Source organism: Nocardioides imazamoxiresistens, from assembly GCF_032378595.1.
GTDB classification, from domain to species: Bacteria; Actinomycetota; Actinomycetes; order Propionibacteriales; family Nocardioidaceae; genus Nocardioides; species Nocardioides imazamoxiresistens.
In genome coordinates, this window is record NZ_JAVYII010000003.1 from 406,389 (window position 1) to 461,683 (window position 55,295).

The 55,295-nt window shown below is 74.6% G+C and carries 59 protein-coding genes and 2 tRNA genes (1 of these 61 only partly in view); 35 read left to right on the forward strand and 26 right to left on the reverse strand.

The window, feature by feature from the left end; genetic code table 11:
- The first annotated feature begins 26 nt into the window (after positions 1–26).
- From RDV89_RS08920 to RDV89_RS08960, 9 genes are all read left to right on the forward strand, one after another.
- A complete protein-coding gene (locus RDV89_RS08920; protein ID WP_315732620.1) occupies positions 27–1,307 on the forward strand; it encodes a flavin-containing monooxygenase in 1,281 nt (426 codons plus the stop codon).
- Between the two features lie 56 nt (positions 1,308–1,363).
- Complete coding sequence (locus RDV89_RS08925) at positions 1,364–1,807, forward strand: RidA family protein (protein WP_315732621.1); 444 nt, start codon at positions 1,364–1,366, stop codon at positions 1,805–1,807.
- A complete protein-coding gene (locus tag RDV89_RS08930) occupies positions 1,804–2,472 on the forward strand; it encodes a DUF1028 domain-containing protein (RefSeq protein ID WP_315732622.1) in 669 nt (222 codons plus the stop codon). Before RDV89_RS08925 ends, RDV89_RS08930 begins: the two co-directional genes overlap by 4 nt.
- The gene (locus tag RDV89_RS08935) at positions 2,469–3,617 is read left to right on the forward strand and encodes a M20 family metallopeptidase (RefSeq protein ID WP_315732623.1); all 1,149 of its coding nucleotides are present in this window, start codon (positions 2,469–2,471) and stop codon (positions 3,615–3,617) included. The genes RDV89_RS08930 and RDV89_RS08935 overlap by 4 nt, the downstream gene beginning before the upstream one ends.
- Positions 3,614–5,083 (forward strand): aspartate ammonia-lyase, encoded by a 1,470-nt coding sequence (locus tag RDV89_RS08940; protein WP_315732624.1) that lies wholly within the window; start codon positions 3,614–3,616, stop codon positions 5,081–5,083. Before RDV89_RS08935 ends, RDV89_RS08940 begins: the two co-directional genes overlap by 4 nt.
- A gap of 60 nt (positions 5,084–5,143) precedes the next feature.
- Complete coding sequence (locus RDV89_RS08945; protein ID WP_315732625.1) at positions 5,144–5,710, forward strand: Chromate resistance protein ChrB; 567 nt, start codon at positions 5,144–5,146, stop codon at positions 5,708–5,710.
- Positions 5,703–6,950 (forward strand): MFS transporter, encoded by a 1,248-nt coding sequence (locus RDV89_RS08950; RefSeq protein ID WP_315732627.1) that lies wholly within the window; start codon positions 5,703–5,705, stop codon positions 6,948–6,950. Before RDV89_RS08945 ends, RDV89_RS08950 begins: the two co-directional genes overlap by 8 nt.
- A gap of 63 nt (positions 6,951–7,013) precedes the next feature.
- Complete coding sequence (locus RDV89_RS08955; protein ID WP_315732628.1) at positions 7,014–9,803, forward strand: DEAD/DEAH box helicase; 2,790 nt, start codon at positions 7,014–7,016, stop codon at positions 9,801–9,803.
- Entirely contained in the window at positions 9,800–10,489 is a 690-nt protein-coding gene (locus RDV89_RS08960) for an SWIM zinc finger family protein (RefSeq protein WP_315732630.1), read from the forward strand. Before RDV89_RS08955 ends, RDV89_RS08960 begins: the two co-directional genes overlap by 4 nt.
- A 227-nt stretch (positions 10,490–10,716) precedes the next feature.
- On the opposite strand, the gene RDV89_RS08965 is transcribed toward RDV89_RS08960, so the two are convergent.
- Together RDV89_RS08965 and RDV89_RS08970 are read right to left on the reverse strand one after the other, a co-directional pair.
- A complete protein-coding gene (locus RDV89_RS08965) occupies positions 10,717–11,370 on the reverse strand; it encodes a LysE family translocator (protein WP_315732631.1) in 654 nt (217 codons plus the stop codon).
- Between the two features lie 7 nt (positions 11,371–11,377).
- Complete coding sequence (locus RDV89_RS08970) at positions 11,378–11,932, reverse strand: TetR/AcrR family transcriptional regulator (RefSeq protein WP_315732632.1); 555 nt, start codon at positions 11,930–11,932, stop codon at positions 11,378–11,380.
- Between the two features lie 125 nt (positions 11,933–12,057).
- On the opposite strand from RDV89_RS08970, the gene RDV89_RS08975 reads away from it, so the two are divergent.
- A complete protein-coding gene (locus RDV89_RS08975) occupies positions 12,058–13,596 on the forward strand; it encodes a zinc ribbon domain-containing protein (protein ID WP_315732633.1) in 1,539 nt (512 codons plus the stop codon).
- Between the two features lie 39 nt (positions 13,597–13,635).
- Here the strand turns inward: RDV89_RS08975 and RDV89_RS08980 are convergent, their stop codons facing one another.
- Positions 13,636–14,322 carry an EcsC family protein gene (locus tag RDV89_RS08980; protein WP_315732634.1) on the reverse strand — a complete coding sequence of 229 codons (687 nt, stop codon included), beginning with the start codon at positions 14,320–14,322 and terminating at the stop codon, positions 13,636–13,638.
- 34 nt (positions 14,323–14,356) lie between these two features.
- Between RDV89_RS08980 and aat the strand changes: the two genes are divergently transcribed.
- The 4 genes from aat to RDV89_RS09000 all read left to right on the forward strand — a co-directional run bounded on the left by aat (position 14,357) and on the right by RDV89_RS09000 (position 16,985).
- Positions 14,357–15,037, forward strand: a complete 681-nt coding sequence (aat, locus tag RDV89_RS08985) for a leucyl/phenylalanyl-tRNA--protein transferase (RefSeq protein ID WP_315732635.1) — start codon at positions 14,357–14,359, stop codon at positions 15,035–15,037.
- 97 nt (positions 15,038–15,134) lie between these two features.
- Entirely contained in the window at positions 15,135–15,881 is a 747-nt protein-coding gene (locus RDV89_RS08990) for a hypothetical protein (protein ID WP_315732636.1), read from the forward strand.
- A 110-nt stretch (positions 15,882–15,991) separates the two neighbouring features.
- Entirely contained in the window at positions 15,992–16,432 is a 441-nt protein-coding gene (locus RDV89_RS08995; protein ID WP_315732637.1) for a hypothetical protein, read from the forward strand.
- A 109-nt stretch (positions 16,433–16,541) separates the two neighbouring features.
- Positions 16,542–16,985, forward strand: coding sequence for a hypothetical protein (locus RDV89_RS09000; RefSeq protein WP_315732638.1), 444 nt, complete (start codon positions 16,542–16,544; stop codon positions 16,983–16,985).
- A gap of 18 nt (positions 16,986–17,003) precedes the next feature.
- On the opposite strand, the gene RDV89_RS09005 is transcribed toward RDV89_RS09000, so the two are convergent.
- The 3 genes from RDV89_RS09005 to RDV89_RS09015 are packed head-to-tail and all read right to left on the reverse strand — an operon-like array spanning position 17,004 to position 18,656.
- Positions 17,004–17,339: a rhodanese-like domain-containing protein gene (locus RDV89_RS09005; RefSeq protein ID WP_315732639.1), complete on the reverse strand. Its 336-nt coding sequence runs from the start codon at positions 17,337–17,339 to the stop codon at positions 17,004–17,006.
- 14 nt (positions 17,340–17,353) lie between these two features.
- Positions 17,354–18,220 carry an Fpg/Nei family DNA glycosylase gene (locus RDV89_RS09010; RefSeq protein WP_315732640.1) on the reverse strand — a complete coding sequence of 289 codons (867 nt, stop codon included), beginning with the start codon at positions 18,218–18,220 and terminating at the stop codon, positions 17,354–17,356.
- A gap of 46 nt (positions 18,221–18,266) precedes the next feature.
- Positions 18,267–18,656 carry a VOC family protein gene (locus RDV89_RS09015; protein ID WP_315732641.1) on the reverse strand — a complete coding sequence of 130 codons (390 nt, stop codon included), beginning with the start codon at positions 18,654–18,656 and terminating at the stop codon, positions 18,267–18,269.
- 94 nt (positions 18,657–18,750) lie between these two features.
- Between RDV89_RS09015 and RDV89_RS09020 the strand changes: the two genes are divergently transcribed.
- The 5 genes from RDV89_RS09020 (at position 18,751) to RDV89_RS09040 (ending at position 24,184) form a co-directional block, all read left to right on the forward strand.
- On the forward strand, positions 18,751–19,962 hold the full coding sequence (locus tag RDV89_RS09020) for a DUF8462 domain-containing protein (protein WP_315732642.1): 1,212 nt from the start codon (positions 18,751–18,753) through the stop codon (positions 19,960–19,962).
- A 22-nt stretch (positions 19,963–19,984) separates the two neighbouring features.
- Complete coding sequence (locus RDV89_RS09025) at positions 19,985–21,220, forward strand: MFS transporter (protein ID WP_315732644.1); 1,236 nt, start codon at positions 19,985–19,987, stop codon at positions 21,218–21,220.
- A 348-nt stretch (positions 21,221–21,568) separates the two neighbouring features.
- The gene (locus RDV89_RS09030; RefSeq protein ID WP_315732646.1) at positions 21,569–22,363 is read left to right on the forward strand and encodes a MerR family transcriptional regulator; all 795 of its coding nucleotides are present in this window, start codon (positions 21,569–21,571) and stop codon (positions 22,361–22,363) included.
- A gap of 40 nt (positions 22,364–22,403) precedes the next feature.
- Positions 22,404–23,192 (forward strand): glycerophosphodiester phosphodiesterase, encoded by a 789-nt coding sequence (locus RDV89_RS09035; protein WP_315732647.1) that lies wholly within the window; start codon positions 22,404–22,406, stop codon positions 23,190–23,192.
- Positions 23,193–23,239: 47 nt separating this feature from the next.
- Positions 23,240–24,184 (forward strand): DUF5926 family protein, encoded by a 945-nt coding sequence (locus tag RDV89_RS09040; protein ID WP_315732648.1) that lies wholly within the window; start codon positions 23,240–23,242, stop codon positions 24,182–24,184.
- A gap of 266 nt (positions 24,185–24,450) precedes the next feature.
- On the opposite strand, the gene RDV89_RS09045 is transcribed toward RDV89_RS09040, so the two are convergent.
- From RDV89_RS09045 to RDV89_RS09075, 7 genes are all read right to left on the reverse strand, one after another.
- Positions 24,451–25,026, reverse strand: coding sequence for a TerD family protein (locus RDV89_RS09045; protein WP_315732649.1), 576 nt, complete (start codon positions 25,024–25,026; stop codon positions 24,451–24,453).
- 106 nt (positions 25,027–25,132) lie between these two features.
- Positions 25,133–25,894, reverse strand: coding sequence for an AIM24 family protein (locus RDV89_RS09050; RefSeq protein ID WP_315732650.1), 762 nt, complete (start codon positions 25,892–25,894; stop codon positions 25,133–25,135).
- Positions 25,894–26,535 carry an AIM24 family protein gene (locus tag RDV89_RS09055; RefSeq protein ID WP_315732652.1) on the reverse strand — a complete coding sequence of 214 codons (642 nt, stop codon included), beginning with the start codon at positions 26,533–26,535 and terminating at the stop codon, positions 25,894–25,896. The genes RDV89_RS09050 and RDV89_RS09055 overlap by 1 nt, the downstream gene beginning before the upstream one ends.
- Before the next feature lie 10 nt (positions 26,536–26,545).
- Positions 26,546–27,163: an AIM24 family protein gene (locus tag RDV89_RS09060; RefSeq protein ID WP_315732653.1), complete on the reverse strand. Its 618-nt coding sequence runs from the start codon at positions 27,161–27,163 to the stop codon at positions 26,546–26,548.
- Between the two features lie 170 nt (positions 27,164–27,333).
- Entirely contained in the window at positions 27,334–28,614 is a 1,281-nt protein-coding gene (locus RDV89_RS09065) for an adenylate/guanylate cyclase domain-containing protein (RefSeq protein WP_315732654.1), read from the reverse strand.
- Positions 28,611–28,979: a Crp/Fnr family transcriptional regulator gene (locus tag RDV89_RS09070; RefSeq protein WP_315732656.1), complete on the reverse strand. Its 369-nt coding sequence runs from the start codon at positions 28,977–28,979 to the stop codon at positions 28,611–28,613. Before RDV89_RS09070 ends, RDV89_RS09065 begins: the two co-directional genes overlap by 4 nt.
- Before the next feature lie 110 nt (positions 28,980–29,089).
- On the reverse strand, positions 29,090–30,643 hold the full coding sequence (locus tag RDV89_RS09075) for a PucR family transcriptional regulator ligand-binding domain-containing protein (protein WP_315732657.1): 1,554 nt from the start codon (positions 30,641–30,643) through the stop codon (positions 29,090–29,092).
- Between the two features lie 186 nt (positions 30,644–30,829).
- Here RDV89_RS09075 and RDV89_RS09080 point away from each other — a divergent pair, with 186 nt between their 5' ends.
- The gene (locus RDV89_RS09080; RefSeq protein ID WP_315732658.1) at positions 30,830–31,285 is read left to right on the forward strand and encodes a nucleoside deaminase; all 456 of its coding nucleotides are present in this window, start codon (positions 30,830–30,832) and stop codon (positions 31,283–31,285) included.
- Positions 31,282–32,613: a cytosine permease gene (codB, locus tag RDV89_RS09085; RefSeq protein WP_315732659.1), complete on the forward strand. Its 1,332-nt coding sequence runs from the start codon at positions 31,282–31,284 to the stop codon at positions 32,611–32,613. Before RDV89_RS09080 ends, codB begins: the two co-directional genes overlap by 4 nt.
- Before the next feature lie 22 nt (positions 32,614–32,635).
- On the opposite strand, the gene RDV89_RS09090 is transcribed toward codB, so the two are convergent.
- The gene (locus RDV89_RS09090) at positions 32,636–33,868 is read right to left on the reverse strand and encodes an arginine deiminase (protein WP_315732660.1); all 1,233 of its coding nucleotides are present in this window, start codon (positions 33,866–33,868) and stop codon (positions 32,636–32,638) included.
- 136 nt (positions 33,869–34,004) lie between these two features.
- Between RDV89_RS09090 and RDV89_RS09095 the strand changes: the two genes are divergently transcribed.
- From RDV89_RS09095 to RDV89_RS09105, 3 genes are read left to right on the forward strand one after another with little or no spacing between them, the layout of a single operon-like run.
- On the forward strand, positions 34,005–34,469 hold the full coding sequence (locus tag RDV89_RS09095) for a hypothetical protein (RefSeq protein WP_315732661.1): 465 nt from the start codon (positions 34,005–34,007) through the stop codon (positions 34,467–34,469).
- A complete protein-coding gene (locus RDV89_RS09100; protein ID WP_315732662.1) occupies positions 34,469–36,835 on the forward strand; it encodes a hypothetical protein in 2,367 nt (788 codons plus the stop codon). The genes RDV89_RS09095 and RDV89_RS09100 overlap by 1 nt, the downstream gene beginning before the upstream one ends.
- A gap of 49 nt (positions 36,836–36,884) precedes the next feature.
- A complete protein-coding gene (locus RDV89_RS09105) occupies positions 36,885–37,274 on the forward strand; it encodes a DUF4446 family protein (protein WP_315732663.1) in 390 nt (129 codons plus the stop codon).
- Between the two features lie 25 nt (positions 37,275–37,299).
- Here RDV89_RS09105 and RDV89_RS09110 read toward each other — a convergent pair whose 3' ends face one another.
- The gene (locus tag RDV89_RS09110) at positions 37,300–38,871 is read right to left on the reverse strand and encodes a bifunctional phosphatase PAP2/diacylglycerol kinase family protein (RefSeq protein WP_315732665.1); all 1,572 of its coding nucleotides are present in this window, start codon (positions 38,869–38,871) and stop codon (positions 37,300–37,302) included.
- Positions 38,872–38,983: 112 nt separating this feature from the next.
- Here RDV89_RS09110 and serS point away from each other — a divergent pair, with 112 nt between their 5' ends.
- Genes serS through RDV89_RS09130 form a run of 4 tightly spaced genes read left to right on the forward strand, consistent with a single transcriptional unit; the run spans position 38,984 to position 42,647 of the window.
- Entirely contained in the window at positions 38,984–40,261 is a 1,278-nt protein-coding gene (gene serS, locus RDV89_RS09115; protein ID WP_315732667.1) for a serine--tRNA ligase, read from the forward strand.
- On the forward strand, positions 40,254–41,102 hold the full coding sequence (locus RDV89_RS09120) for an HAD family hydrolase (protein ID WP_315732668.1): 849 nt from the start codon (positions 40,254–40,256) through the stop codon (positions 41,100–41,102). Before serS ends, RDV89_RS09120 begins: the two co-directional genes overlap by 8 nt.
- A gap of 4 nt (positions 41,103–41,106) precedes the next feature.
- A complete protein-coding gene (locus RDV89_RS09125; protein ID WP_315732670.1) occupies positions 41,107–41,964 on the forward strand; it encodes an HAD family hydrolase in 858 nt (285 codons plus the stop codon).
- Positions 41,961–42,647: a hypothetical protein gene (locus RDV89_RS09130; protein WP_315732671.1), complete on the forward strand. Its 687-nt coding sequence runs from the start codon at positions 41,961–41,963 to the stop codon at positions 42,645–42,647. The genes RDV89_RS09125 and RDV89_RS09130 overlap by 4 nt, the downstream gene beginning before the upstream one ends.
- Before the next feature lie 4 nt (positions 42,648–42,651).
- Here the strand turns inward: RDV89_RS09130 and RDV89_RS09135 are convergent, their stop codons facing one another.
- Positions 42,652–43,299: a bacterial proteasome activator family protein gene (locus tag RDV89_RS09135; protein ID WP_315732672.1), complete on the reverse strand. Its 648-nt coding sequence runs from the start codon at positions 43,297–43,299 to the stop codon at positions 42,652–42,654.
- A gap of 41 nt (positions 43,300–43,340) precedes the next feature.
- Positions 43,341–44,309 (reverse strand): NAD(P)H-quinone oxidoreductase, encoded by a 969-nt coding sequence (locus tag RDV89_RS09140; protein ID WP_315732673.1) that lies wholly within the window; start codon positions 44,307–44,309, stop codon positions 43,341–43,343.
- A gap of 24 nt (positions 44,310–44,333) precedes the next feature.
- Between RDV89_RS09140 and RDV89_RS09145 the strand changes: the two genes are divergently transcribed.
- Genes RDV89_RS09145 through RDV89_RS09155 form a run of 3 tightly spaced genes read left to right on the forward strand, consistent with a single transcriptional unit; the run spans position 44,334 to position 46,405 of the window.
- Complete coding sequence (locus tag RDV89_RS09145; RefSeq protein ID WP_315732674.1) at positions 44,334–45,122, forward strand: carbon-nitrogen hydrolase family protein; 789 nt, start codon at positions 44,334–44,336, stop codon at positions 45,120–45,122.
- An 11-nt stretch (positions 45,123–45,133) separates the two neighbouring features.
- Positions 45,134–46,123 carry a hypothetical protein gene (locus RDV89_RS09150; RefSeq protein ID WP_315732675.1) on the forward strand — a complete coding sequence of 330 codons (990 nt, stop codon included), beginning with the start codon at positions 45,134–45,136 and terminating at the stop codon, positions 46,121–46,123.
- Positions 46,124–46,171: 48 nt separating this feature from the next.
- Complete coding sequence (locus tag RDV89_RS09155) at positions 46,172–46,405, forward strand: biotin/lipoyl-binding carrier protein (protein WP_315732676.1); 234 nt, start codon at positions 46,172–46,174, stop codon at positions 46,403–46,405.
- Positions 46,406–46,454: 49 nt separating this feature from the next.
- Here the strand turns inward: RDV89_RS09155 and RDV89_RS09160 are convergent.
- A tRNA-Ser gene (locus tag RDV89_RS09160) sits at positions 46,455–46,542 on the reverse strand.
- A gap of 36 nt (positions 46,543–46,578) precedes the next feature.
- Positions 46,579–46,974, reverse strand: a complete 396-nt coding sequence (locus RDV89_RS09165) for a hypothetical protein (protein WP_315732677.1) — start codon at positions 46,972–46,974, stop codon at positions 46,579–46,581.
- Positions 46,975–47,076: 102 nt separating this feature from the next.
- Between RDV89_RS09165 and RDV89_RS09170 the strand changes: the two genes are divergently transcribed.
- The 3 genes from RDV89_RS09170 (at position 47,077) to RDV89_RS09180 (ending at position 48,315) form a co-directional block, all read left to right on the forward strand.
- Entirely contained in the window at positions 47,077–47,532 is a 456-nt protein-coding gene (locus RDV89_RS09170) for a hypothetical protein (RefSeq protein ID WP_315732678.1), read from the forward strand.
- 100 nt (positions 47,533–47,632) lie between these two features.
- A tRNA-Ser gene (locus RDV89_RS09175) sits at positions 47,633–47,726 on the forward strand.
- A 409-nt stretch (positions 47,727–48,135) separates the two neighbouring features.
- Positions 48,136–48,315, forward strand: a complete 180-nt coding sequence (locus RDV89_RS09180) for a hypothetical protein (protein ID WP_315732679.1) — start codon at positions 48,136–48,138, stop codon at positions 48,313–48,315.
- Positions 48,316–48,482: 167 nt separating this feature from the next.
- On the opposite strand, the gene RDV89_RS09185 is transcribed toward RDV89_RS09180, so the two are convergent.
- On the reverse strand, positions 48,483–49,730 hold the full coding sequence (locus tag RDV89_RS09185) for a sensor histidine kinase (protein ID WP_315732680.1): 1,248 nt from the start codon (positions 49,728–49,730) through the stop codon (positions 48,483–48,485).
- Positions 49,727–50,359 (reverse strand): response regulator, encoded by a 633-nt coding sequence (locus RDV89_RS09190; protein WP_315732681.1) that lies wholly within the window; start codon positions 50,357–50,359, stop codon positions 49,727–49,729. Before RDV89_RS09190 ends, RDV89_RS09185 begins: the two co-directional genes overlap by 4 nt.
- A gap of 329 nt (positions 50,360–50,688) precedes the next feature.
- Between RDV89_RS09190 and RDV89_RS09195 the strand changes: the two genes are divergently transcribed.
- Positions 50,689–50,931: a hypothetical protein gene (locus tag RDV89_RS09195; RefSeq protein WP_315732682.1), complete on the forward strand. Its 243-nt coding sequence runs from the start codon at positions 50,689–50,691 to the stop codon at positions 50,929–50,931.
- Between the two features lie 48 nt (positions 50,932–50,979).
- Here RDV89_RS09195 and RDV89_RS09200 read toward each other — a convergent pair whose 3' ends face one another.
- The 5 genes from RDV89_RS09200 to nirB all read right to left on the reverse strand — a co-directional run.
- Positions 50,980–51,945 carry a LuxR family transcriptional regulator gene (locus RDV89_RS09200; RefSeq protein WP_315732683.1) on the reverse strand — a complete coding sequence of 322 codons (966 nt, stop codon included), beginning with the start codon at positions 51,943–51,945 and terminating at the stop codon, positions 50,980–50,982.
- Positions 51,946–52,092: 147 nt separating this feature from the next.
- On the reverse strand, positions 52,093–52,806 hold the full coding sequence (locus RDV89_RS09205) for a sirohydrochlorin chelatase (RefSeq protein WP_315732684.1): 714 nt from the start codon (positions 52,804–52,806) through the stop codon (positions 52,093–52,095).
- On the reverse strand, positions 52,803–53,978 hold the full coding sequence (locus RDV89_RS09210; RefSeq protein ID WP_315732685.1) for a uroporphyrinogen-III synthase: 1,176 nt from the start codon (positions 53,976–53,978) through the stop codon (positions 52,803–52,805). The genes RDV89_RS09205 and RDV89_RS09210 overlap by 4 nt, the downstream gene beginning before the upstream one ends.
- Positions 53,975–54,343, reverse strand: coding sequence for a nitrite reductase small subunit NirD (gene nirD, locus RDV89_RS09215; RefSeq protein ID WP_315732687.1), 369 nt, complete (start codon positions 54,341–54,343; stop codon positions 53,975–53,977). Before nirD ends, RDV89_RS09210 begins: the two co-directional genes overlap by 4 nt.
- Positions 54,340–55,295: the end of a nitrite reductase large subunit NirB gene (gene nirB / locus RDV89_RS09220; protein ID WP_315732689.1), read on the reverse strand. 1,672 nt of this gene lie beyond the right edge of the window; only the last 956 of its 2,628 coding nucleotides appear in the window; the start codon falls outside the window, past its right edge — the gene reads right to left on this strand; the stop codon is at positions 54,340–54,342. The genes nirD and nirB overlap by 4 nt, the downstream gene beginning before the upstream one ends.

Genomic DNA, 55,295 nt, shown 5'->3' on the forward strand with positions numbered 1-55,295 from the left:
CCCCGATGACGAGTGGGAGGTCAGGAATGACACGCGAGCAGACGGACGTCGTGGTGATCGGTGCGGGTCAGGCCGGGATCGCCGCGAGCGAGCACCTCGGTGCCGAGGGCGTGCCGCACATCGTGCTGGAGCGGGGCCGCATCGCGGAGCGGTGGAGGTCGGAGCGCTGGGACTCCCTCGTGGCGAACGGGCCCGCGTGGCACGACCGCTTCCCCGGCCTGGAGTTCTCGGACGTCGCCCCCGACGAGTTCGCGTCGAAGGAGCAGGTCGCGGACTACTTCGCGGCGTACGCCCAGAAGCTCGGCGCACCGGTGCGCTGCGGCGTCGAGGTCACGTCCGTCCGGCGGATCGAGGGCTCGCAGCGCTTCGAGGTGCAGACCACCGACGGTGTGATCGAGGCCCGCTTCGTCATCGCCGCCACCGGGCCGTTCCAGAAGCCCAGCATCCCGCCGATCGTGACGGGCGCCTCCGAGGTCCTGCAGATCCACTCGAGCGCCTACCGCAACCCCGGGCAGCTGCCGGACGGAGGGGTGCTGGTCGTCGGGGCGGGCTCGTCCGGGGTCCAGATCGCCGACGAGCTGCGGCGCGCGGGCCGCGACGTGGTCCTCTCGGTCGGCCCCCACGAGCGCCCGCCGCGGTCCTACCGCGGGCGCGACTTCTGCTGGTGGCTGGGAGTGCTCGGTCTCTGGGACGCGGAGACCCCGCCCGAGGGCGCCGCCCACGTGACGATCGCGGTCAGCGGGGCGAAGGGAGGGCACACCGTGGACTTCCGCGACCTCGCGGCGAACGGCGTGCGGCTCGCGGGCATGGCCGCGTCGTTCGAGGACGGCGTGCTCCGCTTCGCCGACGACCTCGACCGGAACGTGGCCGAGGGCGACGCCAGCTACCTCGCCCTGCTGGACGCGGCCGACGCGTACGTCGAGCGCACCGGCCTCGACCTCCCCTCCGACCCCGCGGCCCGCGACCTCGGACCGGCGCCCACGACGATCCAGGGCGGGCCGGTGACGGCGCTCGACCTGGCCGCGGAGGGCGTGTCCACCATCGTGTGGGCGACGGGCTTCACCGCGGACTACAGCTGGCTGCAGGTCGAGGACGCGCTCGACGCGACGGGCCGGCCGCAGCACCGCCGCGGTGTCTCGACGGCGCCCGACGTCTACTTCCTCGGTCTGCCCTGGCTCTCCCGTCGCGGGTCCAGCTTCATCTGGGGCGTGTGGCACGACGCCAAGCACGTCGCGGGCCACGTGCAGACCCGGCGCAGCTACCTCGCGTACGACGCCGCGGCGGCGCGGGTGCCCGTCGGGGGCTGACCCGCGACGAGCCCCGACCGACGCACGACGCCCACCCCACCGACCCGGGAGACACCATGACCCAGAAGAGCATCGTGGCCGGCGGCCACCTCCGCGTGCGCCCGTTCAACACGAGCCGCACCTACCCCGAGCAGAACCTGGACAACGACCTCTGCCAGGCCGTCGTCGCCGGCAACACGGTCTACGTCCGCGGCCAGATCGGCCAGGACCTCGACACGAGCGAGTCCGTGGGGATCGGCGACGTCGAGGCCCAGACCGAGCGCGCGATGGCCAACATCGACATGCTGCTGCGCGAGGCGGGCTCGGAGATGGCCCACCTGGTGAAGCTCACGATCTACATCGTCGACCCCCGCTACCGCGAGACGGTCTACCGGACCATCGGCCGGTGGACGAAGGGCGTGCACCCGATCTCCACCGGCCTGGTGGTCAGCGCCCTGGCGCGGCCCGAGTGGCTGGTCGAGGTCGACGCCGTCGCCGTGATCCCGGAGGTGGCGCGGTGACGTTCTCCGTGCTCGGCGCCGACGGCGCCGGTGGGATCGGGATGGCGGTCTCCTCGTCGAGCCCCGCGGTGGCCGCCCGCTGCATCCACCTGCGACCCGGCGTCGGTGTCGCGGCCTCGCAGAACGTGACCGACCCGCGCCTGGGCACGAGGCTGCTGGACGCCCTCGAGCAGGGCCTCCCTGCCGCGGACGCGCTCGCCTCCGTCACCGGCGCGGAGGCGACGATCGAGCACCGCCAGCTGTGCGTGCTCGACGTGGGCGGCGACGGTGCCGCGTACTCGGGTCGGCACGCGCTGGGCCGGCACGGCTCCGTGACGGGGTCGATGGTCGTGGTCGCGGGCAACATGCTGTCGTCGACGGACGTCCTCGACGCCGTCGCCGACGCCTTCGTGGCCGGTGAGGGCGACCTCGAGGTGCGGCTGCTCCGGGCGATGACCGCGGGCCTGGCGGCCGGAGGCGAGGAGGGGCCGCTGCACTCCGCGGGCCTGGCCGTGGCCCGGCGCGCCGGATGGTGCGAGACGGACCTGCGCGTCGACTGGAGCGAGTCGCCGCTCGAGGACCTCGGCGAGCTGCTCGAGCTGTGGTTGCCGCAGCGCGACGACTACGTGGTGCGCGGGACCGATCCCTCCGCCGCGCCGTCCTACGGCGTCCCGGGTGACCTGTGACGGCCGACGTGCGTGAGGCGTACCGGTCGCGGGCGGGCGCCGTCGTGCGCCGGGACATGGACGCGCTCGTCGACCTGTCGGAGCGCCTGCACGCCCACCCGGAGACGGCCTGGGAGGAGCACCGTGCGGCGGGCTGGGTCCCCGAGCCCCTCGCGGATGCGGGCTTCGAGGTGACCCCGGGCTACCTCGGCCTCGAGACGTCGTTCCACGCCACGGCCGGCAGCGGCCCCTTCCGGGTCGGGATCTGCGCCGAGTACGACGCGCTGCCCGGCCTCGGGCACGCCTGCGGCCACAACCTCATCTCCGCCATCGCCGTCGGCGCCGCCCGCGCGCTCGCGGCCGTCGCGGACGAGGCCGGCCTGACGGTCGAGGTCTACGGCACCCCGGCCGAGGAGGGCGGCGGCGGGAAGATCGAGATGCTCGATCGCGGCGCGTTCGTCGGCCTCGACCTCGCGATGATGGCGCACCCCGCGCCGGTGGACGTCGTCGAGGCGGAGCCCTTCGCCGTGTCCCACTCGCACGTCGAGTTCACCGGCAGGGCCGCCCACGCCGCGGCGTACCCGGAGGACGGCATCAACGCCGCCGACGCGTTCACCATCTCCCAGGTCGCGCTCGGCCTGCTGCGCCAGCAGCTGCCGGCCTCGGTCCGCGTCCACGGGATGATGACGAACGGCGGCGAGGCGCCCAACGCGATCCCTGCCCGCACGGAGGGCCGGTGGTACGTCCGGGCCGAGTCGCTGGAGCAGCTGGCCGAGATCGAGCCGCGCATCTGGCGCTGCTTCGAGGCCGGGGCCCTGGCGACGGGCTGCGAGCTGTCGGTCGAGGCGGAGAGCAAGCCGTACGCGGAGTTCCGGGCCGACGCGGCAGCCCTCGAGAGCTACCGGCGCAACGCCACCGCGCTGGGCCGCACGTTCGAGTCCGGCACCCGAGCGGCGCGGATGAACCGCGCGTCCACCGACATGGGCAACGTCTCTCAGGTGGTCCCCGCCATCCACCCCTACGTCGGGATCAACTCCCTCCCGGCGCTGAACCACCAGCCCGAGTTCGCGGCGCGCTGCGTGGGCGCCGATGCGGAGGCGGCGGTGCACGACGCCGCGGTGGCGCTGGCGTGGACGGCGCTCGACACCGCCGGGGAGCGGCGATGAGCGTCGCGTCCGCCACCCGCACGGAGCGCGACTCCCTCGGCGAGGTGGAGGTGCCGGCCGACGCGTACTGGGGGATCCACACGGCACGGGCCGTCGAGAACTTCGCCGTCAGCGGCACCACGGTCGGGCAGCACCGCGACCTCGTGGCGGCCCTGGGGACCGTGAAGCTGGCCGCCGCGCGCACCAACCACGCCCTCGGGCTGCTCGACGACCGCCGCCACGACGCGATCGCGCTCGCCGCGGAGGACGTCCGCCGGGGTGCGCTCGACGGATCGTTCGTCGTCGATCCGGTCCAGGGCGGCGCCGGGACCTCGACGAACATGAACGCCAACGAGGTGATCGCCAACCGGGCGCTGGAGCTGCTGGGCCTGCCCCGGGGGCGCTACGACGTGATCGACCCGCTGGACCACGTCAACCGGTGCCAGTCCACCAACGACGTCTACCCGACGGCGATCCGGATCGCCCTGGTGGACGTGGTCGACGGACTGATCGGGGCCACCGCCGCGCTGGCGGACTCCTTCGCCGCGAAGGCGACGCGCTTCCGGCTCGTCCCCAAGATCGGTCGCACGCAGCTGCAGGACGCGGTGCCGATGACCGCGGGGCAGGAGCTGGGGGCCTTCGCCGTCACGCTCCGCGAGGAGCTGGCGCGCCTGTCGGACGTGCGGCGGCTCCTGTGCGAGGTGAACCTGGGGGCCACGGCGATCGGCACGAGCATCACCGCGCACCCCGACTACCCGCGCGAGGTCGTCCGCCACCTCGCGGAGATCTCCGGACACCCGGTCGTGCGGGCCCGCGACCTGATCGAGGCCACGAGCGACGCCGGCGTCTTCGTGCAGACGTCGAGCGTCCTGAAGCGGCTGGCCGTCAAGGCGTCGAAGATCTCGAACGACCTGCGGCTGCTGTCGTCGGGCCCCCAGGCCGGGTTCGGCGAGCTGCTGCTCCCCCCGCGTCAGGCGGGGTCGAGCATCATGCCGGGCAAGGTGAACCCGGTGATCCCGGAGCTGGTGAACCAGGTCGCGTTCTCGGTGATCGGCAACGACGTCACCATCACCATGGCCGCCGAGGGCGGGCAGCTCCAGCTGAACGCCTTCGAACCGATCATGTGCCACTCCCTGCTGCAGAGCGCGCAGTGGCTGCGCCGTGCGCTGGACGCGCTCCGTGAGCTGTGCGTCGACGGGATCGAGGTGAACACCGAGTCGCTGGCCGCAGCCGTGGCCCGCAACGTCGGCCTGGTGACGGCGCTGACCCCGGAGCTCGGGTACGCCCGCAGCGCGGAGATCGCGAAGTCGGTGCTGGCCGGGGAGGGCGTCGTCCGCGACCTCGCGCTCGCCACGGGGCGGATCGCTCCGGACGTGGTCGACGCGCTCCTGCGCCCGACCGCGCTCGCGAACCTGGCGCCCGTACGCCCGGACGACGGCTCCGCGGCGGACCCGACGACCGGCGACCCCTGGTTGCAGCTCGGCTGACGCACGACGCGGGCGTTCGTGCCGACGGCGGCTGATGTAACACCTGCTACATTCCCGCCCGTGACGGACGCTACCGCCTGGCTGCTGGTGATCCCGCGCGTGCCCGCCCAGCCCTCGCGTCACCGCGTCGCCGTGTGGCGCGAGCTGCGGCGCACCGGTGCGGTGCCGGTCGCCGCGGGCACCTGGACGCTGCCCGACCTGCCCGCCTTCACCGACCGCCTCGCCACGGTCCGCGAGCTGGCCGAGCGCGGCGGGGGCTCCCTCGCGGTGCTGGCGGCCGCGGCCCACGGCGACGGCGACCTCGCCGTGCTGGTCGAGGCCTTCGCCGCCGCTCGCCGCGACGAGTGGGGCGAGCTCGTCGCCGAGTGCGACCGCTTCGAGGCCGAGATCGCGAAGGAGATCGCGAAGGAGAAGTTCACCTTCGGCGAGCTCGAGGAGGAGGAGCAGGGCTTCGAGCGGCTGCGGCGCTGGCACCGCGACCTGGTCCGCCGCGACGTGCTCGGCCTGCCCGAGGCGGCGGTCGCGACGACGCGGCTCGACGAGGTGGGCCAGGACCTGGCCGGCTACGCCGAGCTCGTCTTCGCGGCTCAGCTGCCGGGGGCGGCCGACGGGCCCGAGCGTGGCTGAGCGTCCCGCCCGCTGGTCGCCCTGGCGCACCGTCACCGTCTTCGGGTTCGTCAGCCTCGCCGCCGACATGGTCTACGAGGGCATGCGCTCGGTGGCGGGCCCCTACCTCGCGGCCCTCGGCGCGGGCGCCCTCGTCGTCGGGCTCGTCACCGGCGCGGGGGAGGCCACGGCCCTCGTGCTGCGCCTGGTCTCCGGCCCGCTCGCCGACCGGTGGGGCCGGCACTGGACGCTGACGACGGTCGGGTACGCGATGACCGCCGTCTGCGTACCGCTGCTCGCGCTGGCCCCGCACCTCGGCGCGGCCGGCCTCTCGTTCGCCGCGGTCCTCATCCTGCTGGAGCGGGCGGGCAAGGCGGTGCGCAGCCCGTCGAAGTCGGCACTGCTCGCCGACGTCGCCCGCGAGGTCGGCCGCGGCAAGGGGTTCGCGGTGCACAAGGCGCTCGACCAGGTCGGCGCGTTCGCGGGACCGCTGGCTGTGGCCGGTGTGCTGGCGCTGACGGCGTCGATGTCGACGGCGCTGGCCCTGCTGGCCCTGCCGGGCCTCGTGGCGATGCTGCTGCTCGCGCTGCTGCGGGCCCGGGTCGGCGGGCCGGGCGGGATCGGCGACGGGCCGCCGGAGCCGTCGGGCGGCACCGGTGCGGGCACCGCGATCGAGCCCGCGGACGCGACCGTGCTGCCGCGGTCGTTCTACCTGTTCGCGCTGTCGGTGGCCTGCTCGACGGCGGGGCTCACCACCTTCGGCGTGCTGTCGTTCCACCTCGTCGAGGCCGGCCTCGTGCCGCTGGCGGGCGTACCGCTCGTCTACGCCGGGGCGATGCTCGTCGCGGCCGTCGGCGCGCTGGCCACGGGGTGGGCGTACGACCGCTGGCAGGGCCGCGTGCTCCACGTCCTCGCGCCCCTCGTGGCGCTGGTCCCGGTCCTGGCGCTGGCCGACGCGCTGGTGGCGGTGCTCGTCGGCCTCGCCGCCTGGGCGCTGGCCGGCGGCGTCCAGGACTCGACCGTCAAGGCCCTGGTCGCCGACCTGGTGCCGCGGCGGCGGTTGGCGACGGCGTACGGCCTCTTCGCCGCGTTCCAGGGCGCCGCGGCACTGCTCGGCGGCGTCGGCGCGGGTGCCCTGTACGCCGAGCACCGCGGCCTGCTGGTCGTCCTCGTCGCCCTGCTCCAGGTCGTCGCGGCGGCCCTGCTCGTCCGGGTGCTGCGGCGCTCGGGCGCCGGGGCCCGCGGGGTGGCGGCGCGGTAGGTGGCTGTCGGCGGCGCGCGCTAGGTTCGCCGGGTCCCGCACCACGCCCGTCGAGGAGCACCGTTGAGCTTCGTCCCGCTGACCGGACCGGCGACCTTCCGGGCCGCCGACCCGCCGCGGGACTCCGTCGTCACGTTCACGGGCCCGGCGCGGACGGTCGACCTGCCGGTCCGGGCCGCCCTGCCGGTGCTCACGCGCGCGCACGCGGACCCGTCGGTGCACCCGAGCGTGGGCCTGCTGGCGGGCACGGCCCTGCTGGCGGTGCGCCTCGTGGCCGCGGGCGGGTTCGCCCCCGCCTCCGAGGGTGACGCGTGGTCCGCCGTGCTGGGCGCCGACGACCACGACCGGCTGACGATGCTCGCGCGTGCGCGGGCGCACGAGGAGATGGACGCCGACGAGGCGTACCGGACGGCGCGCGCCGCGCTGGACGCCATCGTGGACACGCTGCCGCGCACGCCGCCCAGCGCCGGCCGGGGCGCGCTGCCCCGCGCCCGGCCCGGCGTCGGCCGGCCGCAGCCGCCCGAGCGGCCCGCGCCGGTCGAGCGCACGGAGTTCACCGAGCGGCTGCGGGCGCGGATCGCGTCGGTACGCCGGCAGGTCGCCGACCCCGGCACGCTCGCCCAGCTGGTCACCGTCTCGCTGCGGGTCGAGGCCGACGAGGAGGAGCTGCTCGCCGGGTCGGTGCGCCTGGTGCTCCAGGTCCACGACCAGCGCGACCCCGCGCGCTTCTGCGAGGCCGGGGCGCTGTGGCGCCGCGAGGAGTCGGCGGGAGGGTTCGGCGAGCGGGCGCGGACGCACGCGGCCATCGCGCTGCGCGACGCCGCCGGCGCCTGGCCGGTGCTCGACCGGTTCGGCGACCTGGCCGTGCCCGACGAGATCACCCTCGACGGCGACGAGATCGCGAGCCTGCTCGAGGACGGCGTGGCCGCGCTGCGCGAGCGGGACGTCGACGTGCTGTGGCCGCGCAGCCTCGGGCGGGACCTGACCACGCGGGCCGTCGTCGAGCACCGGCCGCGCTCGGACGGCAAGCGCGAGGACCTGCTCTACACCGGCCTGTTCGGCACGGAGTCGCTCTTCGGCTTCTCCTGGCAGGTCGCCCTCGGCGGTGAGGCCCTCACGCACGAGGAGATGGACGAGCTCGCGAGCGCCGCCTCGCCGGTGATCAAGCTGCGCGGGTCGTGGACGGTGGTCGACCCGGCCGTCGCGCGCCGGGCCCGCAAGCGGCTGGTGCGCGGACTCAAGCCCGCCGAGGCCGTCGCCGCCGCCCTGACCGGGGTGGTCGAGGTCGACGACGCGCCGGCGGAGGTGATCGTCGGCGCGTCGCTGCTGAAGGCCCGGGAGCGCTTGCTCGCCGCCGCGACCCGCGAGCCCGTGCCCACCCCGGCCGCCCTGCAGGCCACCCTGCGCGACTACCAGCGCCACGGGCTGACGTGGCTCGCCGAGCTGACCGGGCTGGGGCTCGGGGCCTGCCTGGCCGACGACATGGGTCTCGGCAAGACCGTCACGCTCATCGCGCTGCACCTGCACCGGCTCGAGCAGGAGCGCCCGCCCGAGGCGCCGGCGCCGGGCCCGACCCTCGTGGTGTGCCCCGCCTCGCTGCTCGGCAACTGGGAGGCCGAGATCCGGCGTTTCGCCCCGGGCACGCCGGTGCGTCGCTTCCACGGGCAGGCCCGCTCCCTCGACCCCGTCGCCGGGACGGATCCCGGCTTCGTGCTGACGACCTACGGCACGCTGCGCAGCGACCTGGCCGGCCAGACCAAGGCGCTGGCCGGCGTGCGCTGGGGTCTCGTGGTGGCCGACGAGGCCCAGCACGTCAAGAACCCCGCGTCCAGCACGGCGCGCTCGCTGCGTCGGCTCGACACCGCGGCCCGGGTCGCGCTGACCGGCACGCCGGTCGAGAACGACCTGACCGAGCTGTGGGCGATCCTCGACTGGGCCACGCCCGGTCTGCTGGGCAGCCGCAACGCGTTCCGTCGCGCCTGGGCCGCGCCCATCGAGTCGGGCGCCGACCCGGCCAAGGCCCGGCAGTTCGCCGACCTGATCGGGCCGTTCCTGCTGCGGCGCCGCAAGTCCGACCCGGGCATCGCCCCGGAGCTGCCGCCGAAGACGGAGACCGACCACCTCCTGGACCTGACGCGCGAGCAGGTGGTGCTGTACGAGGCGTACGTCCGCGACTGCATGGAGCGCATCGAGCGGGCCGACGAGGACAGCCGGCGCGGCCTGGTGCTCGCGATGCTCACCGGGCTCAAGCAGATCTGCAACCACCCGGCGCACTTCCTCAAGCAGACCAGCGGGCGGATCGCGGGGCGCTCCGAGAAGGTCGACCTGCTCGACGAGCTGCTGCCGACCCTGGTGGCGGAGGGGTCGTCGGTGCTGGTCTTCACGCAGTACGTGGCGATGGCGCGGATCCTCGCCCAGCACCTCGAGGTGACGGGCGTACCCCACCAGCTCCTGCACGGCGGCACCTCCGTCGCCGAGCGCGAGCGGATGGTCGCGGCGTTCCAGGCCGGCCCGGAGGCCGACGGCCCGCCGGTCTTCCTGCTCTCGCTCAAGGCGGGCGGCACGGGGCTCAACCTGACGCGCGCCGACCACGTCGTGCACCTCGACCGGTGGTGGAACCCGGCGGTCGAGGAGCAGGCGACCGACCGGGCGTACCGGATCGGTCAGACCCGGCCCGTGCAGGTGCACCGGTTCGTCACCCGCGGCACCATCGAGGAGCGGGTGGCCGAGCTGCTGCAGCGCAAGCGGGCGCTGGCCGACGCGGTCCTGGCCCGGGGCGAGGGTGCGCTGACGGAGCTCGGCGACGCGGAGCTGCGCGAGCTCGTCGCGCTACGGCGGGACGGGCGACCGTGACCGAGGGTCGCGTCACCCACCCGCGGATCGAGGCCCGGCCGCGCGCCGGCCACCGGCTGTGGTGGGGCAAGGCCTGGCAGCGGGCCGTCGAGGAGGCGTCGTTCGCCGAGGCCGACCTGCGTGCCGCGATGCGGCTGGCCCGGGGCGGGATGGTCGGCGGCATCACCGTCGGCGCCGGCTCGGTGCTCGCCGCCGTGCGCGAGGGCGACGACGCGTGGACGGTGACGGCGGAGGTGCCGGTGCTGGACGACGCGGCGCTCGGCGCGCTCGTCGAGGTCGTCGCCGCGCAGTCGCGGCGGCTCGCCGACCTCGCCGCGGGCGACCTCCCGCACCAGCTGGTGGAGGACGCGGAGGAGGCCGGCGTCGAGCTGCTGCCCTACGGCGGCGAGCTGGCGACGACCTGCACCTGCGGCGCCCCGCTCGACCCGTGCCGCCACGGTCTCGCCGTGCTCGTGCAGGTGGGCTGGCTGCAGGCGGCCGACCCGTTCGTGCTCCTCGCCCTGCGCGGCGCCGCCCGCGACGAGCTGACCCGGAGGGTCGGGGAGCTGTCCGCCCCGGCGCCCGGCCCGACCGGCTCGGCCGGTGCCTCCCCGGCGAGCGACGACGAGCCGGACGCCCTCGACGTGGCGACCGACGCCGCCCTGCGCGCCTCCCGCCTCCTCGCCGACCTCGGCATCGACCCCTGACCCACGCGCCTGACGTCGAGCTGCGGGCGCGGCCGGGCCCGGGCCCCGGGACCACGAGACCACGAAGAAAACGCGGACGGCGACTGGGAGAACGCGGACCCTGACGGCGCCGGACGGCCCCGTGGTCCGCGTTTTCTCCGCCTGGGTACGTCCGGCGTACCGCGGCGCAACCCGCAGCTCGGCGCGCGTACCGCGGCGCAACCCGCAACTCGGCGCAGGGACCGGGGCTACCGGTCCGCGACGAGCATCGACGTGCCGAGCGCGACCATCATGCTGCCGCCGGCGGCGCCGAGGCCGTCGAGGCGCTCGGGGCGCCGGGTGAACCAGTCGCGGGCGCGGGAGGCGGCGAGCGCCCACACCGAGTCGGAGCAGACGGCGAGCAGCGCGAACACCAGGCCGAGCGCGGCGACCTGCACCCCGGCGGGCAGCCCGGAGGCGTTCGTGAACTGCGGCAGGAACGCCACGAAGAACACCAGCGTCTTGGGGTTGGTGGCGCCGACGGTCGCCCCGATCCGCAGCGCGGTGAGCGGCGAGGCCCGACGCGCGACCTCCGCGGTCGCGTGCGCCTGCGCCTCCAGGGCCCGGCGCGCGTCGCCGCGCCGCCGGACGGCCTGCACGCCGAGCCACACGACGTACATCGCCCCGACGACCTTGACGACCGTGTACGCCGTCGCGCTGGCCGCCACGACCGCGCCGAGGCCCGCGGCGACGAGCAGCACCTGCAGGGTCAGCCCGAGCGCGTTGCCGACGACCGAGAGCAGGGCGTCGCGGCGCCCGACGGTCAGCGCGCGACCGATGGTGAACAGCAGGCTGGGGCCGGGCACCTGGATGAAGAGCACGGCGGCGAGGAGGAACGCTCCCCACTGGTGGGTCGTGGGCACGGCGCCATCATCCGATCCCGCAGGCCCGCAGCGCCATCCGGTTGAGGAGGTCGCGCAGCGCGGGGTCGTCGAGCAGGCCGCTGTGCGGCGTCGAGTTGAGCAGGCCGAAGAGCGCGTGCGCCGTGGAGCGCGACGCGTCGAGGTCGAGGTCGGGGTCGAGCTCGCGCAGCCGCGTGGCCCACACGTCGACGTAGGAGCGCTGCAGGCTGCGTACGCGTTCGCGTGCGGCGGGCGGCAGCGACGACCAGTCCCGGTCCTGCACGACGATGAGCGAGCGGTGCTCGACCGCGAAGGAGACGTGCCAGTCGACGAGCGCGCGCAGCGCGTCCTGCGGGCTCGCCGCGCCCCGGGAGCGGGCGGTGCCGACCTCGAGGAGCCGCTCGCTGATGCCGACGAGCATCTCGGCGAGGATCGCGTCCTTCGAGGCGAAGTGCTTGTAGAGCGCCGGCCCGGAGATCCCGCAGGCGGTGCCGAGCTCGGTGACGGAGACCCCGTGGAAGCCGCGCGAGGCGAACAGGTCGGCCGCCGTGGCGATGATCTGCTCGCGGCGGCTCGTGGTCACCGGCACAGGGTAGGGGGTGGGGCGGGTCGCACCGGGTTGGTGGCGACGGCGGCGTTTGCGACGGACGCCGGAGGGTACTCCTCCGGCCGGCGCGGAGCCCGAGACCGCGCGAAGGGAGTTCTGTCATGGTGTCCTGCCCGACCTGCGGCCATCAGGTGCCGTCCGACTCGGCGTTCTGCGAGCGCTGCGGCACGCCGCGCGACGCGACGCACATCGCGCCCGGGGCCGCGCCCGGCGGGTACGACGCCAGCGACGGCTCGTCCGCCGGCGGTGACGCCCCGACGAGCTTCGCGAGCGCCCAGACCGCGCAGACGATGTACGGCAGCTCCGGCGACGGCCAGGGCGGCCAGGGCGGCTACGGCGGCTACGGCCAGTCCGGCCAGGGCGGGTACGACCAGGGTGGCTACGGCCAGTCCGGGCAGGGTGGCTTCGGCGACCAGGGCTCGTACGGCCAGGGCGGCGGCTTCGGCGACCAGTCGGGCGGCGGGTACGGGGGCGGCGGCTACGGCGGCGGCTACCAGTACGGCTCGTCCGACCCCGCGGGCGGCGGCAACGGCAAGGGCAAGTGGATCGCCATCTGGTCGGCGGTCGCGGTGCTCGTGGTCGCCGTGGTCGGCGTGGCCGCGTTCCTCGTGATCGGGCGCGACGGCGACGACCAGGCCGACGACCCGGGCGGCGACGAGACCACGGGGGAGACCGACGGTCCCTTCGAGCTCGAGCTCAACGCGTACAACGACATCCCCGTGGTCGACGGCGTCGCGACCTTCGAGCTGGAGGCCGACGCCGACCAGGTCGTCGTGATGAGCTCGACGCAGGAGGACCTCGGCGCCCCCGAGGGCCCGGACTTCGCCGACTCGACGTTCTGGATCTCGGTGGACTGGGAGGCCGGCGAGGGCCTGGCCGGCTGGACCGCGGCCGACGACGGCCCGCACGAGATCGAGATCCCCTACGAGGGCAGCGAGGAGCTCGAGACCGTCTCGGTCTACGTCAACGTGGTCGACGGCGACACCATCGACCCCGGTGAGGACGTCGAGGTCCCGCGCACCGAGGACGGCCGGTACGCCCCGGTCAGCGGCGCGGTCTTCGCGGGTCTCGACGGCACCTACGAGGTCGCCGACAACATGTACGGCACCAACACCAACGACGGCGAGTGGAAGTGCAACGACACTCCCGTCTGCACCGCGACCGGCAACGGCTTCGCGCTCGTCACGGCCCCGAACCTCACGTTCGAGGAGGTCGAGGACCCGAACGCGGGCGGCAGCACCGGTGGCTCCGGCGACACGGGTGGCTCGGGCGGGGCGACGGGTGCTCCCGCCGACGCCGAGTTCGCCGAGGGCGGCACGTCGACCGACGAGGCGCAGCTGACCGACCCGTCGGGCTCGACGCCCGGCTCGGCGACGTGGAACTTCTCGGTGACGACCGCGGGTGCGGTCGAGGTCGAGATCTTCAACGGCTACTGGGACCAGGACATCACCCTGACGGTCACGAACAGCGCCGGTCAGCAGGCGTGCACGGCCAACGAGGGCGGCGAGTGGGACAGCGAGACCTGCTCGTTCGACGCCGCGGTGGGCGACTACACGATCACCGTGACGGTGCAGGCCAGCGACGACCTGCCCAGCGAGGACCCGGACTCCTACGTGCGGGCGTACCTCAACCTCTACTGAGCCGGCCGGGCGCCGACCGAGCAGCGACCTGCGGGCGCGTCACCCGTTCTTCGGGGGGCGCGCCCGCAGCTCCTTGGCCGCGTAGCGGCCGAGCTTCCAGGTCGCCCAGCCGTCGGCGCTGAGGGCGACGACGCCGCCCAGCACGGGCACGCGTCGGCTCACGGTCACCGCGAAGCGCTTGCCGATCACCCGCGTGATCAGGTCGGTGGCCACCTCGTTGGCGAGCTGCACGTCGAGGCCCGGGTCGTGCTCGGGCGCGGTGGCCAGGGCCATCGGCGGAGCGGGCAGCGTCTTCTTCTTCAGCATCCGCTTCACCTCCTCGGGCCCCATCAGGCAGGCGAGCACCGCGTTGCGCACCCGCGGGTCCTCGAGGTCGTAGCCCCGCAGGTGGGCGATGATCGAGATCAGCCGCGACTGCACCACCGTCAGGCCGCTGATGTTCGCGGGGATGGTGACGGCCACGGTCACGAGCCCGCCGACGTTGGTCAGGAACCCCTGGGCTCCCGCGTACGTCGCGTGCTTGACCGTCGCGGCCGAGATCGCCTTGTCGACGTCGCCCTCGGCGTCGTCGAGGAACGCCTGCGCGGCCTTCGCCGCCGGCGGGAGCGGGCCGACGCCCGCGATCGCGTGGTGCAGTGCCTTGCGCACGAAGCCGGAGGTCAGCTTCGGCGCGACGGTCGGGACGTTCGACGCCGCCGCGCGGGTCACGCTCTCCTTGATGCCCATGGCCCGCAGCCTACGGATGGCTAGGTTGGAGGACGTGCCTGTGGAGCCGAGCCCGACCTTCTGGGACTTCGACGACCCCCGCCTGCGCAGCGGGGACGACGACGTCGTGGGCGCGGGCGCCGACCTGGAGCCGGGCACCCTGCTCGCGGCCTACCGCCACGGCCAGTTCCCGATGCCCGACGAGGACCGGCTGCTGTGGTTCTCCCCGGTACGCCGGGGCGTGCTGCCCCTGGGACGGCTGCGGGTGAGCCGGTCGTTGCGGCGCTCGCTGCGCGACTACGAGATCCGGGTCGACACCGCGTTCGCCGAGGTGGTCGACGCGTGCGCCGACCCGTCGCGCACGGGCGCGTGGATCGACGACCGGGTGGCGGAGGCGTACACGGCGCTCCACGAGCTCGGGTGGGCGCACTCCGTCGAGGCGTGGTGGGAGGGCCGGCTGGTCGGTGGTCTGTACGGCGTGGCGATCGGCGGGCTGTTCGCGGGCGAGTCGATGTTCCACCACCGCACGGACGCCTCGAAGGCGGCGCTCGTCGGTCTCGTCGAGATCCTGCGCGCCGACGAGGACGAGGTGCCCACGCCGCGCCTGCTCGACGTCCAGTGGCAGACGCGGCACCTGGCGAGCCTCGGGGTGACGGAGATCGAGCGCAACGCATACCTCGACCGGCTCGAGGAGGCGCTGCTGCTCCCGCCGCCGCCCGCGTTCGCGGACGCCTGAGCGCAGCGAGGCGCCGGCGGGGGTTTGGCGCGCCGCGGATCGCGACATCCTCGGCCCCAGCCCGACCGTCGGCCGGGCCGACGAAGCGAGGCGCGACATGAGCGGACACCAGCCACCCCCACCCCCGCCGGCGGGGCCGCCCGGTCCTCCCGGGCCGCCCGGCTTCCAGGGGCCGCCCACGGCGCCGCTGCCGCAGCCCCCGCGTCGCGGCGGCTGGAAGGTCGTGCTGCCGGCGGTGCTCGGCGTGCTGGCCCTCGTCGCGGCGATCGCGGTCATCGTCTGGGTGCTTTCGACGCGCGAGGACGACACCGACGACGCGGGTGGCTCGGGCGGCTCGGGCGACGACCGCAGCAGCGCCGAGTCCGAGGGCACGGGGTCCGGCGACGACGACACCGACGGGGGCGGGGACGCCGGAGCCTTCTGCGACGCCGTGCTGGTCGTCGAGGAGGTCGTGGACGACCAGCCCGACGAGGACATGGACCTCGGCGAGGCGATCGAGGCGCTGGAGGGCGCGCCGCCGCCGGACTCGGCGGGCGAGGACGTGACGGCCGGCTACGAGGCGTACCTCGACGTCCTGCGCGAGGCCGACGGCGGGTCGCGCGACGACGCCGACGACCTGATCGGCGAGCTCGAGCGGGACGGCGACTTCGTGGCCTTCGCGACCTACGCCCAGCAGGAGTGCTTCGAGGACCCGGACGACGACGCGACGGACGACGCGACGGACGACGGCTCGGACGACCCCGACGACTCCGACGACTCCGGCGACCGCGACGGCTCCGGCCGTGGCGACGGGCCGGGCGGCAACGGGATCGGCGGCGAGATCGACCCGGACCGCGAGGACTGAGACCCGCCTGAGATCGGTCTGAACGGCCACGTTTGCGCGCCGGGACCCGGGGGAGGGTGCCCCGCGCGCCGCCGCTGGGAGCGGGGGCACCCCGAGACGCAAGGAGCACGATGATGAAGCGAGTCATGTCCCTCGCCGCGCTGGCGCTGGCCGGCGCCACCCTCACCGCCTGCGGCAGCAGCGCCCCCACCGACGCCAGCAAGGACGACTTCTGCGAGGCGTTCACCGAGGCGGCCACGGACTGGTACCCGGAGAGCGAGGACGAGGAGATCGACACCACCGGTGCGATCGAGACCCTCGAGGAGACCGGCACGCCGGAGGACATCGGCGAGGACGCCCGCAACGGCTTCGAGGTCTACATCGACGCGCTCGACGAGATCAACGGCAACTCGATTGCCGACTACGACGGCGAGGACCCGGTCGAGGTCAGCGAGGACGACGAGGCCGACTTCGACGCGCTGTCGGAGTACGTCACCCAGGAGTGCGGCGGCTCGGCCGGCGGCGTCGAGGGCGGCGCCGACGGTGGCGCCGAGGACGGCACGGAGGACTGATCGTCCGCATCCGCAGCACCACTTCCCGACGGGGCGTCGGCGACCACGGTCGCCGGCGCCCCGTCGTCGTGCCCGGGCCGGCTCGGACGGTCCGGGTAGCGTGCCGCGCATGAGGCGTACCCCTGGCCGGACCGTCGGCGTCGCGCTCGCCGCGGCGAGCCTGCTGGTCGCGACGGCCTGCTCGGGCGACGAGGCGGAGCCCGAGGCGGCGCCGACCAGCGCGGCCACGTCGTCGGGCGACCAGGTCCTCGAGGACTTCTGCACGGCCGCAGGGCTGGTGCGGTTCATGGAGACCGGGGAGGACCTCAACCTGTGGGCCGAGGACCTCGGCGCGCGCACGCGCCCGGCGGACCTGCCCGCGGACGCGGCGGCCGGCCTCGACCTGCTGGTGGAGTACGCGGCGTCGGTGCCCGCCGACGCGGTCGCGGAGGACCTCGAGCAGCCGGCCTACACCGACGAGGAGGTCGCGCAGCTGCAGGCGTACTCCGCGTACCTGGAGTCGTGCCCGCAGGTCACCGACCCGCCGACGCCGTCGACGACCGCGACCCCCTGAGCGCCCCGAGGCGAGCAGTCAGCCCACCTGCGGCGTCGAGCCGTCCTCGCTGACCATCGGCCGTCCGGCGGCCTGCCAGTCCAGCATCCCGCCGTCGAGGTTCACCACGTCGCGACCCTGCTGGGCCAGCCACGCCGTCGCCTGCGCCGAGCGCCCGCCCACCTTGCAGACCACGAGGGTCTGCGTGGTCGGCACCTCGTCGAGGCGGCCGGTCAGCTCGCCGAGGGGGATGTGCAGGGCGCCCTCGACGTGACCCGCCTGCCACTCGGACGGCTCGCGGACGTCGAGCACCACGAGGCCCTCGGGCAGCGGGTCGGGGACGCCGTCGATGGTGACGGTGGGGATGGAGACCATGGTCGTCACGGTACTCACTTGAGCAGCTTGGACATCCTGCGGTCCGCGAGCGGCTTGCCGCCGGTCTGGCAGGTGGCGCAGTACTGCAGGCTCGAGTCGGCGAACGACACCTCCCGCACGACGTCGCCGCACATCGGGCAGGTCTCGCCGGTGCGGCCGTGCACCGCCATGTTCGTCTTCTTCTCGCCCTTCAGCTCGCTGGCCGCCAGGCCGCGGGAGCGCCGCACGGCGTCGCCGACGACCGTGTCGATCGCGGCGTGCAACGCGTCGACCTGCTCGTCGTCGAGGCTGTTGGCCGCCTTGAACGGCGAGAGCCGCGCGGCGTGGAGGAGCTCGTCGGAGTACGCGTTGCCGATGCCCGCGATGGTCGACTGGTCGCGCAGCACGCCCTTGACCTGGGCGCGCCCGGCCGCCTGCAGGATGTCGGCGAGCACGTCGCGGGTGAAGTCGGGCGTGAGGGGGTCGGGGCCGAGGCGGGCGATGCCGGGGACCTCGGCGACGTCGCGGACGACGTACATCGCCAGGCTCTTGCGCGTGCCCGCCTCCGTGACGTCGAGACCGGAGCCGTCGTCGAGCACGATCCGCGCGGCCAGCGTCGACTTCGAGCTCGGCCGCGGCGGCAGCGCGGGCACCTCGTCGCGCCAGCGCACCCAGCCCGCGCGGGCGAGGTGGATGACGAGGTGCAGCCCGCCGACGGAGATGTCGAGGAACTTGCCGTGGCGCCCCACGCCGTCGACGAACGAGCCGTCGAGCGCGGAGAGCGGCGGGTCGAACGTCTTCAGCGCGCTGAACGCGGCGAGGTGCACGGCCGTCACGGCGCGCCCCTCCAGACGACCGGACAGGTCGAGGGCCAGCGCCTCCACCTCGGGCAGCTCGGGCATGGCGCCGAGCGTAGTTGCGCCGTGGGCCGGAGCGCGAGGGCCGTCGTCAGTCGACGTCCGCCGCCATGTCCGCCTCGCTGCGCACGACGCAGAACTCGTTGCCCTCGGGGTCGGCGAGCACCACCCAGCCGCGACCCTCGGGCGTACGCCGGTCGTCCACCACCGAGGCGCCGAGTCCGAGCACCCTCTCGACCTCGGCGTCGCGCTGCCCGGGACCGTCGCCGGTCAGGCAGAGGTGCATCCGGTTCTTGACGGACTTGGCCTCGGGCACGCGCAGGAAGAGCAGGTCCTGACCGGTGGGCAGACGGATGCCGACCTCGTCGTCGCCCGGCTCGTCGTCGTCGGCGAGCGGGAGGTCGAGGACGGCGCACCAGAACGTCCCGAGGGCGTGGGGATCGGCGCAGTCGATGCAGATGTTGGCGACGTGGACACCCATGCGCCCACCCTGCGGCGACGGACGCCGACGGGCAAGGGCGCGCCGTCGGCGCGTCTCTACGGAACGGTCTAGAGACGTGGATACGGTCATCGACATGGATCCCGTGCGCAACCCGTACGCCCCGGGCGCCGGGCAGCGGCCGCCCGAGCTCGCCGGTCGCGACCGCCAGCTGCAGCAGTTCGAGGTCACCCTCGAGCGCGTCGCGGCCGGCCGTCCGGAGCGGAGCATGGTGCTCTACGGCCTGCGCGGCGTCGGCAAGACCGTGCTGCTCAACGCCCTGCGCTCCGCCGCGGTGCAGCGGGCCTGGGGCACCGGCAAGATCGAGGCGCGCCCCGATGCCGGCATCCGGCTCCACATCGCCCAGGCCACCCACGCCGCCGTGCGCGAGGTCGCGCACCGCCACCGTGACCCCGACCGGGTCGACGGCGTCGCCGGGGTGCTGAAGTCGTTCGCCCTGGCCACCCGCCAGGCCGACCGCCAGGGCCGCGGGTGGGTGCCGGGCGCGCACCTGTCCGATGTGGTGGCGACCAAGGGGCGCGCGGACTCCGGCGACCTCGAGCTCGACCTCGTCGAGCTGTTCACCGACATCGCCGACCTCGCCCGCGACCTGGGGGTCGGGATCGCGTTGTTCATCGACGAGATGCAGGACATCGACGTCGCCGAGCTCGCCGCGTTGTGCGGCGCCTGCCACGAGATCGGGCAGCAGGGCGCGCCGCTGATCGTCGTCGGCGCCGGGCTGCCGCACCTGCCGGCGGCGCTGGCGGCCTCGAAGTCGTACGCCGAGCGCCTCTTCGCCTACGTCGAGGTCGACCGGCTGCCGCACGAGATGGCGGAGCGGGCCTGGACGGTCCCGGCCGCCGGGGAGGGCGTCACCTTCGAGCCGGAGGCCCTCGCGGAGCTGTACCGGGTGACCGAGGGCTACCCGTACTTCGTGCAGGCCTACGGCAAGGTCACCTGGGACGCCGCCCTCGCCGACCCGATCGGCCTCTCCGACGTGCAGGCCGCGGCCCCGGAGGCGGAGGCCGAGCTGGGCCGCGGGTTCTTCGGGGTCCGCTACGAACGGGCGACGCCGGCCGAGCGCGACTACATGGTCGCGATGGCCGACCTCGCCGTGCAGACCGGTGACGGCCCGGTCGCGACCGCCGAGATCGCGCGCCACCTCGGTCGCAAGCCGCAGTCGCTGAGCCCCGCACGCGACGGCCTGATCAAGAAGGGCCTCGTCTACTCCGCCGAGCGTGGCCAGATCGCCTTCACGGTGCCGCACTTCGCGCGGTTCCTGCGGGGCCGGGACTTGAGTACGACGTAGCGTCACGGTCTTCGCTGGGGTCATGCGCAGCCCCGTCGTCTACCTCGTCTCCTACGGCCTGTCGGTCCTCGGCAACTCGGTCGCCGCGGTCGTCCTGCCCCTCGTCGTCCTGCAGACCACCGGCAGCGCGCTCGACGCCGGCATCGTGGCCGCGGCGACCGCCGTGCCGGCGGTGCTGGCGGGCCTCTTCATGGGTGGCGTCATCGATCGCGTGCACCGGCGTACCGCCTCCGTCGTCACCGACGTCGTGTCCGGCCTGGCGATCGCGGCGCTGCCGCTCATCGACCTGCTGACCGGCCTGTCCGTCGGCTGGTTCGTGCTGCTCGGGGTGGTCGGCTCGTTCGGCGACGTGCCCGGGCTCACCGCCCGGGAGACGCTCCTGCCCGGACTGGCGCGGCACGCCGGTCTGACCGTCGACCGGCTGCTGGCGGCGCGCGAGGGCGTGGGCGCCGTCGTGCTGCTCGTCGGCCCCGCCCTGGCCGCCGGTCTGGTCACCTTCCTCGACGGCACCGGCGCGCTGTGGGTGACCGCCGGCCTCGCGCTGGCCGCGGCCCTGACCACCCTGCTGCTGCCGCGGGAGGTCGGCGAGCTCGACGCCGCCCCGGTGGGCCGCTCGCCGCGCGCCGCGCTGGTCCACCTGCGCGAGGGCTGGACGTGGCTGTTCCGGAGCAGCCCCGTGCTGCTGGGCGTCACCCTGCTGAACCTGCTGCTGGTGACGGTGCTGGTCGCGTACCAGGGCCTCCTGCTCCCGGTGCACTTCACCCTCGAGGGCCAGGAGGGCCGCCTCGGCCTGGTGCTGAGCGCGCTGGCGGCCGGGATGCTGGTCGGGACGACCGCGTACGCCGTCGTGGGCGCCCGCCTGAGCCGCCGCACGTGGTTCGTCGTCGCGATGCTCGGGGCCGCCGTCGGCGTCGGCATGGTCGGGGCGCTGCCACCCGTCGTGGTCGTGCTGCTCGGCGCCGCCGTGCTGGGCCTGTTCTCCGGGATCGGCAGCACCGTGCTCGGCGTCGTGATGGTCGAGCGGATCCCCGACGGGCTGCGCGGGCGCGTGATGGGCACGCAGAACGCGATCATGACCGCGGCGCCGTCCCTCGGCATCCTCGGCGCCGCCGTGCTGGTCGACCAGGTCTCCCCGCAGGCCGCCGGCCTCGCCGTGGCGGGCCTGTGGTGCGCCGGCGTGCTCGTCGCGCTCGCCGCCCCCGCCCTCCGCGACCTCGACCCCCACGCCCTCGGCCCCCGCGCCGGCGGCGGAGTCTGAGGGTGCGGGGCGCGTCGAGTTGCGGGTCGTGCCGCGCTGGGCGCGTCGAGTTGCGGGTTGTGCCGCGCTGGGCGCGTCGAGCTGCGGACTGCGCCGGGGGTACGCACGTCAGCACGGATCGCGGCGAACGGGTGCTCGGGCAGCTCGTGCTCGCCGATGCGGCCCCGTTCGCCGCTGTTCGTGCACCTTTGCCGCGGCGCAACCCGCAACTCGACACCCGGATCCGCGGCGCAACCCGCAACTCGACGCCCGGATCCGCGGCGCAACCCGCAACTCGACGGAGCAGGGGGGGGCACGGGCGTGCGGGACACTGACCGGGTGGACGTCGTGAGCCGGGCGGGCTGAGCGGTGCGGTCGAAGGAGGTCGCGGCGCTCGCGGGCGTGTCGGTGCGCACGCTGCGGCACTACCACCAGCTCGGTGTCCTGCCGGAGCCGGAGCGGGCGTCGAACGGCTACCGCGACTACGGCCTCGAGCACGTCGCCCGGCTGCTGCGGGTGCGGCGGCTGGCGGAGCTCGGCGTACCGCTCGAGCGCGTCCACCGCTACCTCGACGACCCGGCCGACGGACGGGCCGACCACGACGACGCGGCCGCGCTGCTCGACGACCTCGACCGCGAGCTGGCGGAGCAGATCGCGCGGCTCGAGGCGCAGCGCGAGCGAGTCCGGCGGCTGCGCGAGGCGCGGGCGCGACCCGAGGTGCCCGCCGGCCTGCAGGAGCTGATGGACGTGGTCGGCGTCGGCGCCCTGGGGGCCGGCGTCGCGGGCCTCGCCGGGATGGTCGCGGTCGAGCGGGACGCGGGGCTGCTCGTCGCGCGGCTCGCGGAGGGCCCGGACGGCGAGGCCGACCTGGCGGGGTACGCCGACGGCGCGCTGCGCATGGACCGCGAGCGGCTGGCGGCGGTCACGGCCCGGTTCGCCGAGCTCCCCGAGGCGGCGACCGACGCGCCGGAGGCGGTCGCCGCCCTGGCCGCGGAGCTGGCCGACCTGGCCCGTCCGCTGCTCGAGGGGCTCACGACGGGGGCGCTGGGGGAGCGGATCGCGGCGCTGCGGGAGGACGAGGTGCCGGACGTCGCCGACGACCCGCGGCTGACGGGCGCCCAGGCGGCCGTGCTGGTCGAGGTGGGCCGCCTCCTCGGCGCGTGACTCCTGCGACCGCGACGCCGATGTGGGAAGAATGGTCCGCATGAGGCCGGAGGTCGTCGCCCACCGCGGAGCCAGCGAGGACATCGCCGAGCACACGCTGGCGGCGTACCTCGACGCCCTCGACTCGGGCGCCGACGGCCTCGAGTGCGACGTGCGGCTCACCGCCGACGGCCACCTGGTCTGCGTGCACGACCGCGACCTGCGCCGGATCGCACCCGAGCGCCGCCACCAGGTCATCTCGACGATGGAGCTCGCGGACCTGCACGACCTCGACGTCGCGTCGTGGAAGCGGCCGTGGGCCGAGCTGGACGACGAGGCCCCCGTGGTCGACGAGTCCCTCCACGGGGTGCTGACCCTGCGCAAGCTGCTCGAGGTCGCCGCCGACCACCCGCGCCGGGTCGAGCTGGCGATCGAGACGAAGCACCCGACGCGCTACGGCGGCCTCGTCGAGCGACGCCTCGTGCAGCTGCTGCGCGACTTCGGCTGGGACCACGCCGAGGCGCCCGTTCGGGTGATGAGTTTCTCGCACACCGCGCTGCAGCGGGTCCGTCGCCTCGCGCCGGACCTGCGGGTCGTGCAGCTCTTCGAGCACGCGCCGATGTGGCCGGCCCTGCGCCGGATGATCGGCGAGGACTGGATCGTCGGGCCGGGGATCGGCGAGCTGACCGACCACCCCGGCCTGGCGTGGCGGCTCGCGGAGGGGCGGCACGAGGTGCACGCCTGGGTGGTCAACACCCCCGAGCAGCTGGCGCTGTGCCGCGAGATCGGGGTGAGCGCCGTGATCACCGACCGGCCGCGGGTGATCCGCGGGCTCGTCGACGCGACCTGACGCCTGCGGCGGCGGGCGCGCGGGGCGTACGCCCTAGGGTGGTCGCCATGGCGAAGCGCTCCCGCACCAAGGCCCGCGACCAGCAGACGACCCCCGGCGAGGTCGGTCCCCGGCAGCCCTGCCCCTGCGGCTCCGGCCGTCGCTACAAGGCGTGCCACGGCGACCCGAGCGGCCCCCCGCCCGTCTTCGTGCAGCGGCCGTTCGAGGGCCTCGCCTCCGAGTGCGACCTGATCGCGCTGCGCGAGCTCGTGCCCGCGGCGTCGGCGCCGCTCACGCTGGTGGGCTCCGACCGCACGGTCACCCTGGCCACGCTGCTGCCGGGCGCGGCTCCGGCGTACGTCCGCGAGGACGGCTCGATCGTGCTCGGGCTGCAGGTGCTGCACAGCTTCGGCGACCCCTCGCGCGACCTGGCCGCCGTGCTGCTCGAGGCCATCGAGCAGGCCGAGGCCGGTGAGGTGGGCACCGTCGGTCTGACGGCCGACCCGGGCGAGGGTCCGCGCCTGCAGGACCTGCTGGTCGACGGTCCGCTCGACATCACGGTCCACGACTCGTTCGGCTACTGGGCCGACCTGATCGGCGACGAGACGGGCGCCGTGGCGGCCGCGGCCGAGCAGGCCGACGCCCAGATGACGCCGAGCTCGCGCCTGACCGGCGTGGACGCGGCCTACTGGGCCGACGTCTCGACCAAGGAGCACCTGCGCTGGCCGATGCCGCACCCGGAGGACGCGCTGCTCGACGCCCTGGCCCGCCTGCACGCCGCGGGGGAGGACACCCTCGTCGAGGGTGGCCGCCTCGTCGGCATGTTCCGGGCCCACGGCCTGCTGACGCCGGTGTGGGACCTCGCCTCGGGAACGGGTGCGGACGCCCTCGAGGAGCCCGCCGCGGCGTTCGCGGCGCGGCTGGCCGAGGTGCTCGACGACGACACGCCGCTGAGCACCCAGGAGCGCTCGGTGCGGTCCGCGCTGGCCGGCCGGCAGGTCACGATTCGCTGAGCCTGGACCAGACGGATACGGTCGGGGGAAGTCACGGAACCCGCGGGCCCCGAGGAGTTGCCTCGCCGGTCCCGGGTCAGTAGATTCTTCAATGTCCGGTCGTTGCTGTATCCCCCGTCAGCAGCGGCCGGACCTTCATTTCCGGCCGGGACCGTCCGCACCGCGAGCACCGTCCACGGTTCGTCCACGGCAGAGGGCCGGCTCCCGCAGCAGCGGGAGCCGGCCCTCTCGTCGTCCGGCCCGGTGCGGGCCGTGGAGCGTGTCGCTCAGACGTTGACGCCGAAGTCGGCGGCGATGCCGCGCAGGCCCGAGGCGTAGCCCTGGCCGACGGCCTTGAACTTCCACTCGCTGCCGTTGCGGTAGACCTCGCCGAAGACCATCGCGGTCTCGACCGAGGCGTCCTCGGTGAGGTCGTAGCGCGCGATCTCCGTGCCGTTGGCCTGGTTGACCACGCGGATGAACGCGTTGCGCACCGCGCCGAAGTTCTGGTTGCGCGTGTCGGCGTCGTAGATCGAGACCGCGACGACGATCCGCTCGATCTCGGCGGGGATGGACGCGACGTTCGCCTTGATCAGCTCGTCGTCGCCCTCGCCCTCGCCGGTGAGGTTGTCGCCGGTGTGCTGGACGGAGCCGTCCGGCGAGGTGAGGTTGTTGAAGAAGATGAAGTGCTGGTCGGAGACGACCTTGCCGTTCGCGCCGAGGAGGATCGCCGAGGCGTCGAGGTCGAAGTCCCCGCCCGAGAACGTGTTGACGTCCCAGCCGAGGCCGATGTCGATGGCGGTGAGGCCGGGGGCCTCCTTCGAGAGCGAGACGTTGCCGCCCTTGCTGAGCGAGACTCCCATGGTGCGTTCCCCTTCGGTTGGTGACGTCGGTCGACGCCGTGGTGATTTCCGTCTTCCCCGTGTCTAACGGACGAGTGGTCGCCCGAGTGCCCGGGGCTGCGCCGGTCTAGCGGTTCGACTGCTGCGAGCGCGCCACGAGCCGCTGCCCGAGCTGGCCGGCGGACTGCGCGTCGAGCAGGTTGGTGTGGCTCTCGACGACCTTCATCAGCGCGCCGTCGACCCGCAGCTGCTCCGAGCTCTGCAGCAGGATCGTGCCGGCGCCGGTGAAGTCGTACTGCCGCTCCTCGCCGGACTCGCGCCCGAACATGCCCTGCACCCCGGCCATGAACGACTGCGCCATCCAGTTGTAGTCGTAGTGCTGGCTGGGCGAGGGGCAGTCGGCCCAGCCGAGCAGCGCGTCGGGGTCGGCTCGGAACGGTGGCTCCACGAAGATCACCGGCCCGTTCGACGAGGCGAGGAACTTGCCCGTGCCGACCAGGGTCACGAACCCGGGCACGATCGACTGCTTGAGCTCGAGCGAGGTCTGGAACCCGAGGAGGTTGGCCTGCTTGATCGTCAGGTTGCCCTCCTCGAGGTCGTAGGAGTTCACGTCGTGGCCGCGGTCGGCGACGACCACCTTCCCGTGCCCGCTCGCCACCACCCACTCGCTGACGTAGAGCGGCGAGGAGAAGCGCGCGGCCACCCAGCTCGCGCGGGAGGCGTACTGGCTGACGCCGGCGAAGTCGACGTTGCCGTAGTAGGCGATCATCGCGCCCTTCGACACGAACCACTCGCCCGCCAGGGCGATGGAGAACGCGTACGCGTTGACGTTGTCGTCGTCGGGCAGCGTGCTCGCGTCGAAGGTCGGGGACTGGATGCCGTCGATCATCAGAACTTCTCCTCCGAGGCCTGGACGTAGACGGTGCCGTGGCCGGACACGTGCAGCTGGAACGCCTCGCCGGAGCCGCGACCGATGAGGTCGCGCATCCCCACGGACGCCTTGAGGTCGACCTGCAGGGCGCCGGTGTGCGCGACGTACGCCTGGGGGTCGACGCCGACCTGCTCCCCGGCGAGCTGCAGCGGGAACGTGCCGCCGTGGGAGAGCAGCGCGACCGTGCCGTGGCCGCTGACCCGGGTGGTGAACAGGCCCTGCCCGGTCATCGCGCCGCGGGCCATCTGGCGCACGCCGCCCTGGCCGACCATCTCGATGCTGGTCTGCAGGTTGCCGTCGTGGGCCAGCAGCCGGTCGGCCTCGACCACGAGCGAGTCGCCGGTCAGGTCGACGACGGTGACGTAGAGGCCGCGGAAGCCGTACAGCACCGTCCCGTTGCCCTCGGCGACCATCATCCGGTTGGACTCCCCGGACATCGCGGCCCCGACCATCCCCCCGACGCCCTGGCCCTGCCCCGCGACGGGGCGGAACGCGACCTCGCCGGAGTAGCCCAGCATCGCGCCGCGGCGCGCCAGCACGGGGCTCGCCTGCGTGACGTTCACCCGCACGACCTTGGCGTTGACGACCTCGTAGCTCATCGCGTGCCCCTCACCGCTCGGCCGGCTGGATGTAGACGCGCCCGTGGCCCTCGAAGCGCAGCGAGAACGGCTCCCCGCTGCCGTCGCCGACCAGCGAGCGCCAGGTGACCCCGGAGACCAGGGACATCTGCAGGTTGCCGAGCCCCGCGACGTACGCGTCGGGGTCGACGACCAGCGGCTGCCCGGGCGCGACCTCCAACCCGATCAGCGGGCCGTCGGAGACGATCGCGAGCTGCCCGGACCCCATCACCTTCGTCGTCGCCAGGCCCTGGCCGGAGGTCATCCCCCGCAGGCCGGCGAACTGGACGTCGAGCTGCAGGTCGGGCGTGACCGCGAGGATGTGCTCGGACTCGACCGTCACCGTGTCGTTCTGCACGTGGATCACGGTGACGTCCTGCGCCTGGTAGGCGAGGTGCACGCGACCGTGCCCGGAGCACTCCATCAGCGAGATCGACTCGCCCGCGACGCGCTGGCGGATCGCGGCCCGGAAGCCGCCGCCACCGCCCATGCCGGCGCTCTTGAACTCGACCTGGCCCTGGTAGGCGACCATCGAGCCCGACATGGCCCGCACGGTCGTGCCCTGCAGGTCGGCCAGCAGCACCCGCTTCTCGGCCCTGAGCTGCGCCATCCGCCCCTCCTCCTCGCGTGCCCGTCGCACGTCTGCCGGCCCCTCTATGCCACCCGGGCGCCGGAGTTATGCACGGGCGCCCCAAGTCGGGCCGATCGGAGCCTAGGGGAGCGCGTCGGCCCTGCCCAGGGGTGCGCGGGACGGGTCTGCGGATGCGGGTCCGGGGCGGTCTACGCGCGCCGCAGGACCCGGCCCCGCAGGCCCGGGTAGCCCTTCACGTTGGCCCGCCGGATGCGCCGGAAGCGGTAGGGCAGGTGCTCCGGCGACTCCTCGCCGGTCAGCATCGACAGCGCCTCGCGCGCCCGCTGGTACGCCTCGTCCGTGAGGTCGTCGGCGAACCGGCGCAGGTCGTCGCGCAGGTGTCCGGCGGGCCCGCCGTCCTGCGCCTCCTCGTCGAGTCCGTCCTCGTCCTGGTGGTCGTCCTCGGCCTCGTCGGGGTCCTCGTCCTCCGGCGGGGTGGCCAGGCCGACCAGCACGTTCTGCAGGCCCTGGTCGACGACGACCGTGCCCGGCCGGGCGATCGAGGTGAGGCGGGCGGCGACGTTGACGGTGGCGCCGTAGACGTCGCCGAGGCGGGTGACCACCCCGCCGTACGCCACCCCGGCCCGCACGGCGGGGAACGGGTCGTCGGGGTCGCTGCCGCGGTCGGTGAGGACCAGGGCGATCTCGGCGGCCTGCACGGGATCGTCGGTGACGTAGAGGATCTCGTCGCCGATCGTCTTGATCACGCGGGCGCCGCGGTCGACGACGACGGTCGTCGCCGCGTCCTCGAACTCCTCGACCCAGGCGACCAGCTCGGCCTCCGTCAGCTGGCGGCTGCGGGAGGTGTAGCCGACGATGTCGACGAAGCCCACCGCGAGCGGCACGGGCCCCTCGCCGGGGCGGGCGCCGGCCGGGTCGGCCACCGTCGGGGTGAGCATGCGGTTCGCGGCGCTGACGAGGTGGCGGCGCCACACGTAGCTCTGCAGGACCTCGAGGCGCGGCAGGATCTCCTCGGTCAGCTCGACGACGCGTGCGCCGGGCTCCTCGGAGTCGAGCGCCAGCCGGGCGAGCAGGTCGACCTGCCACTCGGCGAGCCGCGCGAAGCTGCGGCCCCAGGTGCGCACCAGCGCGGCCTGCGACTCGGCGTCGAGGATGCCCAGCATCACCAGGTCGCGCGCGAGCGACAAGGCCTCGACGTCGGCCTCGGTGAACGCCACGTCGTCCTCGTCGTGGTGGGCGAAGCCCAGTCGGTGCCACAGCTCCTCGGCCAGGGTGAACGGCACGCCGACGCGGTCGGCGACCTGCCGCCGGGTCAGGCTCGGCTCCCCGCCGAGCAGGCCGACCTCGACCGAGCGCACGACCGCGCGGGCCCCGTCGCCGTCGATCGCGAGCCGCTCGGGGGCGAGCGGGACGTCGCCGGGGCCCTCGGCCCCGCCGGCGCCCTCCGCTCCGCCGGGCGCTGCGGTCACTCGGTGCCGACGCGCGAGGCCGCGGCCTCGCGGACCGCCTCGCCGAAGGCGGGCACGCGCGCGCTGAGGTCGGTGATCGCCTCGGGGGTCAGGTGGACGACCTTGAGCCGCGTCAACGCCACGATCGTCGCGGTGCGCAGCGTGTGGTTGACGATCGCCATCTCGCCCATGATGTCGCCGGGCCCGAGCGTCGCGATCTCGCGGCCGTCGCGCCGCACCGACACCTCGCCCTCGAGGATCACGTACGCCTTGTCGGCGCCCGTGCGCTCGTTGATCGGCGACCAGCCGGCCGGCAGCGGCAGCAGCGTGCCGGCCGCCTTCACGGTCGCGATCTCGGCGGGCGTGAGGGAGTCGAAGACAGGCATGCGGTCCACCTTCCGGGGTCGCCGGCGACGACCGTCGACGCCGGTTTGGATCCTCCCCGCCGTGATCCTCGCGGCTGGGCCCGCACGTGTCCAGCAGCTCGGGCAGCGGGTCAGAACGACGCCTGGGGGTCCAGACCGGTGCGCAACCGCCACGCCGTCAGCGCCACCGTGAGCCCGGCGCGGTGCTCGGGGTCGTCGAGGTCGACACCCAGCAGCCGCTCGACGCGCCGCAGCCGGCCGTAGAGCGACTGGCGGCGGATGCCGAGCGCGTGGGCCGTGGCGGCCTTGCCGAGACCGGCGGAGAAGTACGCGTCGAGCGTGCGCAGCAGGGCCGACCCGTGCGCGCGGTCCTCGTCGACGAGGGGGCCGAGCTGCTCGGCGACGAACACGGCGAGAGCGGCGGGGTCGACGGTCGCGGTCAGCAGCCGCTGCACGCCCACGTCGCGCGGCAGCACGACGCCGTGGACACGGCCGTAGCGCCGCGCCAGCGCGGCCAGGTCGCGCGCCTCCCGCAGGCGGTCCGAGAGCCGCGTCAGGTCGGCGTCCGGCGGGGTCACCGCGAGCAGCACGCCGGGGGCCGCGGGCAGCCGCTGCGCCAGCTGGTCGGCGACCACGCCGAGGTGGCGCCGCACGCTCCCCGCGTCCCAGGAGGCGGGCGTACGCCCCACGGTGACCACGTGCGTGCCGACGATGCCGGCCACGGCCGCGATCCCGGCCGCGCCGGCGGGGCCGTCGCCGGACCGGCCGGGGCCGAGCTGGTCGCGCAGCGCGGCCAGCAGGTCGGCGGGCGCGACGCGGGGGCCGGCGTCGAGCGCGGTGGTGACCAGCTCGTCGGCGCCCGGGGCGAGCCCCGCGTGGGCCAGGCGCGCGGCGACGTCGCCGGCGGCGAGGAGCACCCCGGCGTGCAGGTCGGTCACGGCCGCCTGCTCGGCCGAGGAGTGCCGCCCGACGTCCGGGTGGCGGGCCAGCTCGAGCGCGACCGCGACCGCCGCCTGGTCGGCCACCCGTCGGGTCAGCGGCCCCTCGGCGCCGTGCAGGACCAGCGCGCCGCGGGCGCCGTCGCGGCCCCCGACCCTCGCCCGCGTCCGCTCCGTCGGCTCCGCGACCGTGCGGATCCGGCTGCTCTCGACCAGGCGGTCGTCGAGGTCGACCAGGTCGGCGCGGCAGCCGGCGGCGCGCGCCACCTCGTCCAGCAGGGGCCGCAGGCCGGCGCCGTCGAGCACGAGGTCGAGGAAGCGCAGCGGGACCGCGTCCGCCGCGCCGTCCTCGCCCCGGCGCCGCACCACCAGCTCGTGGAAGTCCTCGACGTGCCGCTCGAAGGGCACCACCGCGTCGAAGGTCATCAGGACGAGCCCCCGCCGGGCGGCGCGGTCGACGAGCGCGTCGGGCACGGACAGGAACGACCGCCCGAGCTCCAGCCCCAGGGCGACGCAGCCGGCGTCGGCGAGCTCGTCGACGTAGCGGCCCAGCTGCGCGTCGGTGCGCCCGTGCAGGCCGAGACCGGTGGTCAGCAGCACCTCGCCGCCCTCCAGGAGCGCGCCCATCTCGTAGACCTCGGAGGAGTGCACCCAGCGCACGCCCGTGCCCTCGACCCGGCCCGCCAGCACCCGGGGCTCGGCGGCCCGGAACGAGGGCAGGTCGAGCACGTCGGCGAGCGGGATCACGAGGCGCCTCCGGAGGGCGTGCGGGTGACGGGCAGGAGCGGGCGATCAGGGGACGGAACGTCAGGCAGGACGGGTGGCGAACGGGACGGATCGTCCCTGGGCGGTCGCGGCCCATCGGACCATCATGTGGGGCACGTCACAAGCCCCGTCGTGGCGGCGGGGCCCACGGAGCGAGAGGTGCACGACATGGACGAGCACGAGCAGAGGTTCCTGGACCTGGCCGTCGAGCAGGCCCGCACGGGCTGGGACGAGGGCGGGGTGCCGATCGGCGCCGCGCTCGTGCACGACGGCGAGGTGCTGGCGGTCGGCCGCAACCGCCGGGTGCAGCTCGGCAGCGCGATCCGGCACGGCGAGACCGACTGCCTGGAGAACGCGGGCCGGCAGCCGGCGCGGGTCTACCGCGAGAGCGTCCTCTACACGACCCTCTCGCCCTGCTACATGTGCGCCGGGACGGTCGTGCTGTACGGGATCCCGCGCGTCGTGGTCGGCGAGAACCGCAGCTTCCAGGCCTCCGAGGACTGGCTGCGCTCCCACGGCGTGAAGATCGACGTCGTCGACGACGCGGAGTGCCGCCGGCTGATGGAGCGGATGATGGCGGAGCGGCCCGAGGTGTGGGCCGAGGACATCGGCGAGGAGTCGTGAGCTCCGACGAGGCCCTGCGCGGGGCGGGGACGCAGGCGGCGGGGTCCCCAGCGGCCGGGCAGCCGGGCGTACCGGTCGTCGACCCCGACTACCCGGTCACGCCGGTGCCGCCGCACGCGCGCAAGTCGCTGTTCTCGCTCGCGGTCGTGCTGCTCGGCTTCACGGTCTTCACCCCGACGATGCTCGCGGGCGCCGAGCTCGGCAACGCGTTCCCGCTCGCCGACCTGCTGTGGGTGATCCTGCTCGGCTCGCTCATCCTCGGGGCCTACGTCGCCGTCCTCGGCTGGATCGGCGCCCGCACGGGGCTCACCACCGTCGTGATGGCCCGCTACACCCTCGGCACGTCGGGCTCGCGGCTCGCCTCGGTGCTGCTCGGCGGCACCCAGATCGGCTGGTACGGCGTCATCATCGGCACCATCGGCGAGCTCACCGCCCAGGCCGCCGGGTGGGAGTCGTACGCCGCGAAGGCGGCCGTCATGGTGCTCGCCAGCGCCGTGATGTGCCTGACCGCCTGCTACGGCTACCGCGGGATGTACTGGGTCTCGCTCGTCTCGACCCCGCTCATCCTGATCCTGGCCGTGTGGGTGCTGCAGCGCTCGCTCGACGAGGTCGGCGGCTGGGCCGGCCTCGACCGCCTCGAGCCCGACGGCTCGATGGCGACCGCCGTCGCGGTCACCACCGTGGTCGGGACGTTCGTCTCCGCGGGCACCCAGACGCCGAACTGGACCCGCTTCGCCCGCTTCGGCTGGCACGCCGTCGTGGCCTGCTGCGTCGGCTTCCTCATCGGCAACGGGCTGATGATCTTCTTCGGCGCCGTCGGCGCCATGACGTTCGGCGAGGGCGACTTCGTGCTCGTGCTCTACCAGCTCGGGCTGGTCGGCTGGGGCCTGTTCCTGCTGTTCGGCAACCTGTGGAAGTCGAACGCCGACACCGCGTACGCCTTCGGGGTCGCCGGCGCCGCCCTGTTCGACCGGCCCAGCAAGACGCCGTTCGTCGTCGGCGGCTCGGTGATCGGCACCCTGCTCGCGCTCCTCGGCATGCACCAGCACCTCGTGGACTACCTGGTGCTGCTGGGCATCTTCGTGCCGCCGCTGGGCGGCGTGATCATCGGCGACTTCCTCGCCCGCTGGCGCCGCGGCATGCCGGAGGGGGCGCCGCTGCCGCGGGTCGACGGCCTGATGCTCGGCAGCTACGCGGTCGCCAGCGCCCTGGCCTGGGGCTCGGACCGCATCGGCGTCGGCATCCCGCCGGTGGTCGGCATCCTCGTCGCGGCAGCGCTGGCGTACGCCGTCGGTCGCGCCCGCCGCGACGCCGTCGCCGCCGTCTGAGACCCGGGGTGCTGCGCGGCCCTCAGCCCACGGGGTCGCGCAGCACCGGGCAGCTCATGCACCGCGGGCCGCCGCGGCCCGAGCCCAGCTCGGAGCCGGCGATCCGCACGACCTCGATGCCGGCCGCCTCGAGCCGGTCGTTGGTCTCGTCGTTGCGCTCGTAGGCCACGGCCACGCGCGGCGCCAGCGCCAGCGTGTTGTTGCCGTCGTCCCACTGCTCGCGCTCGGCGGTGACCGGGTCGAGGCCGGTGTCGATCTGCTGCAGGGTGTCGATGCCCATCGCCTTCGCGGCGGCCACGAGGAACGGCTCGGGCGGCGCGACCGCCAGCTCGAGCTCGGCCTCCCCGGCGCCGACGTCGCCGCGGGGGGTGACGGCGTACGCCCGGAGGCTGTCGGCGACGTTGGGGTACATCACGATCTTGTCGACGTCGACCATCGTGCACACGGTGTCGAGGTGCATGGTGGCGCGCTCCTGCGCGATCGGCACCGCGAGCACCGTGTGCGCCAGCCCCGCGTGGAAGGCCTGGCGCGCGAGGCGCTCGACGCCGGCGGGGGTGGAGCGCTCGCCGACCCCGACCGCGACCACGCCGGGGCCGAGGAGCAGCACGTCGCCGCCCTCGACGTACTCGTTGTGCCAGCCGTGGAAGCGCCGCGTGCCAGCGAACCGGGGGTGGCGGGTGTAGATCAGCTCGGTCAGCTGCGTCTCCCGGGCCCGCGCCGGCATGGCGAGGCTGGTGACGGCGACCCGGTCGCGCACCCACACGCTGGAGTCGCGCGTGAACAGCAGGTTGGGCAGCGGGTCGACGAGGAAGTCGTCGGGCGCGAGCAGCGAGGTGACCAGGCCGTGGCCGCCGCGCACCTCGTCGTTGCGGATGCCTGCGGTGAGCACCTCGGTGAGCTCGGCCGGGGAGGCGTCCGCGAGCGCGTGGCCGAGGTACGCCCGCAGCGTGTCGCCCAGGTGCAGCCCCGTGAGCGCCGAGGTGATGGCGTGTCCCCGGGCCTGCGGGTCCTCGAGGGTCTTGGTGAGCAGCTCGGTCAGGTAGAGCACCTCGACGTCGCGCTCGCGCAGCGCCGCGGCGAAGGCGTCGTGCTCCTCCTGCGCGCGGCTGACCCACGGGATCCCGTCGAAGAGCAGCTTGTCGTTGTTGCGCGGGGTGAGGCGCTTCAGCTCGGGGCCGGGGCGGTGCAGCATCACCGTCCGCAGCCGGCCGACCTCGGAGTCCGCGCCGTGGACCGGGCGCACGTCGTCGCTCATGGGGCCAGGGTAGGACGCAGGTCTCACCTCGTCGCGGAGCCGGATGCGGCGAATCGGGTACGCCCGCGACCCGCGGACCTTACTGTTCGCTGACCGCAGGCCCCACCCGGCGCCGCAGCGAGCCTGGGAGGGACCGATGGACCGACGTGCTGCCGTCGTCGGCGCGCTGTGCGGGCTGGCCGGCACGGCCCTGGTGGTCCAGACCTTCCTGCCGTGGGCCTCGAGCGGTTCGCTGTCGCGGACCCCGCCCGTCGAGGTCGTCGCGCTGGCCCTCGACGGCACGCTGAGCGTCGTCGGCGCCGGCGACGTCGTCGTCCTGCTGGCGGTGCCGGTGCTCGGGGCCCTGCTGCTGGCCACCGCGGCCGTGCGCCTGCGACCGGTACGCCTCCTGCGCGCGCTCGCCGGCGCCGTCGCGGTCGCGCTGGTCGCCGTGCTGCTCGTGCGCCTCGCCGGTCTCGACCCCACCCGTCTCGACGCCGCCCGACCGGGCCTCGGTGCCGCCGTCGGCGGCCTCGCCGCCCTCCTCGTCCTCGTCGGCGTCGCCCTCGACGCCTCCCCCGGACGCACCGCCCGCACCGCCCGCACCGTCCAGGAGTCCTGATGAGCCACGTCGCCGCCCCGCCGCCGCTGCCCGCGCTCCCCCCGCGCCCGGGCGCCCCGCTCGGCGAGGAGCCGACCGCGTCGCGCCGCGGCTGGATCACCGTCGTGCTCAGCGCGCTCGCCGTCCTGCTGGTCGGCGGCGTGCTCGTCGCGGTCGCCGGCTTCGGGGCGGGCTCGAGCTCGCCCGAGGAGGCGGTCGAGGACTTCCTGAACGGCATCGCCGCCGAGGACGGCGCGGCCACCCTCGCCGCGACGAGCCCCGGCGAGGTCCGGGGCGCCGTCGCCTTCGAGGAGGCGATGGAGACCCGGCTCGCGGCGTTCGGTGCCGAGGTCACCGACGTCGGGAGCATCGGTCTCGAGTACGAGATCGAGGGCCTCGAGCTGTCCAGCGAGGCGGTCGGCACCGACGTCAGCCGCGTGACGGTGACCGCCGGGACGCTGCGGATCTCGACCGAGGACGGCAGCCCGATCTCGGAGGTGCTCACGGAGACCTTCTTCGGGGCGATCGCCTACTCCGGCGCCTACTCCGGTGGCGGGGACGCCGTGGTGTACGACTCCGAGGACGAGTACGGCTGGTACGCCTACAGCGACGAGGACCTGCCCGCCGACGTGCAGTCGACCGAGGTCGAGGACGTCGATCCGGACTGGGTGACCGGGTGGGACGACAGCGGCAACGTGCTGGACGAGGAGTCCACCTCGTTCGACATCGACCTCGCCGACGTGCTCGGCAGCGCGGTCGGCCTGTTCAGCTACGACGTCGACGACGAGGGCAACCCGATCGCGTCGCCCGGCGTCGACACCACCTTCGTGGTCGTCCGCCAGGACGGCGACTGGTACGTCAGCCTGCTCGGCACGGTCGCGGACCTCGCCACGACCCTCTCGGAGGGTCCCGAGCCCGACTTCGCCGCGCTCGACGCGGCCGTACGGGCCGCCTCGTCCGGCGACCGCACCGTGGGCGAGAGCCCCGAGGAGGCCGTGCGCCTGCTCGTCGACGGCGCCGGCTCCGGTGACGTGACGGCCCTGCTCGACGCGCTGCCGATCGACCTGGTCGGCGGCCTCTACCCCTTCGCGGAGGTGCTGCAGGAGCTCTACGACGACGGTGGCGTCAACCTCGCGGTGACCGAGCTCGAGACCACCGACGAGGGCGGGTCCGGCGACGTGCGGCACGTCCGGGTCGACCGGCTCGTCCTCGAGGGCACGGTCGGTGGCGAGGACGGCTCGTTCGAGCTCGACGGCTCGTGCATCACCTCCCAGGGCGTCGAGGAGTGCCTGCCCGCCGAGCTGGTCGAGGCCACGGGCATCGACGGGCTCGTGCTGACGGTCGTGGCCGTCGAGGGCGGCTACCAGGTCGACCCGGTCGCGACGGTCTACGACAACCTGACCACCGCGCTGGCCGCGGTGCCGGACGCGTACCTCGTCGACTTCCTCGGCGTGGCCGAGCACGGCGAGCGCGAGACGGTCGGCGTCGGCGAGCACACGGTGACGCCCGACGCCGCCGGCAACGTGCTGCTCGAGGTCGAGGCGGGCGAGGGCCAGGTGGTCTCGGTGGCCGTCCCCGCGGGCGTCGAGGTCGACGACATCTCGTTCTACGCCCCGGGCGAGCGCTTCCCCGACTGGAGCGCGGCGGTCTACGGCACGTGGGAGCCCGAGCGGGGCGAGCACCCGGCCGTCGGCGCCGCGCGCGTCACCGCGGCCGGCGCGCAGCTGGTGCAGCTGGTGGTGCCCGCGGGCGAGCCGGTGCAGGTCGTCGTGAACGTCGACGACGCGTCCGCGCTCCCACTCGTCGCCGACGGTGAGGAGGTCGCGCTGCAGCACGGCACCTACGGCCTGGCTGCGTATGCCGACGCCCGGGAGGAAGGATGGAGCGCGGGGGGCGTCGACGGCGCCGGCGCTCTGACCTCCTGCGAGGACGCCGGGTGCCTGGACGTCGTCGTCGTCGCGGCTCCGGGCGTCACGGTGGACTTCGAGGCGTACGCCGACTTCGAGGACGACCTCCCGGACGACTTCTCGGAGTTCCAGTACCGCGACGACAGCGCGTACGAGCTCGACCGCGCCGAGGCGCAGATCGCCGGCGCCGGCGACGAGGGCTGGCTGGACGTCGAGCTGTCGACGGGGTCCGCCACGGCGGAGCTGACCGTCACCTCCGCCGGGTGGGTGCTCCTCGACGCGATCAACTACGACGAGGAGGCCGACATCGTCCTCACGCTGCGCGACGCGGACGGCGCCGTGATCGTCACCGGCGACGCCAACGCGGAGTACGGCGACGAGTGGGCGGACGCCGAGCTCGAGCCGGGCACGTACACGATCGAGGTCACGCTGTACGGCGACGCCACGTCCGGCGGCGAGGTCGGTCTGACGATCGTCTGACCGGCGCGGGGCCGCCGCCGACGGCGGCCCCGCGTCTAGGCTCGCCCGCGTGTGGATCGTGGTGGTGCTCTCCCTGGTCGTCGGCGTCGCCGGGCTCGCGGTCGGGCTGTTCGCGCTGCGGCGCACCGGCTCCGACGTCGGCGAGGAGGGGCTGCCGAGCGACGTGCTCGGCCTGCGCCAGGAGGTCGCCGCCCTGCGCGCCGAGGCCGCGGGGGCGCTGCGCCACCTCGCGGTCGTGCGCTACGACGCGCACGGCGACATGGGCGGCCACCTCTCGTGGAGCCTCGCGCTCCTCGACGACGCCGGGCACGGCACCGTCGTGACCTCGATCCACGGCCGCAGCGAGGCGCGGACGTACGCGAAGACCGTCACCGCCTGGAGCAGCGAGCAGCAGCTCTCGCCCGAGGAGACCGAGGCGATCGGCGCCGCGCGCCCCTGACCGGGCCCAGCAGCGGCGGGACCGCTCAGCGCGGCACGCGCACCAGCAGCCGGCCCTGCACGCACTCCATCCGCAGCTCGCGGCCCGAGCCGACGGAGTCGCCGTCGAGCTGGCGCGGGGTGTCGGTGTGGGCGCGGACGGTGACGGTGCGGCCGCTGAAGCGGTTGATCAGGTCGTCGGTGCGCGAGCGCTTGCTGAGCACCCGCAGCGCCAGCGGGATCCACGACCAGAACCGGCTGGGGTGCAGCAGCACCACGTCGAGCATGCCGTCGTCGATCGTGGCGTCGGGCAGCAGGGGCATCCCGGCCTGCAGGTAGCCGACGTTGCCGACCACGACGGTGCGGGCGCGGTGGGTCGTCGGCTCGCCGCCGTCCACGACGATGTCGACCTTCACGGCCGGGAACATCAGCGAGCGCAGCGCGGACAGGACGTACGCCAGCCACCCCACGCGCTTCTTGATGTCCTCGTTGACGCCCTCCATGATCGCGGCGTCGAAGCCCATCCCGGCCATCACCATGAAGTGGGTGTCCTCGATGCCGTCGCCGCCGACGCGCACCATGTCGATGGCGCGGTCCTGGCCGTTGAGGCCGACGTCGATCGCGGAGCGCAGGTAGAGCGGGATGTCGAGGTTGCGGGCCAGCAGGTTGCCGGTGCCGGCGGGGATGATGCCGACGGGTACGCCCGTGCCCGCGAGCTCCGCGCAGACCTCCCGGACCGTGCCGTCGCCGCCGCAGACGAGCACCAGGTCGGCGCCGGCGGTCGCCGCGGCGTGCGCCATCCCGGTGCCCGGGTCCTCGACGGTCGTCAGGTGCCAGGTCGGCTCGTCCCAGCCCGCCTCGGTCGCCTGCCGGGTCACGGTGGCGCGGAACGCGGCCTCGTCCTCCACCTTGATCGGGTTGAGCACGACGGCGAGGCGCTTGGAGGAGCCGGGCACCTCGGGCAGCGGCTCGGCCTTGTCGGCGATGCTGCGCGGCAGCGGGGAGTAGACGGCCAGGCCCAGCAGCACCATGCCCGCGCCGAGCAGGAACCCGCCGACGACGTCGCTGGGGTAGTGGCGGCCCAGCAGGATCCGGTCCGCCGCGACCAGCGCCACGACGAGGATGCCGGCCGCGATCGCGATCCGGCGCACCGCGCGGCGGCGTACCAGCATCACCGCGATGCCCAGGCTGACCCCGGCCAGCGCGGTCACGCCGGAGACGTGGCCGGAGGGGTAGGAGTAGGTCTCCAGCGTGCCGACGACGTCCTGCCAGTCCGGTCGCGGACGGCTGACCAGCAGCTTGATGCCCGTCGTGGCCAGGGAGGTCGCGAGCATCACGCCGACGACGTAGACCGCTGCGCGGCGGTACGCCCGCACCACCAGCAGCGCGAGCACCAGCGTCATGATCGTCAGGCCCACGGTGCCGAACACGACCTCGACCACGGCCAGGACGTCGCGCAGCCAGTCGACGTCGGTGCGCCAGGCCTGCGCGCCCTCGCCGCGGTCGTCGAGCGCGGCGAGCGGTCCCCAGCCGCCGGTCGCGAGCGCGCCCACGACCCCGACCAGCACGAAGCAGACGAGGGCCCAGCCGAGCTGCAGGCTGCGGGAGCGGTCGAGCACGCGGTCTCCTTCGTCGAGGTGGGGGTGGGCGGCGCCGGGCCGTGCGGACCCGGGAGGGGCCCAGGAGAGTATGCCTGCCACGTGCGTGCGGCCCTGCCGATAGCCTCGCCCCATGATCGACCCGCGCCTGCTCCGCGACGAGCCCGACCGCATCCGTGCCGCCCAGGCGAAGCGGGGCCTCTCCGACGCGATCGTCGACGAGGCGCTGGAGGCGGACCGCTCCCGCCGGGCCGCGATCGTCGCGTTCGAGGACAAGCGGGCGCAGCAGAAGCAGCTCGGCAAGCTGATCCCCCGGGCCTCGCCCGAGGAGAAGCAGCAGCTGCTGGCGCAGACCAAGGAGCTGGCCGCCGAGGTCAAGGCCGCGGAGGAGCAGCAGAAGGCCGCCGAGGAGGCCTGGCAGGCCGCCCTGCTCGCCATCCCGAACCCGGCGGCCGAGGAGTCGCCGGCCGGCGGCGAGGACGACTTCGTGGTGCTCGAGACCGTGGGCACCCCCCGGGACTTCGCGGCCGAGGGCTTCGAGCCCCGTGACCACGTCGAGCTCGGCCGCCTGCTCGGCGCGATCGACCTCGACCGTGGCGCCAAGGTCTCGGGCAGCCGCTTCTACTTCCTCACCGGCATCGGCGCGCAGCTCGAGCGGGCCCTGCTCAACCTCGCCATGGACCAGGCCCGCGAGGCCGGGTTCACCGAGGTGATCGCCCCCTCGCTGGTCAAGCCGGAGGCGATGGCGGGCACGGGCTTCCTCGGCCAGGCCGCCGACGACGTCTACCGCATCGAGGGCCAGGACATGTACCTCGTCGGCACCTCGGAGGTGCCGATGGCGGCCTACCACTCCGACGAGATCCTCGACGGGGCCTCGCTGCCGCTGCGCTACGCCGCCTTCAGCCCGTGCTTCCGCAAGGAGGCCGGCTCGCACGGCAAGGACACGCGCGGCATCATCCGCGTGCACTGGTTCGACAAGGTCGAGATGTTCGTCTACACGACCGTCGAGGACTCCTTCGCCGAGCACGAGCGGCTGCTGGAGTGGGAGAAGCAGTTCCTCGACAAGCTCGAGCTGGCCTACCGGGTCATCGACGTCGCCGCCGGCGACCTCGGCCTCAGCGCGCGCCGCAAGTTCGACTGCGAGGCGTGGATCCCCACGCAGGGCAAGTACCGCGAGCTGACCTCGACGTCGAACTGCACCGACTTCCAGACCCGCCGCCTCGACACGCGCGGACGGTTCGAGGACGGGGTCGCGCCGGTCGCGACCCTCAACGGCACGCTGTGCGCCATGACCCGGACCATCGTCGCGATCCTCGAGACCCACCAGCAGGCCGACGGCTCCGTGCGCGTGCCCGTCGCGCTGCGTCCCTACCTCGGCGGCCGCGAGGTCCTGGAGGTGCCCGGTGCCTGAGCAGCCCGCCGGCTGGCGGCCCCGCCTGGTCGCGCTCGACATCGACGGCACGCTGCTGCGCTGGCGCGACGACGACGCCACGCCGCACGAGGAGGTCAGCCCCGCGGTGCACGCCGCCGTCCAGCGGGCGCTGGCGGCCGGAGCCCACGTGGTGCTCTCCAGCGGCCGATCCATCGACTCCATGACGCCGGTGGCCGACCTGCTCGAGCTGCGCGGCCACCAGGGCGCCGACGGCGACGACCGGCTGTGGATCGTGGCGTCCAACGGCGCCGTGCTGACCCGCTACGCCCCCGTCGAGGTCGTGCACGAGGAGACGTTCGACGCCCGCGAGGCGGTGCGCGCCGTGCTCGAGCTGCACCCGAGCGCGCTCGTCGCGGTCGAGGAGCGCGGCCGGGGCTACCGCGTCAACCGACCGTTCCCCGACGGGGAGCTCGACGGCGAGCTGGTCGTCACCGAGGTCGACGAGATGGTCGCGAAGCCCGTCAGCCGCGTCATCATCCGCGACCCCGACGCCACCGCCGAGGACTTCGTGGAGATGAGCGGCAAGCTCGGCCTGCACGGCACCGACTACGTCGTCGGCTGGACGGCCTGGCTCGACCTCACGCCGGTCGGCATCTCGAAGGCCTCCGGCCTCGCGCACGTGTGCGAGGCGCTGGGCGTCGACGCCGCCGACGTGCTCGCGATCGGCGACGGTCGCAACGACCTGGAGATGCTGGCGTGGGCCGGTCGCGGGGTCGCGATGGGCCAGGCGATCGAGGACGTGCGCGCCGCCGCCGACGCGGTCACCGGGCCGGTCGACGAGGACGGCGCGGCGGTCGAGATGGACCGCTGGTTCGCCTGATCCCATGACCCGCCCGCCCCGGCTCGTCGCCACCGACCTGGACGGCACGCTCCTCGACGCGGCCGGCCGGGTCGGCGAGCGCACGCGCACGGTGCTCGCCGAGCTCGACGACCGCGGCGTCCCCGTCGTCTTCGTGACCGGGCGCCCCGTGCGCTGGATGCACCACCTGTGGCAGGAGGTCGGCGGGCACGGGCTGGCGATCTGCTCGAACGGCGGCATCGTCTACGACGTCGCCGCCGGCGCGATCCGCGACACCCGCGCCCTGCCCGGGCCGGCGCTCCTCGAGCTCGTCGAGCGGTTGCGCCGCGAGCTGCCGGGCACGGTCGTGGCCTACGAGACGACCGACGGCTTCGCCCGCGAGCCCCGCTGGACCCCGCGGCGCGCGGACGACGGCGACCTCGCCGACGTCGTCGTCGACGACCTGGAGGCCTTCGCCGCCTCCGGGCCGGCCTGCGTCAAGGTGCTGGCGCGCGCCGACGACGCCGACCCCGAGGCGTACTGGCACCGGCTCGAGGACCTCGTCGGCGACCTCGTCACCGTCACGTTCTCCTCCACCTCCGCGCTCGTCGAGATGAGCGCCGTGGGCGTCACCAAGGCCAGCACGCTCGAGCTGCTGTGCGCCGACCTCGACGTCGACGCCTCCGAGGTGGTCGCCTTCGGCGACATGCCGAACGACATCCCGCTGCTGAGCTGGGCCGGCCACGGGGTGGCGATGGCCGGGGCGCACCCCGCCGTGCGGGCGGTCGCCGACGACGTCGCCGGCGACCACGACGACGACGGGGTCGCACGGGCCTTGGTGGCGCTGTTCGGTCTGGCAGGATGGGCGGCCGACGACGAGGCCGACCACGGAGGTACGCGATGAACGACGCTCGACGCGCAGGCCGCGCCGCTCGCGGCGGGGCGGGGCTGGCCGCGCTGGCCCTCGCGTCCGGCGCCGCGATCGCGCTGCCCGCCGCCGCGTCCGCCGCGGCGCCGAGCGCGAGCGCGACCTCCGGCTCGATGACGACCCAGGTCCCGACGACCGACTGCCCGGGCGACTACGTCCAGCAGGTGCAGGAGGTGCCCGACGTCGTCGCGGGCACCGTCGTCGCCGTCGAGGAGACCACCGGCCCCGAGCCGGACGTCCCGGCCTACCAGGTGGCGCTGCGCGACGTCCGCCCGCTGACGGGCGACGTGGAGGCCACGGCGGACCTCGCCGTCCTCGCCGTCGGCCAGCCCGGCGCGGACGCGATCGTGCCGGTGGCCGAGGAGGGGTACGTCGTCTTCGTGACGCCCCGCAACGACGAGTCCGGCGCCGCCTTCGGCGCGCGGCTGTGCGACTTCGTGCCGCAGGCCCAGCAGGCGCAGGTGCAGGACGCCATCGCGGCCGCCGACGCGGAGGCCGAGGCGGGCGACGCCGCCGCCACCGACTGGACGAGCCTCGAGGCGGGCGACGGCACCGACTACGGCGCCGCCGTCCTGCCGGGCGTGCTGATCGGCGCCATCGGCGCGTTCGGCCTCGCCGGCACGGTGCTGCTCAGCGCCGTCGTCGGCCGCCGCCGCTGAGCCCCTACAGGTACATCCCGCCCGACTCGCCGGAGCGCTGAGCGCCCTGGCCCGGGGCGCCGGGGAACCCGGGCTGGCCGGGGGCGGGCTGACCCGGCTGACCGGGCTGGCCCTGCTGGCCGCCGGGGAGCGCGCGCCGGATCTGCTCGAGCTGGGCGCGAGCCGCCATCTGCTGGGCGTAGATCGCGGTCTGGATGCCGTGGAAGAGGCCCTCGAGCCAGCCGACCAGCTGGGCCTGGGCGATCCGCAGCTCGCTCTCGCTCGGCGTGCCCTCGGCGAACGGCAGAGAGAGGCGCTGCAGCTCCTCGACGAGCTCGGGCGCGAGGCCGGCCTCCAGCTCCTTGATGGAGGACTGGTGGATCTCCTTGAGGCGGTTGCGGCTGGCCTCGTCGAGCGGCGCCGCCTTCACCTCCTCGAGGAGCTGGCGGATCATGCTGCCGATCCGCATCACCTTCGCGGGCTGCTCGACGAGGTCGCGGGGGCTGGTCTCGCCCTCGTCGTCCTGGTCGCCGGTCTGCGCGAGGGCGCTCGCGGGCACGGCCGCGACGGGCTGGCCGTCGGGGCCGATGATCACGACGTGCTCCTCCGCGCCGTTCCGCCCGGCCGGGCCGGGGCGGGTCGCGGACTGCTGCTCCTCGGGCGTCTCGCTCATGTCGACCAGCCTAGGCGGGCCCGCGTGACGACCCCGGCGGCTCAGGGGACCAGCAGCACCTTGCCCGCGTGGGCGGAGTCCTCGAGGAGACCGTGGGCGCGGGCGACCTCGTCCAGCGGGACGCGGTCGTGCACGATCGGCCGCACGTGCTCGGAGCCGACCAGCGGCCACACGCGGGCGACCACCTCGGCGCAGATGGCGGCCTTCTCCTCGGCCGGCCGCGCCCGCAGCGAGGTCGCGATCACCGACGCCCGCTTCGCGAGCAGCCGGCTGAGATCGAGCTCGCCCTTGGTCCCGCCCTGCATGCCGATGACGACGAGCCGTCCGCCGGTGGCCAGCGCGTCGACGTTGCGCGCGAGGTAGCTGCCGCCCATGTTGTCGAGCACGACGTCGGCGCCGCCGAGCTCGCGGAGCACCTCCACGAAGTCCTCCTCGCGGTAGTCGATCGCCCGCTCGGCGCCGAGCTCGACGCACAGCTCGCGCTTCTCGGGCGAGCCGGCGGTCGCGAGCACCCGCGCGCCGAGCGCCGAGGCGAGCTGGATGGCGAAGGTGCCGATCCCGCCCGAGCCGCCGTGCACGAGGAAGATGTCGCCCTCGCCCAGTCCGGCGGCCATCACGACGTTGGACCAGACGGTGGCGGCGACCTCGGGGAAGGCGGCGGCCGTCAGCAGGTCGACCCCGGGGGGAAGCGGCATCACCTGGCCCGCGGGGACGGCGACGTGCGTGGCGTACCCGCCGCCGGCCAGCAGTGCGCACACCTCGTCGCCGACCGACCAGCCCTCGACCCCCTCGCCGAGCGCGGCCACACGGCCGCTGCACTCGAGCCCGAGCACGTCGGTGACGTCCGGCGGGGGCGGGTAGAAGCCGCGGCGCTGCAGCAGGTCCGCGCGGTTGACCGCGCTGGCGGCCACCTCGATCAGGACCTCGCCGGGGCCGGGCTCCGGGTCGGGCAGGTCGGTGAGCACCAGGGCGTCGAGGCCACCGGGCTCGGGGGCGATCACCGCACGCATGGCGTCGACCCTACGCTGGCGATCATGACGTCCCCCCTCGCCGTCGCCCTCGTCCAGGAGGCCTCCGGACTCGACCCCGCGGAGAACCGGCGGCGCGCCGCCGACCTCGTCGACGGGGCGGGCGTGACGGCCGACCTGGTCGTCCTGCCCGAGGTGTTCGCACGGGACTTCGGCAAGGCCGGCTCCGACGTGGCGCCGTTCGCCGAGCCGCTGGACGGGCCCTTCGTCACGACCCTCGTCGAGGCCGCCGGCCGGGCCGGCGCGACCGTGGTCGCCGGGATGTTCGAGACGTCCGAGGACCCGGAGCGGCCCTACAACACCCTCGTCGTCGTCGACGGCGACGGGCTGCGCGCCTCCTACCGCAAGATCCACCTCTACGACTCGTTCGGCTACCGCGAGTCCGACCGCCTCAGCGCGGGCGCGACGACGCCGGTGACCGTCGAGGTCGGTGGCTTCCGGCTCGGTCTCGCCACCTGCTACGACCTGCGCTTCCCCGAGCTGTCCCGCAGCCTGGTCGTCGACCACGGCGCCGACGCGCTCGTGGTCCCGGCCGCCTGGGTCGCGGGGGAGGGCAAGGCCGAGCACTGGCGGACCCTGACCTCCGCGCGCGCCATCGAGAACACGGCGTACGTCCTCGCGGTGGGCCAGCCCGCCCCCCGCTACACCGGGTTCACCCGCCTGGTCGACCCGCTCGGCGGCCTCGTCGCCGAGGCCGGGGGCGACGGCGCCGAGGTGGTCGTGGGCGAGCTGCGTCGCGACCTCCTCGACGAGGCGCGCAGGACGAACCCGTCGCTCGCGAACCGACGGTTGTAGCCTTGGCGGCCGTGCCCAAGGCCCTCGACCTCACCCCCGCCCGCCGTCTGACGGCCTGGTGGGTGCTCGTCCTCGGTGGCCTCGCCCTCCTCTCCGCCGGTGCCACCGGCCTGCTGCCCGAGGCCGCCGCCGGCGGCGTCGGCGCCGTCGCGGTCTCCAGCGGGTACGCCTGGGCGCTCGCCGCCCGCACGGGCGGCCGGCCGCTGGTCTTCGGCGCCCTGGCCGCCGTCATCGGCGTGGTCGTGCTGCTCGTGGACACCCAGGTGCTGCGCACCGGCGCCGCGGTGGCGACCTGCACCCTCGGCGCGGCGCTGGGGGTGATGGCGACCGTGCCCGCCCGACGGTTCCTGCACGCGGCGCGCGAGGTCGTGATCGCCCTCGTGATCGCGGGCGGCGCGGCCGTCGGCGCGGTGGGCTACGGGCCCACGGTCTCGGTGGTGCGGTTCGAGTACACGGCGCTGGCGCTGTCCTTCGGCGTCGTGCTCGCGCTCGTCTACCGCCTCGGTGCGGGCCTGCACGGCCTGGGCCGCCGCGGCGTCGTGGGCGCGGTCTTCGGGTCGGTGGTCCTGCTGCTGATCCTCGTCTACGGCGAGGCGCTGGAGACCTACAGCGACACCTCACTGCTCGACAGCTGGCAGAGCCTGCGGATGTGGGTCCGCGACACCCTGGGTGCGGTGCCCCGCCCGATCCAGGCGGTGCTCGGCATCCCGGCGCTGGCCTGGGGCGTCTACATGCGCGCCCGGCGGCGCCAGGGCTGGTGGTTGTGCGCCTTCGGCGTCGGCGCGACCGCGCCCGTCGCGAACAGCGTGATGAACCCGGCCGCGACGCTGGTCGAGGCGCTGCTCGGGGTCGTCTACTCCATCGTCGTCGGCCTGGTCGTCGCCTACGTCGTGGTCCGCATCGACCTCGCCCTCACCGGCTCGCGCGGCTCCCGGGCGCGGCGCGACGAGGAGCGCAGCGCCGTGCGGCCCGAGCCCTCCCGCACCCGCCCGCTGCTCTGAGCGGGCCGGACGCGTGCGTACGCATCGGTAACGGCTAGCGTCGGCGTCATGGCGCGCAAGCAGGTCGTGGAGGTCGTCGCGGAGATGGTGGCGTCGGTGGTCGAGGTCGGGTGCGCCGTCGGCGACGCGGTGACCCCGCAGAGCACCGTGCTGCTGCTCGAGTCGATGAAGATGGAGATCCCCGTGCACCCCGAGCACGCCGGGCGGGTGCTCGAGATCAAGGTCTCCGCGGGCGACGTCATCCAGGAGGGTGACGTGCTCGTGGTGCTCGACCCCGCCTGAGCCGGTAGGCCCGGCGGCGTCGGCGGCTCAGGCCGGCCGGGCCGGGCGCTGGCAGAGGGGGCGGGATTCGAACCCGCGGTGGGTCTCCCCACGACCGCTTTCAAGGCGGTTCCGATAGGCCACTCCGGCACCCCTCCACGTGCGGCGGACCGGGGTCCGGCGCGCACGGTGCGTCAGTCTAGGGCGGCCGGGCGCGGCTCCGCCCGCGTGGCGGCGACCACCTCACGCAGACGCGCCACGTGGTGGTCCACGTCGACGAGCAGACGCATCAGGTCGCGGCGCACGGCGTCCGGCTCCGGGCTCTGCAGGACCAGGTTGTCGAAGATGCGGATCCGCTCCAGCAGCATGTTGCGCGCGGTCAGCAGGGTGGTCTCGCCCGCGGCCGTGGCGTCGCGCCAGGCGGCCGTGTAGGTGTCCGTCTCGGCGACGAGGAGGTCGCGCACGGCGCCGAGCCGCTGACGCACCGTCCAGCGCCAGTTGCCCAGCGCCGGCCCCTTCCGGCTGTGCGGCGGGGGGAGGGCGTCGAGCGCGACGTGCAGGGCGTGCAGGGCCGGGGTGGTGCTGCGCACGGGACCTCCCGGGGCGGCTGGTCGGGGCGGGGGACGGACGATCAGATCGATCGTAGTCGACTGTGACGACGGTCACTCGCCACCGTGCGCGACAATGGTCGGGTGCAGCAGCAGGACATCCGCATCGCCCCCGCCTTCGCCGCCCGCATCCTCGGCTTCGCCGTCGTCGCGCTCGGCCTGGCCATCCTCGTGCTCGTGGTGGTCGCCACCCTCGCCGACCTCTCCGCCGGCGTCACGGTCGTGGTCGCCGCCGTCGGGCTGTTCGCGATCGGCGTCACCGGGCTCTACCTGGTCAACCGCGCGGTCGCGCTGCGGATCACCGACCAGGGCTACCGGCTGCGGTACGTCCGCGGCGCCGGCGTCACCCGCGCCCGCTGGGGCGACGTCGAGGACGCCGTGACGACCTACGTCGCCGACGCCCCCTGCGTCGTGCTCCGCCTGCGCGACGGGGGGAGCACCACCATCCCCGTCGAGATCCTCGCCATCGACCGCGAGCGGCTCGTCGCCGTCCTGCAGGAGGCCCTGGAGCGCGGCAGCGGGCTCAAGCGCCTGCGCTGATCCCCACCGGATCCCCACCGGATCCACACCGGATCCCGGCCGTGATCCGGGCCTGATTCGCAGCCGCGCGGTACGCCTTGTAGCCTGTGCGGGCTGTCGGGGAGGCGTCGCCTAGTCAGGTCTATGGCGCCCGCCTGCTAAGCGGGTTTGGAGCTACAACTCCATCGAGGGTTCAAATCCCTCCGCCTCCGCCAGTGGTGGCCACGAGCCCCCGGTGAGCCCTCGGGCCCGCCGGGGGCTCGTGCCGTCCCGGGGTCGACGGTCGTCCGGGGTGGCCATTGCCGGGAGCGCCGCGATGGCGCATGATCCGGACGCCGGGACGTCCCGGCCGCGCCGTCAGCCGTGCCTCCGAGCCCCTCCCCGACCCGCCCGTCCCATCCCCTGCCGACCCGTCGCCGGGGCCCGCGCCGACGCCCGTCAGAAGCAGCCGAACACCCCCTCGGGGACGCTCGGCAGCACTGTTCTGCATTTCTCTGCATTGCACAGAGATGACCCAACAGATGGCTCCCGGAGGGGTCGGGCATGCCGCAGTATTGAGGAGTCGGCCCGTCCGGGGCCGCCAGTCCGTACCAACCGTCTCGGCCATGATGAGGGAGCACGAACATGACGATCATCCGCCGCGCCGGCATCGCCCTGGCAGCCACGCTGGTCAGCCTCGGCGCGATCGGCGCGACGTCGCAGGCCGCCCACGCTGACACCAGCTGGGGCATGAAGAAGGTCTCGATCGTCAAGACGCAGCCCGGGCAGGTGTCTCCCCAGGACACCAGCTGGGGCATGAAGTGAGCTCCTGCTCCTGACCCCCCCGCCGGTCCCCACGACCGGTTGCACAACTCCACAGACTCCTGAGGCGAGGGCCCAACCCAACCCCCACAAGTTCGGTCCCTGCCACCCCCCGGCTCGCTTCAGGTGATGGACGGTGACGCGCTCTGCGCGTCACCGTCCTTGTGCGTTCAGGGTCGTGCAACTTCCTGCAGGTCCTGGGGCCGGAGGACGTCGGCGAGCTCGCGACCCATCTCCGCCGGAAGGCTGGCCCGCGCGATGGTCCCCGTGGGCTGTCGCGGGGAGAGCTCGAGCGAGCCGCCGAGGCTCCGCAACCGTGAGGTGTGCGACGCGAGCCCGACGTGCCCCGACCGCACCTGCTCGCCGGGTGAGATCCCGGCCGCGAGGCCGATGCCGTCGTCGCTGACCGTCAGCTCGACGTGGTCGCCGTCGCGGCAGAGCTCGACGAGCACGTGCTCGGCGTGGGCGTGACGCAGAGCGTTGCGCACCAGCTCCCGCCCGGCTGCGTACAGCACGTACGCACGGCCCGGGTCCAGGTGGCCGACGGCCTCGACGGCAGCGGTGACGGGCACGCGGCCGTGGTCGGTCGACTGGCGGACGAGCTCGCGGACCGCCTCCTCGAGACCGAGCTGGGAGAGGACCTGCGGGTGGAGGCTGGCGACCGTACCCCGCAGGTGTGCCGTCACCTGGACCAGGAGCTCCTCCGCCGCCGCCACCCGGTCCGGGGCCGCCGTCGTGTCGGCGATCTGCTCCAGGAGCCGCCGCACGGCGATGACGTCCTGCAGGGGGCCGTCGTGGAGGTCGTCGGCGAGACGGGTGCTGGCGCGGACGTCGGCGACGAGCAGCTGCGCGGTGAGGCTGTCGTGCGCCAGGCGGGACTCGTTCTCGACCCGGGCACGGTGGGCCAGGACCAGGGAGAGGGCGGTCGTGGTCAGGGCCATCCAGGTCAGGAGCAGGAAGTGCATCCACACTATGCCCGAGATGTACGGCCCGCCGCGCACCGCGAAGTTCTGCAGCCAGATCCCGGCGTACCCGGCCGCCACGAGGAAGCCCACCGCCGCCGTGAGGAGCGGGCGGTAGTAGAAGACGGTGAAGACGGGGTAGAGGTAGAAGACGGGCGTGATGTAGGAGGTCGCCCCGGACGAGCCGAGCGCCATCGCGACGAACAGGGCCAGGTCGACGAAGATGCTGGCGGGGCCGGCCCACGGAGCGACGTGTCGCCGCCGGGACCACCAGAGCGTCAGGCCGCCCCACACCGCGAACGCCCCCACGGCCGCCGCGTAACCGATCCAGTCGTCACCGACCTCGTGCAGCACCGGGGCGAGCACCAGCAACGGCACCAGCAGAGCGATGCGCAGCAGAGCCGTCACGGTGTGCACGGAGGCGAGGATGCTGGATCCCAGGGTCGTGCGGGTCACTGCAGGATCCCGCGTCGCATCGCCTCGGCGACGGCCGCTCCACGGTCGCTGACGCCGAGCTTGTCGTAGATGCGCTGCAGGTACGTCTTCACCGTCGAGAGGGAGAGGTAGGTCTCGGCGGCGATCGACGGCGCCGACCTGCCTGCTGCCACCGACTCCAGGATCTGCCGCTCGCGGCCGCTCAGCGCGACGGCCGGTGCGGCGCTGCGACGGCGGCGTACCTCGTCGAGGAGCTCGGGCACCAGACCGCCGGGCAGGAAGTCGCGACCTGCAGCGACGTCGTGGACCGCTCGCAGCAGCGTGCTGCGGTCGCAGTCCTTCGAGAGGAAGCCGGCGGCCCCGCTCTCCACGCAGCGCAGGACGATGCCGGGGTCGGTGAAGGCGGACAGCAGCAGCACGCGCGAGGGCAGCCGCTCGAGCGCGACCTGCGCCGCGACCGCGGCACCGTCGAGGACCGGCATGCGGAAGTCGGTCAGGACCACACGGGGTCGGAGCTCGCGGACCGCAGCGAGCAGGGCCTCGCCGTCGTCGGCCTCGGCCACGACGGACACGCCGGAGGCCGCGGCCAGCATCTGGACCAGGCCCGCTCGGACGACCGGGTGGTCGTCCCCGACGGCGACTGTGAGCATCCCTACCTCTCCCTGATCAGGGTGACTGGCGGCAGCGCCGCGGGCCCAGCATGCGGTGGGGGCATGCGACCCGCAACCGGAACGGCGTAGCGGCCGACGGGTTGTCGGTCGATCGGTGGACACGCCGTGTCGTCCGGTCGTGCAGCACTCGGTCGAGCGGCAGCGGCGAGCCCGCCGCCTCGCCTAGCGTCGACGACGGCTCGACGACTCGAGTGCTCGTCCCGCCCACGACCCGACTGGGGGAGTCCCGTGATCCGACGACTGCGACGCAGGGTCCGCTGCCGATGGCGACACGGTGGGGCCTGCCCCCACGTCGAGCGGCACCACCGGTGAACGTGGACGCGGCGGTCCTCGACGGGGAGGGACGTCTGAGGATCGAGGCCTCGCAGCCCGTCCACCTGCTGGTGCTCAGCGCGGACCCGCGCACGGGCGACGGTGCGTTCCTCAGTCTCGAGGCCCGTCGCGGCACGAACGTGGTCCGGCTGCCCCTCGACCGGCCGGGGGTGTCGGTCGAGGTCGTGGACGTCGCCACCGGCGCGGTGTACGCCCGCCTCGGTGCGCCCGAGGACTGACGAGCCCGGCGTGCCCGACGGAGCCGGCGACCGTGTCCCGGGCGGGCCTCAGTCGGCGGGCCGCTCGTGGCCCGAGACGCCCCGCTGGCCCATGGTGTAGCCGAGCTGGAAGCGGGTCTGGGCCTCGAACTCCTCCTTGAGGTCCGCGACGTAGCCGGCGTACGTGCGGGGGCTCACGCCCAGCCGCTTCGCGCTGACGGGGTCGGCGTGCCCCTCGATGAGCATCCGGATCGTCATCGCGCGCTGCTCGGCGGCGATGTCCTTGAGCATCGACGTCTCGTTGTTGGTGAACGCGCGGGCGCGCTCCCAGTGCCGCTCGAACATGTCGACGAGGTACGCCACCAGCGACGGCTCGCGGATCGCCAGCGCGACCGTGTGGCCCTCGCGCCCCGGGATGATCGCCGTGCGGCGGTCGACGACGATGAGGCGGTTGAAGAACTCGTCGAGGGTGCGGACCTCGGCCCCGCGGGCCGTGACGGTCGCGACGTACTTGTGCGTGATCGAGCTGCGTCGCGCCGCGTGCTGGTAGAGCGTCCGCATCGTCAGCCCGCGGCCCAGGGCCGCGACGTCGCGCTCGGCGGCGCGCGCGAGGGCGGCCGCGTTGCGTCCCACCTGCGGCTGGGCGGTCAGCAGCTCCGACTCGGCGTCCGCGACGATCGCCGCGATGTAGGGGTCGATGGCCTCGCCGCGGATCTCGGTGACCGGTCCCGAGGCCGGCTGCGGGGCCTTGCGCCACGCCTGTGAGAGGGAGCCGAACGTGCGCGCCCAGGCCGAGGACTCGGCGAGCAGTTCCGCACCGCGCTGGCCCAGCGGCGTGACGACCTGCGACGTGGCGGTCGTCGGGTCCATCGCGGACCACCGGTCGGTGCGCGGGTCGCGGGTCAGCAGCCCCAGCCCCACCAGCAGGGCGTGCGCCTCCACCAGCGCGCCGCCCGGCGCGAAGCGCGGGTCGTCGCCGGCGAGGCCGCCCGCGAGCGCCTCGTCGTAGAGCGCGATGCCGTCGTCGTCCAGCACCGCGCGTTCGTTCGGTCCTACGTCCACCACCGCACAGGCCCTCCACCCCCGTGGATCCAACCCCGGCCCCGATGATCCCACGTCGGGGTCGCCGGGGCGCGGGTCTCGCCGGGCGGCGACCGCGACGGCGTGTCGCGAGGCGGTGGATCAGGCGGCCGCGGGGCTCGGGCCGGGCGTGCGGTCGCCGCGCAGGAGACCCGCCAGCCGGGCGCGGTGGGCGACCAGCTCGACGACCGCCGCGTGGGCGCCGATCACGTCGGCGACGACCTCCGCCCCGGCCGCCCGCGCGGCGTCCGAGCAGCGGCGGGCGAAGAAGCCGGGCGCCAGCAGGTAGGGGACGACGGCGTCGCCGGGGCGCACGACGTCCTCGGGCCGCTCGCCGAGGCCGGAGAGCGTGGCGACCCGCACCGGCGAGCCCCAGAGGCTGCCGAGCATGTGGGCGGTCGCCGCGAGGTCGTCGAGCGAGCCCGGACGGCGGGATCCGGCGGCCACCATCGTGACGGGGCCCCCGGGCGTCGCGCCCGCCTCCCGCAACCGCGCACACATCGCGTCCGCCAGCAGCGGCGACGGGCCGAGCGCGCCGGCCAGCCGGGCGGGCACGGGTGCCGACCGGACGGCCTCGGGCACGTCGGAGTCGACGTGCAGGCCGGAGCTCAGCAGCAGCGGCACGACGACGACGGGGCCACGGGCGGCGGCCAGCACGTCGGTGAGCAGCGGCTCGGCGAGCTCGACGTACGCCGCCACCGCCCGCATGCCGGTGCGCTCGGCCGCCGCGGCGGTCAGGGCCCGCGCCACGGGGCTGCCGGAGCCGTCGCGGGTGCCGTGCGCGACCGTGACCAGGGTCGGTGCCGCGGCGCTCACCGGTCCACCGCCAGCCGGTAGCCGCGCTTGTAGACGGTCTGGACCAGCCGGGTGCCGACTGCGGCCCGCAGCCGGGCGACCGCCATGTCGACGGCGTGGTCGGAGCCCTCGCCGGTGGCGCCCGCGCTGCGCGGCAGCGCGGACAGCAGCTCGCGCCGCGAGACGACCGCGCCCGGGCGCTCGGCCAGTGCGTGCAGGATCGCGAGCGGCGCCGGCGTGAGGGCCGCCTCGGTGCCGTCGACCAGGACCGTGTCGCCCAGCAGGCGCAGGGCGTGACCGGCGACGTCGAGGACGACGCCCTCGTGGCGCAGGGGCAGCTCGGTCTCGAGCAGCTTCACCATCGCCGCCAGCCGCGACCGGTCGGGCTCGACGGTGGGGACGCCCCACAGCTCGAACGCCGCGGCGGTGACCGGACCGACGCACGTGGCGAGCACGTCGGCCTGGAAGGCGGCGATCACGTCGTCGCGCCGCCCGACCGAGGCGGCCGCCTCCATCAGCGAGCCGACCGCGGGCGCGGACGTGAAGGTGACGGCGTGCAGCGACCGGTCGGCGACGCGGTCGATGAGCCCGAACATCGGGGTGGGGTCGTGGGCCGGTTCGACGCGGTAGACCGACACGGAGGTGACGCCGGCCCCGAGGCGCCGCAGCGCGTGGGCGACCATCGAGAGCGACTGGCCGTGCTCCTGGACGACGATGTGCGTGCCCGTCAGGTCGCGCCCGCGCAGGTGGGCGAGCACGTCGTCGAACCGCTCGGAGTCGGGCGCCCACAGCTCGCGCAGCCCGCGGCGGCGCAGCGCCCCGACCGACTTCGGGCCGCGGGCCAGGATCTCCGCGCCGCCCAGGTGCTCGACGAGCCGGTCGAGCAGCCCCCACTGCTCCGCGGCGTCGAACCAGGCCTTCATGCCGATCCCGGTGGTCGCCAGGAAGAGGTCGACCCGGCTGTCCAGCACCTGCTCGGTCGCGGCCCGCAGCTCGTCGTCGGCGACCTGGCGCGGCGTCGCCGACAGCGCCGGCGCCACGACCACGGCGGCCCCGCGGCGCTCGAGCAGGGCGACCTGCTCGTCGACCTTGCGGGCCGCGGTCACGCCGACGGTGAAGCCGGTCAGGGGGCCGGGTTCGGGCACCGGGACCTCCTCGGTCTGGGTCTGGACCTGCGTCACGAGCTGCGTCACGACGGCTGCGGGTCCACGCCGATGTGGACCGCTCCGTCGACGACGCGCACGGGGAACGTCGCCACGCGGACGTCGGGGTCGTCCAGGCAGACGCCGTCACGCAGCCCGAAGGGCTGCTTCAGCATCGGCGAGGCCACGAACGGCACGTCGCCGCGTGTGCCCACGATCCCACGGGCCAGCACCGAGGCGTGCGCGTAGGGGCAGCGGTTGTCGAGGGCGTACCACTCGTCGTCGTAGGTGCGGAACAGCGCGACCGCCCGCCCGCCGACGAGGGCGGCGACGCCGCGCTCGCGCGGCAGGTCGTCGGTGCGGCACACCGCGGTCCACACGGTGGCAGTGGTGGCGGCCGTGCCGATGGCGGTCATCGGGGTGCTCCCACGGGGATCGTGGCGCCCAGGTCGACGGACTCGGTGGGAGCGCCGGGCTCCGGCACGATCTGGCCGCGGGTGGTGCCGAACGAGATGGCCGGGTCGGGCACGTCGGGGGCGTTGACGAACGACACGAAGCGGGACAGCTTCTCCGGGTCGTCGAGGGTGGCGCGCCACTCGTCGAAGTAGGTGTCGACGTGGCGCGCCATCGCCGCCTCGAGCTCGCTGCCGAGCCCGAGGGCGTCGTCGACGACCACCTCGCGCACCCGCTCCAGCCCGCCATCGAGCGACTCGACCCAGGGCGCCGTGCGCTGCAGCCGGTCGGCGGTGCGGATGTAGTACATGAGGAACCGGTCGAGGTAGCGCACCAGGTCCTCGGTGCCGACGTCGCCGACCAGCAGCTCGGCGTGCCGCGGCGTCGCGCCGCCGTTGCCCGCCACGTACAGGTTCCAGCCCTTCTCGGTGGCGATGACGCCGAAGTCCTTGCTGCGCGCCTCGGCGCACTCGCGGGCGCAGCCGGAGACGCCGCCCTTGAGCTTGTGGGGGCTGCGCAGGCCGCGGTAGCGCAGCTCGAGGTCGATGGCGAGCTGCACCGAGTCCTGCACGCCGTAGCGGCACCAGGTGGACCCGACGCACGACTTCACGGTGCGCAGCGACTTGCCGTAGGCGTGGCCCGACTCGAACCCGGCGTCCACCAGCCGGGTCCAGATCAGGGGCAGCTCCTCCATCCGCGCGCCGAACAGGTCGATCCGCTGGCCGCCGGTGATCTTGGTGTAGAGCCCGAAGTCGCGCGCCACCTCGCCGATCACGATCAGCTTCTCGGGGGTGATCTCGCCGCCGGGGATGCGGGGGACGACGGAGTAGGTGCCGTTCTTCTGGATGTTGGCGAGGTACGCGTCGTTGGTGTCCTGCAGCGCGCCGGTCTCGCCCTCGAGCACGTGCCCGTTGA

Coding starts and splice junctions, on each gene's coding strand:
- RDV89_RS08920 (WP_315732620.1), top strand. CDS start 27: ATGACACGCGAGCAGACGGACGTCGTGGTGATCGGTGCGGGTCAGGCC.
- RDV89_RS08925 (WP_315732621.1), top strand. CDS start 1,364: ATGACCCAGAAGAGCATCGTGGCCGGCGGCCACCTCCGCGTGCGCCCG.
- RDV89_RS08940 (WP_315732624.1), top strand. CDS start 3,614: ATGAGCGTCGCGTCCGCCACCCGCACGGAGCGCGACTCCCTCGGCGAG.
- RDV89_RS08975 (WP_315732633.1), top strand. CDS start 12,058: ATGGTGTCCTGCCCGACCTGCGGCCATCAGGTGCCGTCCGACTCGGCG.
- RDV89_RS08980 (WP_315732634.1), bottom strand. CDS start 14,322: ATGGGCATCAAGGAGAGCGTGACCCGCGCGGCGGCGTCGAACGTCCCG.
- RDV89_RS08990 (WP_315732636.1), top strand. CDS start 15,135: ATGAGCGGACACCAGCCACCCCCACCCCCGCCGGCGGGGCCGCCCGGT.
- RDV89_RS08995 (WP_315732637.1), top strand. CDS start 15,992: ATGATGAAGCGAGTCATGTCCCTCGCCGCGCTGGCGCTGGCCGGCGCC.
- RDV89_RS09000 (WP_315732638.1), top strand. CDS start 16,542: ATGAGGCGTACCCCTGGCCGGACCGTCGGCGTCGCGCTCGCCGCGGCG.
- RDV89_RS09005 (WP_315732639.1), bottom strand. CDS start 17,339: ATGGTCTCCATCCCCACCGTCACCATCGACGGCGTCCCCGACCCGCTG.
- RDV89_RS09010 (WP_315732640.1), bottom strand. CDS start 18,220: ATGCCCGAGCTGCCCGAGGTGGAGGCGCTGGCCCTCGACCTGTCCGGT.
- RDV89_RS09015 (WP_315732641.1), bottom strand. CDS start 18,656: ATGGGTGTCCACGTCGCCAACATCTGCATCGACTGCGCCGATCCCCAC.
- RDV89_RS09020 (WP_315732642.1), top strand. CDS start 18,751: ATGGATCCCGTGCGCAACCCGTACGCCCCGGGCGCCGGGCAGCGGCCG.
- RDV89_RS09025 (WP_315732644.1), top strand. CDS start 19,985: ATGCGCAGCCCCGTCGTCTACCTCGTCTCCTACGGCCTGTCGGTCCTC.
- RDV89_RS09035 (WP_315732647.1), top strand. CDS start 22,404: ATGAGGCCGGAGGTCGTCGCCCACCGCGGAGCCAGCGAGGACATCGCC.
- RDV89_RS09040 (WP_315732648.1), top strand. CDS start 23,240: ATGGCGAAGCGCTCCCGCACCAAGGCCCGCGACCAGCAGACGACCCCC.
- RDV89_RS09045 (WP_315732649.1), bottom strand. CDS start 25,026: ATGGGAGTCTCGCTCAGCAAGGGCGGCAACGTCTCGCTCTCGAAGGAG.
- RDV89_RS09050 (WP_315732650.1), bottom strand. CDS start 25,894: ATGATCGACGGCATCCAGTCCCCGACCTTCGACGCGAGCACGCTGCCC.
- RDV89_RS09055 (WP_315732652.1), bottom strand. CDS start 26,535: ATGAGCTACGAGGTCGTCAACGCCAAGGTCGTGCGGGTGAACGTCACG.
- RDV89_RS09060 (WP_315732653.1), bottom strand. CDS start 27,163: ATGGCGCAGCTCAGGGCCGAGAAGCGGGTGCTGCTGGCCGACCTGCAG.
- RDV89_RS09070 (WP_315732656.1), bottom strand. CDS start 28,979: ATGCCTGTCTTCGACTCCCTCACGCCCGCCGAGATCGCGACCGTGAAG.
- RDV89_RS09080 (WP_315732658.1), top strand. CDS start 30,830: ATGGACGAGCACGAGCAGAGGTTCCTGGACCTGGCCGTCGAGCAGGCC.
- RDV89_RS09090 (WP_315732660.1), bottom strand. CDS start 33,868: ATGAGCGACGACGTGCGCCCGGTCCACGGCGCGGACTCCGAGGTCGGC.
- RDV89_RS09095 (WP_315732661.1), top strand. CDS start 34,005: ATGGACCGACGTGCTGCCGTCGTCGGCGCGCTGTGCGGGCTGGCCGGC.
- RDV89_RS09100 (WP_315732662.1), top strand. CDS start 34,469: ATGAGCCACGTCGCCGCCCCGCCGCCGCTGCCCGCGCTCCCCCCGCGC.
- serS (WP_315732667.1), top strand. CDS start 38,984: ATGATCGACCCGCGCCTGCTCCGCGACGAGCCCGACCGCATCCGTGCC.
- RDV89_RS09125 (WP_315732670.1), top strand. CDS start 41,107: ATGACCCGCCCGCCCCGGCTCGTCGCCACCGACCTGGACGGCACGCTC.
- RDV89_RS09130 (WP_315732671.1), top strand. CDS start 41,961: ATGAACGACGCTCGACGCGCAGGCCGCGCCGCTCGCGGCGGGGCGGGG.
- RDV89_RS09135 (WP_315732672.1), bottom strand. CDS start 43,299: ATGAGCGAGACGCCCGAGGAGCAGCAGTCCGCGACCCGCCCCGGCCCG.
- RDV89_RS09140 (WP_315732673.1), bottom strand. CDS start 44,309: ATGCGTGCGGTGATCGCCCCCGAGCCCGGTGGCCTCGACGCCCTGGTG.
- RDV89_RS09145 (WP_315732674.1), top strand. CDS start 44,334: ATGACGTCCCCCCTCGCCGTCGCCCTCGTCCAGGAGGCCTCCGGACTC.
- RDV89_RS09155 (WP_315732676.1), top strand. CDS start 46,172: ATGGCGCGCAAGCAGGTCGTGGAGGTCGTCGCGGAGATGGTGGCGTCG.
- RDV89_RS09180 (WP_315732679.1), top strand. CDS start 48,136: ATGACGATCATCCGCCGCGCCGGCATCGCCCTGGCAGCCACGCTGGTC.
- RDV89_RS09190 (WP_315732681.1), bottom strand. CDS start 50,359: ATGCTCACAGTCGCCGTCGGGGACGACCACCCGGTCGTCCGAGCGGGC.
- nirD (WP_315732687.1), bottom strand. CDS start 54,343: ATGACCGCCATCGGCACGGCCGCCACCACTGCCACCGTGTGGACCGCG.